This window comes from Corynebacterium sp. UMB10321 (assembly GCF_030228725.1).
GTDB classification, from domain to species: Bacteria; Actinomycetota; Actinomycetes; order Mycobacteriales; family Mycobacteriaceae; genus Corynebacterium; species Corynebacterium pseudogenitalium.
Genome location: NZ_JASOZC010000003.1, coordinates 1 through 57,671, shown reverse-complemented (window position 1 = coordinate 57,671; position 57,671 = coordinate 1). Strand labels below are relative to the sequence as shown.

Annotated in this window: 56 protein-coding genes and 2 tRNA genes (1 of these 58 running past the window's edge); 7 read left to right on the top strand and 51 right to left on the bottom strand. The window is 55.7% G+C overall.

What is annotated here, in order from left to right; translation table 11 throughout:
• From fmt to pyrR, 14 genes are all read right to left on the bottom strand, one after another.
• A protein-coding gene (fmt, locus tag QP752_RS04770) for a methionyl-tRNA formyltransferase (protein ID WP_070477064.1) crosses the window boundary here: on the bottom strand, positions 1 to 526 show its 5' portion. 407 nt of this gene lie to the left of the window's left edge; 526 of the gene's 933 nt are visible here — the first part of the coding sequence; its start codon is at positions 524 to 526; the stop codon falls past the left edge of the window.
• Positions 526 to 1,026 carry a peptide deformylase gene (gene def / locus QP752_RS04765; protein WP_070477062.1) on the bottom strand — a complete coding sequence of 167 codons (501 nt, stop codon included), beginning with the start codon at positions 1,024 to 1,026 and terminating at the stop codon, positions 526 to 528. The genes fmt and def overlap by 1 nt, the downstream gene beginning before the upstream one ends.
• Before the next feature lie 42 nt (positions 1,027 to 1,068).
• Positions 1,069 to 3,078, bottom strand: a complete 2,010-nt coding sequence (locus QP752_RS04760) for a primosomal protein N' (protein ID WP_070477060.1) — start codon at positions 3,076 to 3,078, stop codon at positions 1,069 to 1,071.
• Between the two features lie 11 nt (positions 3,079 to 3,089).
• Positions 3,090 to 4,316: a methionine adenosyltransferase gene (gene metK / locus QP752_RS04755; RefSeq protein ID WP_070477058.1), complete on the bottom strand. Its 1,227-nt coding sequence runs from the start codon at positions 4,314 to 4,316 to the stop codon at positions 3,090 to 3,092.
• 122 nt (positions 4,317 to 4,438) lie between these two features.
• The gene (gene coaBC / locus QP752_RS04750) at positions 4,439 to 5,656 is read right to left on the bottom strand and encodes a bifunctional phosphopantothenoylcysteine decarboxylase/phosphopantothenate--cysteine ligase CoaBC (protein WP_083290776.1); all 1,218 of its coding nucleotides are present in this window, start codon (positions 5,654 to 5,656) and stop codon (positions 4,439 to 4,441) included.
• Between the two features lie 85 nt (positions 5,657 to 5,741).
• The gene (gene rpoZ, locus QP752_RS04745) at positions 5,742 to 6,044 is read right to left on the bottom strand and encodes a DNA-directed RNA polymerase subunit omega (protein ID WP_240492815.1); all 303 of its coding nucleotides are present in this window, start codon (positions 6,042 to 6,044) and stop codon (positions 5,742 to 5,744) included.
• Positions 6,045 to 6,080: 36 nt separating this feature from the next.
• The gene (gene gmk / locus QP752_RS04740) at positions 6,081 to 6,674 is read right to left on the bottom strand and encodes a guanylate kinase (RefSeq protein WP_070362405.1); all 594 of its coding nucleotides are present in this window, start codon (positions 6,672 to 6,674) and stop codon (positions 6,081 to 6,083) included.
• Between the two features lie 4 nt (positions 6,675 to 6,678).
• Positions 6,679 to 7,002, bottom strand: a complete 324-nt coding sequence (mihF, locus tag QP752_RS04735) for an integration host factor, actinobacterial type (protein ID WP_070363511.1) — start codon at positions 7,000 to 7,002, stop codon at positions 6,679 to 6,681.
• Positions 7,003 to 7,219: 217 nt separating this feature from the next.
• Positions 7,220 to 8,020 (bottom strand): orotidine-5'-phosphate decarboxylase, encoded by an 801-nt coding sequence (gene pyrF, locus QP752_RS04730; protein WP_070477054.1) that lies wholly within the window; start codon positions 8,018 to 8,020, stop codon positions 7,220 to 7,222.
• Positions 8,021 to 8,022: 2 nt separating this feature from the next.
• A complete protein-coding gene (gene carB, locus QP752_RS04725; RefSeq protein ID WP_284804667.1) occupies positions 8,023 to 11,373 on the bottom strand; it encodes a carbamoyl-phosphate synthase large subunit in 3,351 nt (1,116 codons plus the stop codon).
• A gap of 24 nt (positions 11,374 to 11,397) precedes the next feature.
• Positions 11,398 to 12,543 carry a glutamine-hydrolyzing carbamoyl-phosphate synthase small subunit gene (gene carA / locus QP752_RS04720; RefSeq protein ID WP_070477051.1) on the bottom strand — a complete coding sequence of 382 codons (1,146 nt, stop codon included), beginning with the start codon at positions 12,541 to 12,543 and terminating at the stop codon, positions 11,398 to 11,400.
• Positions 12,544 to 12,557: 14 nt separating this feature from the next.
• The gene (locus QP752_RS04715) at positions 12,558 to 13,838 is read right to left on the bottom strand and encodes a dihydroorotase (RefSeq protein ID WP_070362401.1); all 1,281 of its coding nucleotides are present in this window, start codon (positions 13,836 to 13,838) and stop codon (positions 12,558 to 12,560) included.
• A 2-nt stretch (positions 13,839 to 13,840) separates the two neighbouring features.
• Entirely contained in the window at positions 13,841 to 14,761 is a 921-nt protein-coding gene (locus QP752_RS04710) for an aspartate carbamoyltransferase catalytic subunit (protein ID WP_070362400.1), read from the bottom strand.
• Positions 14,758 to 15,327 carry a bifunctional pyr operon transcriptional regulator/uracil phosphoribosyltransferase PyrR gene (gene pyrR / locus QP752_RS04705; RefSeq protein WP_070362399.1) on the bottom strand — a complete coding sequence of 190 codons (570 nt, stop codon included), beginning with the start codon at positions 15,325 to 15,327 and terminating at the stop codon, positions 14,758 to 14,760. Before pyrR ends, QP752_RS04710 begins: the two co-directional genes overlap by 4 nt.
• 229 nt (positions 15,328 to 15,556) lie before the next feature.
• Here pyrR and QP752_RS04700 point away from each other — a divergent pair, with 229 nt between their 5' ends.
• Complete coding sequence (locus QP752_RS04700) at positions 15,557 to 16,027, top strand: hypothetical protein (protein WP_070362398.1); 471 nt, start codon at positions 15,557 to 15,559, stop codon at positions 16,025 to 16,027.
• Entirely contained in the window at positions 16,017 to 16,466 is a 450-nt protein-coding gene (locus QP752_RS04695) for a YbjN domain-containing protein (protein WP_070477049.1), read from the top strand. Before QP752_RS04700 ends, QP752_RS04695 begins: the two co-directional genes overlap by 11 nt.
• A 58-nt stretch (positions 16,467 to 16,524) precedes the next feature.
• On the opposite strand, the gene nusB is transcribed toward QP752_RS04695, so the two are convergent.
• From nusB to aspS, 14 genes are all read right to left on the bottom strand, one after another.
• Entirely contained in the window at positions 16,525 to 17,028 is a 504-nt protein-coding gene (gene nusB, locus QP752_RS04690) for a transcription antitermination factor NusB (protein ID WP_070362396.1), read from the bottom strand.
• Positions 17,028 to 17,591 (bottom strand): elongation factor P, encoded by a 564-nt coding sequence (gene efp / locus QP752_RS04685; protein ID WP_070362395.1) that lies wholly within the window; start codon positions 17,589 to 17,591, stop codon positions 17,028 to 17,030. The genes nusB and efp overlap by 1 nt, the downstream gene beginning before the upstream one ends.
• Before the next feature lie 53 nt (positions 17,592 to 17,644).
• A complete protein-coding gene (locus QP752_RS04680) occupies positions 17,645 to 18,736 on the bottom strand; it encodes an aminopeptidase P family protein (RefSeq protein WP_284804661.1) in 1,092 nt (363 codons plus the stop codon).
• Positions 18,727 to 19,179, bottom strand: coding sequence for a type II 3-dehydroquinate dehydratase (aroQ, locus tag QP752_RS04675; protein ID WP_284804660.1), 453 nt, complete (start codon positions 19,177 to 19,179; stop codon positions 18,727 to 18,729). The genes QP752_RS04680 and aroQ overlap by 10 nt, the downstream gene beginning before the upstream one ends.
• Before the next feature lie 4 nt (positions 19,180 to 19,183).
• The gene (aroB, locus tag QP752_RS04670) at positions 19,184 to 20,239 is read right to left on the bottom strand and encodes a 3-dehydroquinate synthase (protein WP_070477044.1); all 1,056 of its coding nucleotides are present in this window, start codon (positions 20,237 to 20,239) and stop codon (positions 19,184 to 19,186) included.
• Positions 20,240 to 20,269: 30 nt separating this feature from the next.
• A complete protein-coding gene (locus QP752_RS04665; RefSeq protein WP_070363510.1) occupies positions 20,270 to 20,773 on the bottom strand; it encodes a shikimate kinase in 504 nt (167 codons plus the stop codon).
• 83 nt (positions 20,774 to 20,856) lie between these two features.
• On the bottom strand, positions 20,857 to 22,068 hold the full coding sequence (gene aroC, locus QP752_RS04660; protein ID WP_070477042.1) for a chorismate synthase: 1,212 nt from the start codon (positions 22,066 to 22,068) through the stop codon (positions 20,857 to 20,859).
• Positions 22,069 to 22,090: 22 nt separating this feature from the next.
• Entirely contained in the window at positions 22,091 to 22,513 is a 423-nt protein-coding gene (locus tag QP752_RS04655) for an A24 family peptidase (RefSeq protein ID WP_083290772.1), read from the bottom strand.
• Between the two features lie 3 nt (positions 22,514 to 22,516).
• A complete protein-coding gene (locus tag QP752_RS04650; RefSeq protein ID WP_284804659.1) occupies positions 22,517 to 23,338 on the bottom strand; it encodes a shikimate dehydrogenase in 822 nt (273 codons plus the stop codon).
• Positions 23,338 to 24,504: an endolytic transglycosylase MltG gene (gene mltG, locus QP752_RS04645; RefSeq protein ID WP_070477037.1), complete on the bottom strand. Its 1,167-nt coding sequence runs from the start codon at positions 24,502 to 24,504 to the stop codon at positions 23,338 to 23,340. Before mltG ends, QP752_RS04650 begins: the two co-directional genes overlap by 1 nt.
• Positions 24,501 to 24,995: a Holliday junction resolvase RuvX gene (gene ruvX / locus QP752_RS04640; RefSeq protein WP_070362388.1), complete on the bottom strand. Its 495-nt coding sequence runs from the start codon at positions 24,993 to 24,995 to the stop codon at positions 24,501 to 24,503. The genes mltG and ruvX overlap by 4 nt, the downstream gene beginning before the upstream one ends.
• A gap of 110 nt (positions 24,996 to 25,105) precedes the next feature.
• Positions 25,106 to 27,772: an alanine--tRNA ligase gene (gene alaS, locus QP752_RS04635; protein ID WP_070477035.1), complete on the bottom strand. Its 2,667-nt coding sequence runs from the start codon at positions 27,770 to 27,772 to the stop codon at positions 25,106 to 25,108.
• A 48-nt stretch (positions 27,773 to 27,820) separates the two neighbouring features.
• Positions 27,821 to 29,191, bottom strand: coding sequence for a replication-associated recombination protein A (locus tag QP752_RS04630; protein ID WP_070477033.1), 1,371 nt, complete (start codon positions 29,189 to 29,191; stop codon positions 27,821 to 27,823).
• Positions 29,192 to 29,336: 145 nt separating this feature from the next.
• The gene (gene aspS / locus QP752_RS04625; RefSeq protein WP_070477189.1) at positions 29,337 to 31,112 is read right to left on the bottom strand and encodes an aspartate--tRNA ligase; all 1,776 of its coding nucleotides are present in this window, start codon (positions 31,110 to 31,112) and stop codon (positions 29,337 to 29,339) included.
• A gap of 114 nt (positions 31,113 to 31,226) precedes the next feature.
• On the opposite strand from aspS, the gene QP752_RS04620 reads away from it, so the two are divergent.
• Positions 31,227 to 32,129: a neutral zinc metallopeptidase gene (locus QP752_RS04620; protein WP_255365768.1), complete on the top strand. Its 903-nt coding sequence runs from the start codon at positions 31,227 to 31,229 to the stop codon at positions 32,127 to 32,129.
• Between the two features lie 28 nt (positions 32,130 to 32,157).
• Positions 32,158 to 33,552, top strand: a complete 1,395-nt coding sequence (locus QP752_RS04615) for an L-serine ammonia-lyase (protein ID WP_070362384.1) — start codon at positions 32,158 to 32,160, stop codon at positions 33,550 to 33,552.
• A 6-nt stretch (positions 33,553 to 33,558) separates the two neighbouring features.
• On the opposite strand, the gene hisS is transcribed toward QP752_RS04615, so the two are convergent.
• From hisS to tpx, 3 genes are read right to left on the bottom strand one after another with little or no spacing between them, the layout of a single operon-like run.
• Complete coding sequence (hisS, locus tag QP752_RS04610) at positions 33,559 to 34,848, bottom strand: histidine--tRNA ligase (protein ID WP_070477031.1); 1,290 nt, start codon at positions 34,846 to 34,848, stop codon at positions 33,559 to 33,561.
• Positions 34,849 to 34,891: 43 nt separating this feature from the next.
• On the bottom strand, positions 34,892 to 35,530 hold the full coding sequence (locus QP752_RS04605; RefSeq protein WP_070477029.1) for an MBL fold metallo-hydrolase: 639 nt from the start codon (positions 35,528 to 35,530) through the stop codon (positions 34,892 to 34,894).
• 33 nt (positions 35,531 to 35,563) lie between these two features.
• The gene (gene tpx / locus QP752_RS04600) at positions 35,564 to 36,061 is read right to left on the bottom strand and encodes a thiol peroxidase (RefSeq protein ID WP_070477027.1); all 498 of its coding nucleotides are present in this window, start codon (positions 36,059 to 36,061) and stop codon (positions 35,564 to 35,566) included.
• 120 nt (positions 36,062 to 36,181) lie between these two features.
• Here tpx and QP752_RS04595 point away from each other — a divergent pair, with 120 nt between their 5' ends.
• Complete coding sequence (locus QP752_RS04595) at positions 36,182 to 37,114, top strand: peptidylprolyl isomerase (RefSeq protein ID WP_070477025.1); 933 nt, start codon at positions 36,182 to 36,184, stop codon at positions 37,112 to 37,114.
• 124 nt (positions 37,115 to 37,238) lie between these two features.
• On the top strand, positions 37,239 to 37,571 hold the full coding sequence (locus QP752_RS04590; RefSeq protein ID WP_070976807.1) for a hypothetical protein: 333 nt from the start codon (positions 37,239 to 37,241) through the stop codon (positions 37,569 to 37,571).
• Positions 37,572 to 37,652: 81 nt separating this feature from the next.
• On the opposite strand, the gene QP752_RS04585 is transcribed toward QP752_RS04590, so the two are convergent.
• The 20 genes from QP752_RS04585 to QP752_RS04490 all read right to left on the bottom strand — a co-directional run bounded on the left by QP752_RS04585 (position 37,653) and on the right by QP752_RS04490 (position 57,387).
• Positions 37,653 to 39,932 carry a bifunctional (p)ppGpp synthetase/guanosine-3',5'-bis(diphosphate) 3'-pyrophosphohydrolase gene (locus QP752_RS04585; RefSeq protein WP_083290771.1) on the bottom strand — a complete coding sequence of 760 codons (2,280 nt, stop codon included), beginning with the start codon at positions 39,930 to 39,932 and terminating at the stop codon, positions 37,653 to 37,655.
• Positions 39,933 to 39,951: 19 nt separating this feature from the next.
• A complete protein-coding gene (locus tag QP752_RS04580) occupies positions 39,952 to 40,500 on the bottom strand; it encodes an adenine phosphoribosyltransferase (protein ID WP_070477021.1) in 549 nt (182 codons plus the stop codon).
• 28 nt (positions 40,501 to 40,528) lie between these two features.
• Positions 40,529 to 41,887 carry an ABC transporter substrate-binding protein gene (locus QP752_RS04575; RefSeq protein WP_246814879.1) on the bottom strand — a complete coding sequence of 453 codons (1,359 nt, stop codon included), beginning with the start codon at positions 41,885 to 41,887 and terminating at the stop codon, positions 40,529 to 40,531.
• Between the two features lie 242 nt (positions 41,888 to 42,129).
• The gene (secF, locus tag QP752_RS04570; RefSeq protein ID WP_070477018.1) at positions 42,130 to 43,302 is read right to left on the bottom strand and encodes a protein translocase subunit SecF; all 1,173 of its coding nucleotides are present in this window, start codon (positions 43,300 to 43,302) and stop codon (positions 42,130 to 42,132) included.
• A 2-nt stretch (positions 43,303 to 43,304) separates the two neighbouring features.
• Entirely contained in the window at positions 43,305 to 45,131 is a 1,827-nt protein-coding gene (secD, locus tag QP752_RS04565; RefSeq protein ID WP_083290770.1) for a protein translocase subunit SecD, read from the bottom strand.
• Between the two features lie 160 nt (positions 45,132 to 45,291).
• Positions 45,292 to 45,600 carry a preprotein translocase subunit YajC gene (yajC, locus tag QP752_RS04560; RefSeq protein ID WP_070477017.1) on the bottom strand — a complete coding sequence of 103 codons (309 nt, stop codon included), beginning with the start codon at positions 45,598 to 45,600 and terminating at the stop codon, positions 45,292 to 45,294.
• A gap of 24 nt (positions 45,601 to 45,624) precedes the next feature.
• The gene (ruvB, locus tag QP752_RS04555) at positions 45,625 to 46,704 is read right to left on the bottom strand and encodes a Holliday junction branch migration DNA helicase RuvB (RefSeq protein WP_070477188.1); all 1,080 of its coding nucleotides are present in this window, start codon (positions 46,702 to 46,704) and stop codon (positions 45,625 to 45,627) included.
• Between the two features lie 9 nt (positions 46,705 to 46,713).
• Positions 46,714 to 47,325 carry a Holliday junction branch migration protein RuvA gene (ruvA, locus tag QP752_RS04550; RefSeq protein ID WP_070477015.1) on the bottom strand — a complete coding sequence of 204 codons (612 nt, stop codon included), beginning with the start codon at positions 47,323 to 47,325 and terminating at the stop codon, positions 46,714 to 46,716.
• 3 nt (positions 47,326 to 47,328) lie between these two features.
• Complete coding sequence (gene ruvC, locus QP752_RS04545) at positions 47,329 to 47,859, bottom strand: crossover junction endodeoxyribonuclease RuvC (protein ID WP_070362374.1); 531 nt, start codon at positions 47,857 to 47,859, stop codon at positions 47,329 to 47,331.
• Positions 47,860 to 47,965: 106 nt separating this feature from the next.
• On the bottom strand, positions 47,966 to 48,718 hold the full coding sequence (locus QP752_RS04540; RefSeq protein ID WP_070362373.1) for a YebC/PmpR family DNA-binding transcriptional regulator: 753 nt from the start codon (positions 48,716 to 48,718) through the stop codon (positions 47,966 to 47,968).
• A gap of 103 nt (positions 48,719 to 48,821) precedes the next feature.
• Positions 48,822 to 49,274, bottom strand: coding sequence for a hypothetical protein (locus QP752_RS04535; protein ID WP_070477014.1), 453 nt, complete (start codon positions 49,272 to 49,274; stop codon positions 48,822 to 48,824).
• Entirely contained in the window at positions 49,271 to 50,368 is a 1,098-nt protein-coding gene (locus QP752_RS04530; protein WP_284804655.1) for a glycosyltransferase family 4 protein, read from the bottom strand. Before QP752_RS04530 ends, QP752_RS04535 begins: the two co-directional genes overlap by 4 nt.
• Positions 50,365 to 51,267 carry a phosphatidylinositol mannoside acyltransferase gene (locus QP752_RS04525; protein ID WP_070477186.1) on the bottom strand — a complete coding sequence of 301 codons (903 nt, stop codon included), beginning with the start codon at positions 51,265 to 51,267 and terminating at the stop codon, positions 50,365 to 50,367. The genes QP752_RS04530 and QP752_RS04525 overlap by 4 nt, the downstream gene beginning before the upstream one ends.
• 13 nt (positions 51,268 to 51,280) lie before the next feature.
• The gene (gene pgsA / locus QP752_RS04520) at positions 51,281 to 51,934 is read right to left on the bottom strand and encodes a phosphatidylinositol phosphate synthase (RefSeq protein WP_070362369.1); all 654 of its coding nucleotides are present in this window, start codon (positions 51,932 to 51,934) and stop codon (positions 51,281 to 51,283) included.
• A 4-nt stretch (positions 51,935 to 51,938) separates the two neighbouring features.
• Positions 51,939 to 52,490 (bottom strand): HIT domain-containing protein, encoded by a 552-nt coding sequence (locus QP752_RS04515; RefSeq protein ID WP_070362368.1) that lies wholly within the window; start codon positions 52,488 to 52,490, stop codon positions 51,939 to 51,941.
• 20 nt (positions 52,491 to 52,510) lie between these two features.
• The gene (gene thrS / locus QP752_RS04510) at positions 52,511 to 54,580 is read right to left on the bottom strand and encodes a threonine--tRNA ligase (RefSeq protein ID WP_070362367.1); all 2,070 of its coding nucleotides are present in this window, start codon (positions 54,578 to 54,580) and stop codon (positions 52,511 to 52,513) included.
• 128 nt (positions 54,581 to 54,708) lie between these two features.
• Positions 54,709 to 55,923 (bottom strand): Dyp-type peroxidase, encoded by a 1,215-nt coding sequence (locus QP752_RS04505; protein ID WP_070477010.1) that lies wholly within the window; start codon positions 55,921 to 55,923, stop codon positions 54,709 to 54,711.
• 15 nt (positions 55,924 to 55,938) lie between these two features.
• Positions 55,939 to 56,568, bottom strand: coding sequence for a copper chaperone PCu(A)C (locus QP752_RS04500; protein WP_070362365.1), 630 nt, complete (start codon positions 56,566 to 56,568; stop codon positions 55,939 to 55,941).
• A gap of 42 nt (positions 56,569 to 56,610) precedes the next feature.
• A complete protein-coding gene (locus tag QP752_RS04495; protein WP_284804647.1) occupies positions 56,611 to 57,183 on the bottom strand; it encodes a copper resistance CopC family protein in 573 nt (190 codons plus the stop codon).
• 132 nt (positions 57,184 to 57,315) lie between these two features.
• Positions 57,316 to 57,387 (bottom strand) — tRNA-Val (locus QP752_RS04490).
• A 211-nt stretch (positions 57,388 to 57,598) separates the two neighbouring features.
• Between QP752_RS04490 and QP752_RS04485 the strand changes: the two genes are divergently transcribed.
• Positions 57,599 to 57,671 (top strand) — tRNA-Gly (locus tag QP752_RS04485).

The window sequence follows — 57,671 nt, the reverse complement described above, 5'->3', positions numbered from 1 at the left end:
AGTCAGCACCCTCGTACGCAAGCCTGGTCAAGAGATCGTCCGCGGTATCGGTAGGCAAAATCGCTTCCTCAAACGTAGCCAGAACTGGACCTGTATCGAGTCCCTCATCGATGCGGAATGTCGTGGCACCGGTCGTCGTCAATCCCGACAAGATTGCAGCCTGGACTGGAGCTGCTCCCCGGAGCTCAGGCAGAAGCGAGAAGTGGAGGTTCACCCACCCGTGCTGAGGCAAGTCGAGCAGCTCAGGTGGAACAAGGTTGCCGTACGCTACTACGGGAATCGCATCTGGAGCAATCGCACGTAGACGTTCGACGATTTCTGCATTACCACGCAATGTCTTCGGCTCAAGTACTTCAATGCCATGCTCAAGCGCAACTTTCTTAACGGGCGACGGGTGAAGCGTCCGCCCCCTCCCCTTCGGCGCGTCAGGGCGCGTGAGCACCGCAACTACTTCATGCTCTGAATGAAGCAACGCCTCCAGCGCCACGACTGCAGGTTCTGGCGTCCCAGCAAACACAATACGCATTACCGTTCCTTCCACCACGTTGATGTTCGAACTTGTGACATAGCTTGTTTCTTTTCTTCCGCAGACAGACGCTCCAAGAACACAACGCCGTCAAGGTGGTCAGTCTCGTGCTGAATGCACCGCGCGAGGAGTCCTGTTCCCAGGATCGACAACGGATGTCCCTCTGCGTCGACACCGTTGCAGACTACGGAGCGATATCGCTCCACATCGGCCCTAACACCGGGAATGGACAGACACCCTTCAGTACCCAGCTGACTATCCCCAGAAAGCGGCGACCACGACGGGTTCACAATGTGTCCCCGAAGCCCCTGGCAATCGAAGACGAACACCCTCTGGCTGTGGCCAATCTGATTTGCAGCCAAGCCAACACCACCTGCGTTATCCATTGTGTCGAACATGTCATTGACCAGCGTGCGAATCCGAGCGCCAAACTCAGTAACCTCTTGAGCTACTTCATTGAGCACAGGATCCCCGAGCAATCGAAGCCTGCGAACTGTCATGGATCGATAGTCTACCCACCTCTCGGCTCCACGGGCGCAACACTATCCAATATGCAGAGGGTCAACCTGCACCCGCAGCGGTAAATCCTGCTTGCGCGTCGCTCTACTGATCACTCCAGCCCGTAAAGCACGACCTAGCTCATTCCGTTCTTGCACTGCGCACCTCACCAGCATGCGCTGCGCAGGGCCGAACTGCTGCTCGTCCCAAGTGCCAGGTAATGAGACCCCGCTCGGTAAGTCGACAGGCCCCAATAACTCAGCAGCTAAAGGAAGCGTCGTATGTGCGAAAAAATCTTCCAAAGCGACACGTGGTGCGTCCACCACTGCTACGTGAGCAGCTGGCGGAAACGAAACCTCTCTTCGATGTCCAAGCTCAAGCGCCGCATAGCCGGACGGATCCCAGCGCAGGAAGAACTGCACAACCGCAATTCCCGGATCAGCGGTCACGACGACCTCCCCGCCGCGTTCATGGGGCTCAACCAGCGCTGCAGCCGCTATCCATCTCGAATATGTCTCTTCAGCTGCTCGCAAGTCTGGACGTTGCAGCAGCGCCCACGCATCCATCAGCACCGCTGCTCCGTACCCGCCTTCCACTACGGGTTCCGCGCCGGGCGTGGCTACAACAAGCTGTGCCTGAGGCTCAACCTCAGCGAGTACCTTCTCGCCCGAGGAGTTCCGCACACGAACATGAGGAAATGCTCGGCCAAGCTCCTCTGCCGTCCGGTCTGTGCCCAATACCACTGCGCGCAGCTTTCGCGAACCACATGCAACACAACGATAAGACGGATCTATGCGGCCACACCACCGGCAGGTTGGTGCGGAGGCATCCCCACTTTGTGGCAACTCGAGCGGTCCATTGCACGCACGACACCGCGACGGAGTGCGGCAATCACCGCAAGCCAGCGCACGAATGTATCCAGCACGAGGCACCTGAAACAGCACCGGGCGATTACGCTCAAGAGCCCGCTTTGCTGCTTGGAACGCCGCAGAAGGAAGCCTTGCTTGCCTTGCACGTGGGTCACGTTCTAGTGCGATGTCGGAATCCCCCGCTGCATAGATCCGCGGCATCCGCTCTCGAATCGTGCCTTTCGACGCCTCCAACCCATGCATCCAACCCGATTCGACCAGCATTTGGGTTTCTGCAGTTCTTGCGACACCACCGATGATTAAAGGGACGTGCTCAAGCGCGGAGCGCGTCGTCAAGACCTCGCGAGCATGCACATACGGCTCACGCGGGTCAACAAGATTGTCGTTGCCATCATCCATGAGCACAAGCAGTCGAAGATCCTGTACCGGCGCAAACGCGGCAGAGCGAGTCCCCACCACGATTCGGGCCTGCCCATGCAATGCCGAAAGATATCGTGAATACCTTGCCTGCGGACCCTGTGCAGAAGTGAGCGTGCTTATCTGCCGAGGCCCGACCACCTTCTTCAACTGTGCTTCGAGGCTATCTACATCTCGCTGGTCCGGTACGACGATGAGTGCTCCGCCACCGTCAAGCGCGACTTTTGCAGCCAAAGCAGCAACAGGACCTGCCCACGGAGCACCTGGTGCAACCTGCCACGCTGCTCGCACTAGCTTTCTGGCAAGCACAGCATCGACGAATGATTCACCGTATTGATATGTACTCCATCCCGAAAGATCTGGCTCGGTGGCCTCACCAAGCTCCGCCCAAGGTGTAGAAGTGTCTGTCTCTTCAGCTTTCTTATGCCGAGGAGGGATCGCTGAGCGATAGATATCAGACCTGACGCCGGCATAGCGCTCAGCGAGTGCGTCGACAAGCTGGCGTAACTGGATTGGAGCGACAACCTCCGATGAAATCACGCGCTCGAGGAACCGCAAGTTACCTACATGCTCAGGGGCCTCCGTCCGGCCAAGAATCAACCCATCAACAAGTCGACCAGCGAACCGCACCCGCACCCGCGTTCCCGGCTGCGCATCTTCTGACTGCTCTTCAGCTACGTAGTAGTCAAAGGTGCGGTCTAGATGTGCCAACCCAAGCTGCGGTAGCACCTTAGCGACAGGAAGGAAGGTTGCGGGCTGCTTCGACATTCAGCCGTGCCTTATACCCCTGCTGCAGCGCGCAGGTCATCTACCTTGTCCAAACGCTCCCACGGCAAGTCGACATCCGTGCGCCCAAAGTGACCGTACGCAGCCGTTTGGGCATAAATTGGGCGAAGCAAGTCAAGTTCTTTGATAATTGCGGCCGGACGAAGATCAAAGACCTTCTCCACAGCCTGCTGAATTGACTCGTTCGTCTGTCCTTCAGCTGCGGTGCCAAACGTCTCAACGTAGAGGCCAACCGGGGTTGCTCGCCCAATCGCGTACGCTACCTGCACCTCGACGCGGTCTGCTAAACCAGCTGCACAAATATTCTTGGCAACCCAACGAGTTGCGTACGCAGCAGAGCGGTCAACCTTTGATGGATCCTTGCCGGAAAACGCACCACCGCCGTGCCGGGCCATGCCACCATATGTGTCTACGATGATCTTTCGCCCAGTCAACCCGGCGTCTCCCATCGGGCCCCCAAGCACAAACGAACCCGAGGGATTAATCAGCAGCTTGGTGTCATCCGTGTAGAACTTCTCTAACCCAGCGTCAGCGATTACCCACTCGAGCACATGGGTACGGAGCGCGTTCTCGAGTTCCTCTCCGACGAAGTCCGGGTCGTGTTGCGTGGAAATAACCACGGTATCCAGTGCCACTGGGGTGTCGCCGTCGTAAGCGAACGTCACCTGAGTCTTACCGTCCGGGCGCAAGCCCACAACGGTGCCCATCTTTCTCACCTCGGTCAAGCGTCGCGCAAGTCGGTGCGCAAGCGCAATTGGTAGCGGCATGTACTCTTCGGTTTCATTCGTAGCGTAACCAAACATCAGCCCCTGATCACCAGCACCTGTTTGGTTGAGCGCTTCGATGGTGTCGTTCTCGCGCGACTCCTGAGAAAAACTAACGCCGTCCGAAATTTCAGCAGACTGATCGCCGATGGCGATGTTCACTCCACATGTACGGCCATCAAAGCCCACCTCCGACGAAGAAAACCCGATTCCGACCAACTTGTCGCGGACAATCTTGGCGATGTTTGAGTAAGCCTCGGTTTGTACCTCACCCACCACGTGCACCTGACCGGTCGTCACTAAGGTTTCTACAGCGACACGCGAGGACGGATCCTGCTTGAGCATGTCGTCCAAAATCGCGTCCGAAATTGCGTCGCAGATTTTGTCGGGGTGACCTTCAGTCACCGATTCACTGGTGAATAAACGGTAGTACGTACCAGTATCACGTGTAGACAAAGCGGTCTTCCTTTTGCTCTTTCGTTCCTACAGAGAATGGCCAGCGAAGACGTACCATCGCCAACCGTTGATGCAATGCACCTTAGAGTAGACCACTCGGTCTAATAATTCAAACGTCGTTTCTACATGTGGAGTGACTCAACCTTATCCAGCAGGTGCACTGCAACTTCCAGCTTTGTACCATGCGGAATCGCCTGTTCCCGACCCGAACTATCAAGGAACCACCCCTGATTGTGTGCCTGCCCGAAGACAGCTCCCTGCGCCACCGAATTCACCATCAGACCGTCCACTCCCTTGCGCTGCAGCTTGCGCCGGGCGTTCTCAAGTTCGTTATCGGTCTCCGCAGCGAACCCAATAATCGTCGCAGAGGTAAGCCCCTTTTTCCTCATCTCACCAAGTCCCTGCAAAATATCGGGGTTTGCAACCAGGTCCACCTGAGAAAGCTCTTGACTGTTGCCATCTTTCTTCAGTTTCTTCTGCGCCGCATGCCGTGGCCTCATATCAGCTACAGCAGCAGCCATAACGATGATGTCGGCTTGTGGAGCAAGGCTGCGCATCGCCTCATTCATCTGGAGAGCAGTAGTGACACGATGTATCTCAGCACCAGCGGGGATGCTCAAGTGGTCAATGGCACCGGCGACGATATCAACGTGGGCACCTCTTTGTGCCGCAATCTCTGCCAGAGCAAAACCTTGCTTGCCGGAGGAATGATTCCCCAAGAATCGGACAGGATCAAGTGGCTCCCGAGTGCCTCCGGCACTGATCAACACTCTTTTACCCTTGAGCGTTTGCTCAATTGGCCTGGTAGCAGCCACGGTCTCTGTCAGCTTGACAATCTGCGAGGGGTCGAGAAGCCGACCTGCCCCACTGTCCTTGCCCGTCAGCCGCCCATGCGCTGGCTCCAGTACGGTGTACCCCCGAGAGCGAAGGACCGACACGTTGTGTTGCGTAGCGCGATTGTTCCACATCTCAGTATGCATTGCCGGAGCGAGCACGACGGGACACGTTGCCATGAGCAGTGTGGAAGTTAAGAGATCATCAGCGCGCCCACCAGCCACGCGCGCCAGAAAGTCTGCAGTAGCTGGAGCCACCACAATGACGTCCGCATCCTGCCCGATTCGTACGTGCTGCACCTCATCAACGCGCGAAAAAACATCAGTGTCTACCGGAGCGCCAGACAGCGCCTCAAAAGTGGCCGCACCTACAAACTTCAAGGCGTTTTCTGTCGGAATAACCCGTACGTCAACCCCTTGCTCGCGAAATCCGCGAACAATCTGACAGGCTTTGTACGCTGCGATACCGCCCGAAACGCCAACGACTACCTTGCTCACTTCGTTCATAGCAAAAGAGTGTACGCAAAACCCCGCAGCCGCTTCCATTAGGGAGCCACTGCGGGGCAAGTGTGTGATATGAGGGTGCGGGGAGTTACATGCCCTCTTCGTGCTCGAGCAAACTCGAGTTGATCTCACGAAGCGCGATCGAAAGCGGCTTCTCACCCGGCTCTGGCGTCACCAATGGCCCGATGAACTCAAAAACGCCCTCGTCTGAGTTCTGGTAGTAGCTGTTGATTTGGCGGGCGCGCTTGGCCGCAAAGATTACCAAGGCGTACTTCGACGAAACCTTCGTCAGTAGCTCATCAATCGGGGGTGCGGTAATACCATCAGGGGTGTCGTATGCTTTTTCTTCCGCGTCGCCCGCAGAGCCATCTTGCAACAGATCGCTGTTGATCGTGCTCAATTCAACCTACTTCTCGTTGTACTTCAATTAATTGTCAGTGTCTCGGCCGTCAGACCCCACAAGAAGGTCCACTATAGCAGCGACAGCGTCATCGATGTTGTCATTGACCACGACGTTGTCGAATTCGTCCTGTGCCGCAATCTCGTTGCGGGCAGTTTCCAGACGACGCTCGATCACCTCTTGCGTCTCCGTGCCCCTGCCAGTGAGTCGCTCTACAAGAATCTCCCACGACGGCGGGGCCAAGAACACGGTGGCCGCCTCGGGCATCAAGCCTTTGATGTTTCGAGCTCCAACCAAGTCGACTTCGACGAGGACTGGCCGACCAGCCTCCAACGCCTCGCGCACTGGAGAAGCTGGAGTACCGGAGCGCTGGAGCCCTCCATGGATATCTGCCCACTCAAGCATCTCGCCCGAATCAATCTTCTGTTGGAACTCATCGGGCGTAACAAAGAAGTAATCCTTGCCGTCCTGTTCGCCCGGCCGAGGTGCGCGCGTTGTCATTGAGACAGAGAAGTACAGTTCAGGAACTTCTGTGCGCAAGCGCTGCACAACGGTTGACTTCCCTACCGCTGACGGGCCGGCCAGAACTACGAGATTACCGCGTGAAGTGGGAGTCGACACTGGATTAGTCCTCGGAGAAACCAAAGCGCTCAAGCAGGGCACGGCGCTGACGGTCACCCAGACCGCGCAGACGACGCGTCTGTGCAATCTCAAGCTCTTCCATGATCTCGCGAGCCTTCACCTTGCCAACCTTTGGCAGAGCCTCCAGGAGCGCAGAGACCTTGGTCTTACCGATGATTTCATCGGTAGCTGCCTTCTCCAAAACCTCAGCGAGGTTCGTGTCGCCGCGCTTCAGCGAAGCCTTCAGCTCTGCACGCTGCTTACGCGCTTCTGCTGCCTTCTCAAGTGCTGCCTTGCGCTGCTCATCGGTCAACTGTGGAAGTGCCACGGTTTCCTCCATGTAGATAGTAGTTCTATTGCTCCAGTGCTTTGGCACCGGACCGCGATTTACCAGCCCCGATAGTACCGGACTAAGCAAGCGGCTCCGAGCCAGTGTAGCACTAGGAAGTTTTCTTCATGATGTATTGCATGGCGTTTAGCCACGTCAACGCATCGACGCAACTAAACTACCAGCAATTATGCAATCTGGTAAATACGAGCTGTCCCTATTGCCAATTCGCCTGGTCAACAGCACGTTTTCGCAGTTCATCTGGGTCCGGACCAGCAGTAAGAATCCCACGTGACATATTGGGATAAAACTGCCCAACTCTCTTCCCCGCGATCTCACGAACGTCGTTAAAGCTAGCCCCTTGTGCGCCAACGCCTGGCATAAGAACTGGCCCAGTAAACCTCGAAAGATCAAGCGCGTATGAGAGCGTCGCCCCCACCACAATCCCCACATCTGAACGGTGCGTGCTATTCAGCGCCTCACAGGCATCAACCATCTGCTGCGCGATTGTTACACCGTCTATCTGTTGAGATTGGAACTCCTGCGCCTCCGGGTTCGAGTTAGCAGCCATAACAAATACTCCTTTCCCATACTCGAAGGCAGTGTTGATTGCAGGGGCAAGGGAACCAACGCCAAGAAACGGAGTCAGCGTGAGGGCATCCACTTCTAGGGGCGATCCCGGTCGAAGCCAAGCGTCGGCATACCCTTGCATTGTCGAACCGATATCCCCTCGCTTCGCATCTGCTATCACAAGCGTTCGTGACTCCCGGAAGCGTTGAATGAGTCGCTCTAGGACGCGGAAGCCTGCGGATCCAAATCGTTCATAGAACGCGACCTGTGGCTTGACCACAGCTGCATGGCCGGCAAACGCCTCAACACAGGCATCGGAAAACGCGGCAAGGCCATCTACGGTATCTGGGAGACCCCACTGCTCAAGGATCTGTGCATGCGGGTCGATGCCCACACACAGCTGCCCGTGTTCACGGGCAGCACTGTGTAAGTCGAGCGCAAAGGACACGGCTACTTATCTCCGTTCTCAGTCCGAGTTTCGGACTCAAGTTCCTGAAGGCTCATGACAGCGATTTCATTGTCACGAAGCGCTTCGATGCCTTGGACTGCGGCGGTAACGCCCTGAACTGTCGTCATGAGTGGTACACCGTGTGCAACGGCTGCGGCGCGGATATCGTATCCGTCGTGGCGTGCACCTGAAGATCCTGCGGGCGTGTTCAGAATCAGGTCAATCTCACCATCGTTAATGCAGTCGACGATCGATTTGCCTTCCGCCCCGTTTCGGACGTCTGAGGCCTTCAATACGATCTCGCAAGGGATCCCATTCCTTCGCAGCATTTGGGCTGTGCCGCCTGTAGCCAGAATCTTGAATCCCATTGTGGAAAGGCGCTGAATTGGGAAAATCAGGGTTCTCTTGTCACGGTTGGCGACAGAAACGAATACTGTGCCTTCCGTCGGAAGTGCGCCAAAGGCTGCTGCCTCAGCCTTCGCGTAGGCAACTCCGAACGACGGCGCTAAGCCCATCACTTCGCCAGTCGACTTCATCTCTGGACCAAGGATGGTGTCGAGCATCGCTCCGTCCGGCCGACGGAAGCGGTTGAACGGCAACACGGCCTCTTTCACTGCGATTGGGTGATCAAGTGGCAGCGAGCCACCGTCGTAGTCACTCGGGATCATCTCTTCGGCCTTCAGCTCTGCGATGGTCGCACCCATCATCACACGAGCAGCCGCCTTGGCTAGGTGTACGCCGGTCGCCTTCGACACGAAAGGAACGGTTCGCGACGCACGCGGGTTGGCTTCAATGACGTAGAGAATGTCGTCTTTCAACGCGAACTGTACGTTCATCAGACCAGTAACACCGATACCGTGCGCCAACGCCTCTGCAGAACGACGCACCTTTTCAATATCCTCTGGCCCAATGGTCATCGGAGGCAGCGCACAGGCCGAATCGCCGGAGTGGATGCCGGCTTCCTCGATGTGTTCCATGACGCCACCGAGGTAGACGTCCTTACCATCCGACAGCACGTCGACGTCGATCTCAATCGCGGAATCCAGGAAGCGGTCAACAAGCACAGGATGATCCGGCGAGAGTTCGGTCGCGCGATTGATGTAGTCTTCAAGGCTTTGCTCGTCGTAGACAATCTCCATGCCTCGACCGCCCAGCACGTAGGAAGGACGAACAAGGACGGGGTATCCAATCTCATTTGCTACTCGACGTGCCTCTTCGAAGGAAACGGCGGTACCGTACGCTGGCGCAGGCAGTTTGGCAGCGTCGAGCACCTTGCCAAACTCGCCCCGGTCTTCCGCGGAATCGATGGCTTCGGGGCTAGTTCCGACTACCGGCACCCCGGCGTCGGCGAGTCGCTGCGCGAGCCCGAGTGGCGTCTGACCACCCAACTGCACGATAACCCCTGCAACCGTGCCAGACAGAGACTCAGCGCGATAGATCTCCATGACATCTTCGAATGTCAGAGGCTCGAAGTAGAGCCTGTCAGCCGTGTCGTAGTCAGTGGAAACGGTCTCCGGGTTGCAGTTGATCATCACTGTCTCGTAGCCAACCCGCGAGAGCTCCAGCGCGGCGTGGACGCACGAGTAGTCAAACTCGATGCCTTGACCGATGCGATTCGGGCCTGAGCCCAGGATCAGCACCTTCTCCTTATCGGAGGAGGCGACCTCAGACTCTGCCTCCGGATCCCATTCGTACGCGGAGTAATGATACGGCGTCTGCGCTTCGAACTCACCCGCGCAAGTATCAACGGTCTTGTATATAGGGTGGACACCAAGAGACCACCGGAGTGATCGTACGCCATCTTCGCCGGCTAGCTCAGGGCGAAGCGCGGCAATCTGTGCATCAGAGAGCCCGAAAACTTTCGCTTCGCGGAGCAGCTCAGCGTCGAGAACGGGGGCGTCGATAAGCGCCTGGCGGAACTCAACGAGCGCTGCCAACTCAGCGAGGAACCACGGGTCAATCCCACTGGCTTCGTAGACCTGCTCGATGCTCGCGCCCAAGCGCAGCGCGAGTTCAACATCGTACATGCGCTTATCGGTCGGGATGCGCAGATCCTGGAGGACAGCATCCACATCATTCTCACGGCCTTCAGCAAAGTAGCTATCCGGCTTCGTCCAGAAACCGTTCGGCTTCTCTTCCATTGACCGCATGACCTTATTCAAGCCTTGGATGTAGTTGCGCCCAATGCCCATTGCTTCGCCAACAGCCTTCATCGAGGTGCCCAACGTCTCGTCTGATCCAGGGAACTTCTCGAACGTAAAGCGAGGCATCTTGACGATGACGTAGTCGAGCGTCGGCTCAAACGCGGCTGGGGTCACCCCGGTGATGTCGTTTTGAATCTCATCCAGCGTGTAGCCAATAGCCAGCTTGGAGGCGATCTTTGCAATCGGGAAGCCCGTCGCCTTCGACGCAAGAGCCGAAGAGCGAGAGACACGTGGGTTCATCTCAATTGTGATGATGCGCCCGTCAGTTGGGTTCACCGCGAACTGAATATTGCAGCCACCCGTATCGACGCCCACTTCGCGGATAATGGCGATACCCTGATCACGCATGGTCTGAAACTCCCTATCCGTCAGCGTCATAGCCGGCGCGACGGTGACAGAGTCACCCGTGTGGACACCAAGCGCATCAACGTTCTCGATTGAGGCGACCACTATGACGTTGTCATTGCGGTCGCGGACAAGCTCAAGCTCGAACTCTTTCCAGCCGAGAATAGACTCCTCGATCAGCACATTTGCCTCCGGGGAGGCGTCAAGTCCTCCACCTGCGATGCGGTCAAGGTCCTCCATGGTGAACGCGAGACCAGAGCCAAGACCGCCCATGGTGAAGGAAGGACGGACAACGACCGGAAGCCCAAGCTCCTGGACAGTCTCGTGGACTTCACCCATCGAGTAGCACACGCGTGAGCGGGCAGATTCACCGCCGATCTTCTCGACGATGTCCTTGAACTTCTGCCGATCCTCACCGCGCTCAATTGCATCGATGTTTGCGCCAATAAGCTCCACGTTATGCTTTGCCAGGATACCCTGGCGCTCAAGTTGGATCGCTGCGTTCAAGGCAGTTTGACCGCCGAGCGTTGGCAGAATCGCATCGACTGGATGCCCCTGCTCTGCTTCACGGGCCAAGATCATGTCGATGTAGCTTGGGTCAATCGGCTCAACATAGGTGTGATCCGCAAACTCCGGGTCCGTCATGATCGTTGCCGGGTTCGAGTTAATGAGCGTGACTCGTAGCCCTTCTTCCTTCAGGACGCGACAAGCCTGCGTCCCCGAGTAGTCAAACTCGCACGCCTGGCCAATAACGATTGGCCCGGAGCCAATAACCATCACATGGTTGATATCTTCGCGCTTCATTGTGTGAATCTCCTCTAATGCTGGTTACTGGTTGTTCGGGCTCTTCGAGTCCATCAACGAGATGAACTGGTCAAACAGCGGGTTCGCATCGTGCGGTCCGGCGGCTGATTCGGGGTGATACTGCACGGAGTACGCCATGTTGTTGTCCAATGCCACGCCTTCGACGGTGCCATCGTTCAGGCAGACATGTGTGATGGACGCCGGGCCGAAATCTGTCTCGAATGTGTCGCCTTCCTTGCCGCGGAGGGCAAAACCGTGATTTTGGCTCGTGATATCAATCTTTCCCGTGCGCAGGTTCTTCACCGGAACGTTGACTCCCCGGTGGCCGTAGCGCAGCTTGTATGTCTCGAGGCCAAGCGCACGACCTAAGATTTGGTTACCGAAGCAGATCCCGAAGAACGGAATCTCAGCAGCGATAATATCGCGAACAATCGCCACCATTTCATCTGCGGTGGATGGGTCTCCTGGACCGTTCGAGACGAACACACCATCCGGTCGGTACTGTTCAATATCCTTTAGCTGAGTATTTGCCGGCACCACGACGGTCTCAATGCCCCGTTGTGCAAACTGCATAGGCGTAGCAGTCTTAATACCCATATCGTAGGCGACGACGGTGTAACGCTTCTCGCCTTCAGCGGGGATAGTGTACGGCTGCTTCGTCGAGACCTCTTCGCTGAGGTCTGCCCCAGCCATCGCAGGCTGCTCGTTCACCAGCTTCACTAGCTCATCGACTGGACGCTCGGTGTCTTCACTGACGAAAATTCCTGCCGCAATAGAGCCGTGATTGCGGAGATGACGCACCAGAGTACGAGTGTCCACCCCGTAGATGCCCGGGATACCTTCGTTTTCCATCTGTTCTGCAAGGCTGCGCTTTGCGCGCCAGCTCGAGTGCACGGTGGAAAGATCGCGGATCACAAGGCCAGCAGCCCAGATCTTGTTGTCGTGGGACTCATTGTCTTCGTCGTTCCAACCGGTGTTGCCGATCTGTGGGGCTGTAAGGGTCACGATCTGCTTGTGGTAGGACGGGTCAGTCATCGTTTCCTGGTAGCCCGTCATCGCGGTGCTAAACACTGCCTCTCCGAAGACCTGCTTCTTCGCCCCAAATGAGAAGCCTCGAAAAACCTTTCCGTCGCCAAGCACGAGAAGCGCTGGGATACGTTCATTAACCATATTGTTTAGTTCCTTTACTCGTTATCAGCTTGGTACGTAATAGCTCCACGCAGCATCGTCATTTTGACCTGCGCATTGAACTGCATTCCCTCGTATGGTGTGTTCGAGGCTTTCGACGCCAACTCTTCCGGCTCTACCGTCCACGGCGAATTCGGGTCGACCAAGGTGAGGTTTGCTGGTTCGCCAGCAGTAATCGGTCTCCCCTGGTCCTCCAGCCTCAAAATCTCAGCTGGTCTCTCACTCATTACCTTTGCGACGAACCGCCAGTCTGCCAACCCCGCTTCAACGAAGACACGCGCGATGATTGCCAGCGATGTCTCGAGCCCCAGCATGCCTGGCTTCGCGTGTTCAAACTCCACACACTTTTCTTCCGAACCGTGCGGGGCATGGTCCGTCGCAACTACGTCAATAATCCCGTTCAGCAAAGCGTCACGAAGCGCAATTGTGTCTCTGTGCTCACGCAGCGGCGGGTTTACCCGGAAGTTTCCGTTAAACGTTTCCAGCTTCTCATCTGTCAACAGCAGATGGTGCGGTGTAACCTCCGCCGTAATCTTTGAGGAATGCTGCTTCGCCAGGCGCAAGAGCTGAACAGTTCCTTCCGTCGAAGCGTGGCAGACGTGGAGACGTCCGCCGTAATCGCGCGACATGATCATGTCCCTGGCGACAATCGATTCTTCAGCTACGCGCGGCCATCCACGAAGGCCCAGCTTCGCAGCCATTGGCCCTTCGTGAGCGCTGGCGTCTTCAGTCAGACGGTGATCCTCGGCGTGTTGTGCGAGCAGCACATCATATGCTTTCGCATATTCAATTGCGCGCCGCATGATTTGTGGATCGTTTACGCATTTTCCGTCGTCCGAGAACATACGAACATGGGACTTCGACATCAATCCCATCTCGGTGAGCTGCTTGCCCTCAAGCCCTTGCGTGATAGATCCAACCGGGTACACGTCGCACTTACCGTAGCTTTGCCCCTTGTTCCACACCGCTTCAGCAAGGAATGGCTGGTCAATCACCGGCCGCGTATTAGCCATCGTAAACACGGCTGTAAAACCGCCCTTCGCAGCTGCGTCGGAACCTGTGGCGATGGTTTCCGTATCTTCCCTGCCCGGCTCACGGAGGTGGACGTGCATGTCCACCAGGCCAGGCAGCAGCACCCAACCCTGACCATCTAGTACTTCGTCAGCCTTCGAGGTATCGACGTCTTCCCCTACCGAAGCAATCTGCCCATCTTTGATCAGGACGTTTACGGTGGATTCGCCGTATGGCCGAACGTTTGTCAATGCAATTACTGACATTTCTAGCTATCCTCTCCAGCCAACAAAGCGAACAGCACAGCCATTCGCGTATAAACACCATTTGAGACCTGCTGCAGTACAGCAGTATTTTCGCGGTCTGCAACATCAAAGTTGATTTCCATACCGCGCAGCATTGGGCCCGGGTGCATGATGATGGCGCCGGGTTTCATTTGCTGTGCTCGCTGTTTGCTGAGTCCGAACAGCGTGGCGTACTCGCGGTGCGATGGGAAAAACCCGCCATGCATACGCTCTGCCTGAACGCGCAGCATCATTACAACGTCCGCGTCTGGAATCTCGGCATCAAAGTCGTAACTGATACGGCATGGCCAGTACTCCGCCCCAACTGGCAACAGGGTTGGTGGTGCAACGAGTACGACATCCGCGCCAAGCTTCGACAGCAGTTGCACGTTGGAGCGTGCGACCCTTGAATGCAAAATATCGCCGACAATGATGATTTTCTTGCCGGCGATTTCACCAATCTTCTGACGCATTGTTACCGCATCAAGGAGCGCCTGCGTCGGGTGCTGGTTCTGGCCATCGCCCGCATTGACAACAGATACATTAGGAACCCAGTCAGCAATGAGTTTCGCTGCTCCAGACGATGGGTGGCGAACGACAATGGCGTCAGCGCCGACTGCAGCGATCGTCGAGGCCGTATCCTTCAGCGACTCGCCCTTCTTCACGGAAGAAGAGGACGCAGAAATATTGATGACGTCAGCGCTCATCCACTTACCTGCAGTCTCGAATGAGGAGCGCGTGCGCGTTGAATTCTCGTAAAAAAGCGTGAAGATCGTACGTCCACGCAGCGTTGGGAGCTTTTTAATCTCGCGACCCTCGAGGGTTTCTCGGAACCGATCTGCCTCATCCATGATGAGGTGAATGTCGTTAACGCTGAGATCGTCGATCGAAATCAGGTGCTTCATTCGGTGGTGACCTCCTTGGTCAGCGTCACCGCATCGATGTCATCAATTGGGGTCAGAGACACCGTGACATCTTCAGCAATGGCGGTTGGAATGTTCTTGCCAACGTAGTCGGCGCGAATTGGTAGTTGGCGGTGTCCACGATCAACTAGGACTGCAAGCTGAATAGTGCGTGGTCGACCAAGATCTCGCAACGAATCGAGTGCCGCGCGGATGGTCCGACCGGAAAACAAAACATCATCTACGAGGATTATCGTTGCGTTATTGATCTCAACCGGAATGTTCGTCGGCATTAGCGCCCTATGAGGCTTGTCTCGGAGATCGTCTCGGTACAGCGTAATATCCAGGCTGCCTACGGGGACGGTGATCCCGGTAAAAGACTGAATCGCATCCGCGATCCGCTCTGCTAGTGGCACTCCCCCCGAAGGAATACCCAATAGGACTGGAGTGTCTGAAGACTCCGAATCAAGCGCATTCTTTTCAATGATCTGGTGCGCGATGCGTGCAATTGTTCGCTCAACGTCACGCTCATTTAATAGCGCAGACGTCACGCGTTGCTTGTCACTCATCGAACCTCCTTCCCCGCCTCGCTGTGCGGAATTTAAAGGATGTCGAAATTGGTATTTGTCTATGCTGAGACTGGTCAGAATCTTAGCACCTTCACAAAGGCGTCTCGCTATATCGGTCAATAATTCTCTTCACTAGATTGCTCGCTTCCCCTATACAGGTGTACCCGCCAAGTTTTCTCAGGATTCCGCATAGGTAGTTGGCCGACGAATGATTGGTAGGGTTGGAACAATGACGACGCAACAAATCCCTGACCAGCCCAGTCCGGTTTCGCTTGCAGATGTTGCAGCCATTTTTGAAAATGAGGACCTTGAGTACCGCATTGAAGAAAATATTTTGCGAAGCGGATTCGTCAACTGCGCGACTGTGTGCGCTTTGGATGATAGTTATCTGATTTTCGAATCCATTTGGCGCGGTGCTGTGCCACAAGAAATGGCTTCACACTTGCTCTTGGCAATGAACGAACATAACCAAACCCATTTTGCGCCAACCTTGCGTTTCTTCGAAAACGAAACAGGAAGCGATGCACCATCGCTGGCGGTGAGCGCAATCCGTACGACAGACGTCACAAACGGGTTAACACCAGATCAATTGGGCGCATTTATCGTCACATCGATCGAATCAACACTGCAGGCTTTTGATTTTCTGGAAACGTCATTTCCCACGTTAGTGAACTGGAAGGACCCCCACGTTGAGCACTAGTACTTCTACGCCCCAGGTAACGATCGAACGCATCATTGAACAAATGCGGGGTCACGGCATCGAACTGTCCGATGATCCGACAGGGCGCGTCGCGCATGCAAACCTGAATGATTTCCATGTCTTGTTTGTACTCCTGGACACCGTGTTGATCGTCCGCGCCGATGCCGAAACAGACGTTCCTTCCGACTCCACAGATCCCTCACTCTATCTCGCCGCGAACCAGACGAACTCTTCGCTGCTCGGTTGCCGCGCGGTTGTGGCAAACAGAGGGGAGACACTAGTTGTCCGTTCTGAAAGCGAGATACACGTTGCCGCGGGCATGACCGATGAACAACTTTCGAGTGCTCTCCGCCGTAGTGTCGACCAGGTGCTCTATGCACAAAATATGATGAAAGTGCTATCAGAAACGATCGCTGAAGCCGTTCAACGCGGAAACTAAAAAGTGGGAGGCAACGCGTTGATTCGTTGCCTCCCACTTTTTTACAGCGGAAAACTCGTTAAGCTTCCTCGCCCTCCTGACCGTCAGCAGGTTCTTCTGCGTGAGTCTGAGACATTGGAGCATTTTCAGATTGCGATTGAATTACTCCGTCGAGCACCGCGTGGATATACGGCGCCGCTTTCGCGCCTGAGTACTGCGTAGCTAATTCAGCCGCATTCGAGATCGTGATTGGGGCATCAACCTCTGCGTTGAACAGGATCTCCCAGATACCTACGCGCAAGATCTGCCGATCCACTGCGGGGATTCGATCCAACTCCCAATCGCTGCTGAGAAACTTCTCGATTGCGTCGTCAATATCATCGAGCTGAAGGGCCACGCCCTCCACGATGGTCCGGGTATACGGAGCCACCGGGGCAATTTGATTCAGCGGGTTCTGAGACAGCGTCTCTCGGTCTTCGACAATAGCAACCGGGTCGATGTCTCTAGCTTCGGCTTCAAAGAGGATATCGACGGCTCTACGACGCGCACGGTATCGTGCGCCATGGCGTTTGAAATTCTCCATTAGTTGTTCACACGCGAAAGGTATTCACCAGTACGCGTATCAACCTTCACTACATTACCGGTCTCAAGAAACAGTGGGACCTGAATTTCGGCGCCGGTCTCCAGGGTTGCAGGCTTGGTGCCACCGGTGGAGCGATCGCCCTGCAGACCCGGCTCGGTGTGCTCGACCTTGAGATCAACCGAGATCGGTAGTTCTGCAAACAGTGCGTCGCCCTCGTAGAACGAGACCTGGACATGCATGTTTTCCAGCAGGAACTTTGCGGCATCACCGAACTTCTCTTCTGGAAGCTCGAACTGCTCAAAGGTCTTATCGTCCATGACCACGTAGTTGGTCCCGTCGTTGTACAGGTAGGTCATGTCACGACGGTCAACCGTTGCCGTGTCAACCTTAACGCCAGCGTTCCAGGTCTTGTCCACGGTTTTGCCGGAGACAACATCCTTCAACTTAGTACGAACGAAAGCTGGGCCTTTACCGGGCTTCACATGCTGGAACTCAACAATCTGCTGGAGTTTCCCATCTACCAACAGAACCAAACCGTTTTTAAAATCAGCAGTAGTTGCCACTTGAAGCCTTCCTTCTTTCTAACAATAGATGTGCTCTCGCAATCACAATTATGCTACAGCACGATGAGTTCCTTGGGGAACTGGGTGATAATACGTGGTGCACCGCTGGTGATAATCAGGGTGTCCTCAATTCGGACACCTCCCTTCCCAGGAACGTAAATACCCGGTTCGATGGTCAAGGTCATCGATGGTTCTAGCTCTCCAGTGCCAGTCAGCGCCGCGTATGGTCCCTCGTGCACATCCAACCCGATACCGTGACCCGTCGAGTGCACGAAGTATTCGCCGTAGCCCGCGTCTTCAATGATGCTTCTACATGCTTTGTCTACGTCGACTAACTTCGCACCTGCAACAGCCGCCTCGACACCTGCTTGCTGGGATTCACGAGTAACCTCGTAGATTTCGCGGAGAAACGCAGAAGGTTCCCCCACCGCAAACGTTCTTGTCATGTCGGAGTTGAATCCTGCACGGTACATTCCGAAATCAATCGTGACAAAGTCACCGTCTTCGATCACGCGGTCAGAGGCACCATGGTGTGGCTTAGCCGAATTCAAACCCGACGCGACAATCGTGTCAAAGCTCGGGCGATCAGCGCCAAGCAATCGCATCCGGTATTCCAAGTTGGCAGCGACTTGGCGCTCTGACTGTCCTGCTGCGAGCTCACCGGCGTCAACTAGTTCGCGAAGCGCTGTCGATGCCAGCTCCGCGGCCTCAGCCAAGCGTTGAAGCTCCAGTTCATCTTTCACTAACCGAATTCCCTCGATTTGTTGCGTGACAGGCACCAAGGTCACGCCTTCAGGACAAGCCTGCTTCAGAGCTTCAAGCTGCGATGCACTGACATAGTCTGCTTCGTACCCAACGCGGTGTCCCTCTACAACTGCGCTCAGCAGTTCGGTGGCGACTTTTCGAGTGATCGTCGCCTCGATATCAGGAACTTCTTCTGCGACCTTCGTCGCATATCGCCCGTCTGTTGTGATACGGGCTGAGCGGTCTTTGGAGATCAATAGCGCACCATTGGAACCAGAGAACCCAGACAAGTAACGGACATGCGTCAAATGGGTTACTAACATGTCGTCGATCCGGTGACCAGCTAAAAGAGACGCCAGCTTACGGCGCCGGTTTTCAAATCGAGTATCTGCTAAACCCATTGAGACTCCTTCAAGTCGTTGATAAATACTTGCATTGCAAGCTCGTAACCTTCCAGACCAAGACCGGCAATTACGCCACGCGCTACCGGCGACAAATACGAATGATGTCGGAAAGCCTCACGCGAGAAAATATTCGAAATGTGCACCTCCACAAACCCCGGACCGTCTCCCAACTCAACAACAGCATCGCGCAGCGCCACTGATGTATGCGTAAAACCGCCCGGATTAATGATGACAGGCCATTTACTGTCAGCCGCCTCGTGCACCCAATCGATCAAGTCGCCCTCGTGGTTGGACTGACGAACCTCAACTTCCACGCCTGCCGCTGTAGCCTTGCTCTGCAGCCGCTGTGTGAGTGTCTCCAAGGTTTCGGCGCCATAGATTTCGGGCTGCCGCTTGCCGAGTCTATCCAAGTTTGGTCCGTTGAGAACAAGGATCATCATCGCGCTAGTCCCCCATCATGGCTTCGTAAGCAGCACGCATCTCTTCTTTGGTGGCATCTTCGATTCGTGTACAAGAACCGATACCATCGAGTACCACGAACCGAATGTGCCCGTTCTTATTCTTCTTATCGCGGGTCATTCCCTCATAGAGCTCATCGAACACGCCATGTTCGTAGCGCGTTGGCAACCCAGCCGCTTCAAGGATCGTACGGTGTAGCGAAACAACCGATTCGTCGATAAGTCCCCGCTGCAGCGCAAGGTACGCAACGAACATCATTCCCACAGCAACAGCATTTCCGTGCCGCCAACGATACTGCTCGCGTCGCTCGATTGCATGACCAAGCGTGTGCCCATAGTTCAAGATTTCACGGAGCCCCGACTCTTTGAGGTCCTTGGAGACAACGCCTGCTTTGACAGCGACAGAGCGCTCGATGAGCTCAGGCCAGTGACGAGAGGCACCCTCCTGGAATAGATCCAAAATCTTTGGGTCAGCGATAAAACCCGTCTTGATCAACTCCGCGGAGCCAGACACGATCTCTTCTTCTGGAAGGGTGTACACGCGTTCCAAGTCGATGAAGACGCCCTTCGGCTCATGAAATGCACCGACCAGGTTCTTACCTTCCGCTGTGTTCATCCCAGTCTTCCCGCCTACTGCGGCGTCCACCATTGCTAGCAATGTAGTTGGGACATGCACGACGTCAATGCCACGCATCCAAGTAGCAGCGATAAATCCACCCATATCAGTTGCTGCACCGCCGCCCACAGTGACCACGGCGTCCTGCCTCGAGAAACCGGCACGCCCAAGAACATCCCAAAGTTCACTTGCAACCGCAATGCTCTTGCCGTCCTCCGCATCAGGGACGGCCGCCAGGTGGGGTTCAATGTTATTGTTTTCTAAGTCTTGCGCGATACTTCGTGCAACGGCAGCTAGCGGAGGCTGATGCACGATCAGAGCCTTTCTCGCCCCGAGCGCCTGCACGTGATTACCGACCATCATAGTTGTGTCGTGGTCGATGAAGACCTGATACGGCTGGGGCCCACAAACATCCACTACTGCCATGACTTGCCTCTCTTCTCTCTAGGAATCGTTCTATTCGCTATCGATGACGCCTAACACTTCAGCAACGATGCGCTGTGGCGGACGATCGTCAGTGCGGACGCGGTAGTCAGCAACCTCGCGGTAGAAAGGCTCACGTTCAGTAAGCAACGCCTGGTAACGCGCTTCAGGGTCTTCTGCTGCCAGCACTGGACGAGTCCCGTCTCCTGCAGTCCGTCGAGTGCCCTCTTTCACCCCGACGTCAACCCACACGACAAGGTGGTTTTCTAACAGGGCTCTCGTCTCAGGCCGAACCACAGCGCCACCGCCTAGGCTCACAACGCCCTTGCACCCTAATACCTGCTTCACAACCTCATGCTCAAGATCACGAAACGCATCCTCCCCCAACGATGCATAGACTTCACCGCACGGTTTACACTCAGCTTGTTCGATTATCGAATCAGAATCCACGAACTGAAGGTTCAATGCCCTCCCTAATCGACGCCCAATCGTCGTCTTCCCAGCGCCTGGAGGGCCAACAAGCACGACTTTTGGAATACCGGACTCGCACGACCCTAGAACCTCATCTACGGCTGGTCGGGAACCTGTATCTGCGTTCACAGTCATCCTTTCTTTGCGGACTACTCCCCATCAAAACGGAAGCGCTGCGCAACGTATTGCTGATACGACGCAATGTTACGCCTCAACTCGTCGAGACTGTCCCCACCGAACTTTTTCAATGTCGCTTCCGCAAGCACAAGTGCCACCATCGCCTCTGCGACCACGCCTCCCGCTGGGACAGCACAGATATCGGATCGCTGATGAATACCCGTGGCCTCCGCGCCGGTAGCCATATCGATAGATTGCAACGCGCGAGGCACCGTAGAAATCGGCTTGAAAGCAGCTCGCACACGAAGCTGCTCACCGTTGGTCATACCACCCTCAAGACCACCGGCTCGGTTAGACAGCCGCTGAACCCGGCCATCTTTCAACGTAATCTCGTCGTGCGCTTGCGACCCTCTGCGCGTAGCAGTCTCAAAACCATCTCCGATTTCGACGCCCTTCACGGATTGAATGCTCATCAAGGCGCCCGCAAGCTGAGCGTCGAGGCGTGCTTCCCCAGAGATGTGGGAGCCCAGGCCGATAGGGAGGCCGTCGACAATTACCTCGACGACTCCACCCAAGGTGTCCCCTGATTTCTTTGCGGATTCGATACACGCAACCATCGAGGCTTCTGCTTCCTTGCTCGCGGCACGTACCGGGGAGGCGTCGATAGCATCAATGTCAGCAAACGAAGGCAACACGTCACGATCAGGCACTGAGTCCCCAATTGAAACCACGTGCGAAAACACCTCAACGCCCAGGGCCTCACGCAAAAGCGCACGCGCAACCGCTCCTGCGGCGACTCGCGCAGCCGTCTCACGTGCTGACGAACGCTCAAGCACAGGTCGTGCCGAATCGAATCCGTATTTGATCATGCCTGGAAGATCCGCATGCCCTGGTCGCGGACGAGTCAACTTTGCACCACGCCCAGACGACATGGCCTTCTGCACATCTTCATTCGAAGTATCCAACGGATGCGGAGACATAATCGTCGTCCACTTTGGCCACTCTGTATTGCCGATCTGAATCGCGATCGGACTACCAATCGTGGTGCCGTGCACAACTCCAGCGAGCAGCTCCAGCTTGTCTTGCTCAAACTTCATCCGCGCGCCGCGTCCATACCCGAGACGGCGACGAGCGAGCTGATGTGCGATCTCCTGCTCAGTAATTGGCACGCCAGCAGGCATATCCTCAACAAGTGCTATCAGGGCTTGGCCGTGGGATTCTCCGGCAGTGGTCCAGCGAAACATGATGGCTATTCTGTCACACTTCTCATGAGAAGATGCAGTTTCCAGCATAGATTCCAATTACTGCCCAACTCGCCAACACCATCGACGGGCCATGTGGAACACGGCGAGACCTCACGAGTAACGCGAAACATACCGTGCAGAAGCTGCTTATAAACAACGCCACAATAACACCGATGAATCCCCCAGCCGCTGCTGAAGCAACTCCCAGTGGAAGCGCGAGTTTGATGTCACCGCCACCAATGCCCTGTCCAAACAGCAAATAGGTAGCAGGCCAAAGCATACCCACAGATAAGAAGGGCTCGAACGCGACGGCAATGACAGCTACAACGCACAGTGGCAACGTGAGCCAATTAGGCAACCTCGTGTATTTCAGGTCGTACCAGCATGTCAGTATCGACCAGGCCAACCCCAGAGCGACCGCGCCCCAAACAGCTCCCCCCGCCATCTTCTAGTGACTTTGCTGCTCTAACGCGGTCCAATGCTCCACGAGCGCCGTTTCCATTTCGTCACGCGGCGCATTGCGTCCCGTGAACTGTTCGAACTGTGAGAACGCCTGCCCCGCTAGCATCGTCAGCCCCCCGACTGCTTTGTAACCGTTCGCGGCAGATTGGGATACCAGCGGAGTCGGCCACGGATCATATATGACATCCAGCAACGGGGCGTGAGCCAGCTGCTGAACATAGGGCCGCAGCGTATCTGCGGGGACAGTCGAAACAACCACGTCAGCAGCAGCCGTAACTTTGAAAAGATCACTGTCAAAAGATACGAAGTTGCACCTAATGCCTTCCGTCAGTCCTCGAAGCTCGCCGCTCCTATCTGAACGATTGATAACAGTAATTTCCTCAACCCCTCGTTCCCGAAGGGCCCAAATCACAGCCCGAGAAGTACCGCCGGCGCCGATCACAACCGCTCGTTGGATATCTGCTCCGCCAAGCAAACGGCGAAGCGCGTACAGCACTCCTTCGCAGTCAGTGTTATCCGCCCGCCACCCCTGGTGCGTGCGGACCAGGGTGTTCGCGGACCCGATCGCAATTGCCCGATCGGTTGCCCGATCCGCAACCTTTAACGCGGCAAACTTGCCGGGCATCGTAACTGAAAACCCTTGGAAACTCTCGTCCGCCTCAAGCACGACCCTGGGAAGGTCTGCTTCGACGCACTCAATCCTTGTGTAACGCCAACCATCGAGCCCCAGAGCCTTATACCCAGCGTGGTGCAAGACCGGTGAGAGTGAATGCTTAATCGGGGAACCGAGGACGGCTGCTTGGTACATTACTGCTCCCGATTTCCTTCGCGCTGAGAATCGAGAATGCCAGAGTCATACGCGCGCTGCGTATCCTCCAAATGCTTATCAAAAGTGCGGTTAAAGACTGTCGTGCCATCCTTATCGATGGTCACAAAGAACAGCCAATCACCTTCTGCAGGCCGCTCCATCGCCTCAATTGCTTCCATCGATGGTGATGCAATCGGCGTTTGCGGTAGTCCATCCATCGCGTACGTGTTCCAAGGAGTGACCCGCTCACGGTCCTCACGTGACGTCGCAACCTCAACAGAGGGCAACCCATAGTTGACGGTCGAATCAAACTCGAGACGCATAGGCTCTTTGAGACGGTTCAGGATAACTCGAGCCACCTTATCGAACTCTCCGGCGGGAGCCTCACGCTCAACCAGAGATGCAGCTACGACGAGTTCGTACGGAGTCAATCCAACTGACTTTGCCCTCGTGACTATGTCTGTCGCTTCATACTGCTTTGCAGATCGCGTAATCAAATCAGTGAGCACGGCCTCGGCAGACGCCCCTGGATCCACGATGTACTCACCCGGAGCAATAAGTCCTTCAAGACGTTTCGCGTCTCCCGCTCGAGCGTTCACTACCTCGAGTGCCCACTCTGGAACGCCGAGGCTCGCCGGATCCGCATCGGCCGCAACGTGGTGCAGCTCTTCAACAGTAACGCAACCAGGTTTAACTTCCTCACCACAAGAAACTTGCTGAATCATGGACAAGATACCAAGACGCCGTTGCCCACCAACTACGTTGACATCCATGAGCGTTGCACCCCCATAAACCTGTAGTGGCGTCACGCGCTTGGATGGGTCAAGCAGCGCAGCCACGGCGCTGTCCGCACTCATCTCACCTTCCAAGCGGTAAAATCCAGGCTGAATGTTGTCCGAGTCCGCATTATTCGCAGCTGCAGTCTGGAACGCTCCGTTCGAAGCAACAATGCCACGTTCTTCAAGCTCAGGACCCAGCGACGAAATGTTCGAGCCCTCGGGGATCTCGACGACTTGTTCCTCACCATTACCGGTACCGTTAAAATCGGCGTTCGTGCCGTTACGCATCACCGCGATCCAGGCAATCAATCCAATGATCAGCAAGATCGACGTTACGAGCACCGCCGTGCCCCGTGTACGTCGTTTCGAGGTTGTTGGGGTCGTCACGATTGATTCTCCTTGAAGTAATTCGTTCGGCCGTCCAGCCAGGATTGCAAAATCTCAACCGCCGCAGCTTGATCAATCACACTACGACCAGCGCGCTCGTTCACGCCGCTCGCACGCAAGGCGTGAGCTGCAGCAACAGTTGTTAGACGTTCATCAGCCATTCTTACGGGAAGCCCAGATCGTCGCCTAATCCGGAACGCGATCTCTTTCGCGTGTTTGACGCTACGTGAGCCGTGACCTTTTAAATCGCGTGGCAGACCAACAACAACTTCAACGATCTTGTACTCGTCGATGATGTCGATGATTCTATCGATATCTGCTCCGTCGCGATCTTTAAATCCTGTAACACGGGCAACAGTCTCAAGTGGAGTCGCTAGCTTTGCATCACGGTCTGACGATGCGACACCGATACGAACTGTACCGACGTCAATTCCGAGGCGACGTCCCGGCCCGGGATCTTGAACCCCGGGGCGATCGGGCTGCACCGTCATACCATCACTCCAACCGTTTACTCTGTGCCTTCCCTTAAAACCTACTGGTTTTTTGGGACAACGGATATCCAAATACGGCATGTCGCACTATTGATCCGTGCTTACGGGGCTTAGGCACCAAGTACGTCGCGGATTGCCTTGAAGCCGGCATCGATACCATCAGCGGAAGAGCCGGAGCCCTGAGCAAGGTTCGGCTTGCCGCCACCGCGCCCGTTGACGTATTCACCGAAGGACTTCACAAGTTCGCCAGCCTTGATCCCGCTCTCTACCGCCGCACTGGTAGCTGCAAACACGAACGGCACCTTGCCGCCGTTATCAGAGGCCAGCGCAATGACCGCGGCCTCACCTTCCAGCTTGCCGCGTAGGTCGTTCGCCAAGGTGCGAACATCGCCAGCTTCGATACCGTCGGGCAGCTTCGCAGCAATCACCTTGTACGCACCGATGGTCTCTGCGCGGTCCAAGAACTCGCCAGTCTTCGACAGCAACTGCTGACGGTGCAAATTCTCAATCTCTTTTTCAGCAGCTCGGAGCCGCTCTGTGAGCTGCGCAATGCGCTCCGGCAGCTGGCCTGTTGGAGTCTTGAGCTCGGCAGCGAGCCCCGAGGCCAGTGCAGCTTCTTTCGAAAAGTACTGGAAGGAGTCCATGCCGGAGTACGCCTCGATACGGCGTGCGCCAGAGCCAACAGAAGACTCGCCGAGCACAGCAACAGGTCCAATCTGTGACGAGTGCTCAACGTGTGTACCACCGCACAGCTCAATAGAGAACGGCCCGCCGATCTCTACCACCCGCACCTGGTCACCGTAGTTCTCGCCGAATAGCGCCATCGCGCCCATTTCCTTCGCCTTTGATAGCGAAGTTTCGATGGTGTTAACCGCGAAGTCTGCGTCCACCGCCTGGTTCGTAATGGTTGCAATCTCCTGGAGCTGAGCATCAGTCAGCTGTTCGGTGTAGTTGAAGTCGAAACGCAGGTAGCCAGGCTTGTTCATCGAACCAGCCTGGACAGCGGTTGGGCCGAGCACCTGACGTAGCGCAGCGTGAATGAGGTGGGTAGCGGTATGCGCCTGTCGCGCCCCATGACGCCACTTCTCATCAACTTCAGCTTGTACCTGATCGCCGAGGCCAATGCCGCCATGTTCCACGGTTGCCTTGTGCACCCACAGTTTCTTGCCGATCTTCTGCACGTCATGAACTTGCAACATCGTATCGCCGACGCGAATCAGACCGCGGTCGGCCATCTGGCCGCCGGCTTCGGCGTACATCGGAGTGACGTCGAGAATAACCTCGACCTCATCGCCTTCCGCAGCCTCGTTCACCTTGTCACCGTCGCGGACGAGACCGAGAACTCGGGCATCATGCTCAAGTTCTGAATAGCCCACAAACTCGGTCGGGTGGTTGTCCACCCACTCCCGATAGAGCGATTCATCAACGTTACGGTGCTTCTTCGCTTTATTGTCAGCCTTCGCCCGAGCTCGCTGCTCCTGCATGGCGGAGTTAAATGCGTCCATATCGACGTCAAGTCCGGCCTCATGCGCCATCTCCAACGTCAAGTCAATTGGGAAACCGTACGTGTCGTGGAGTTCGAATGCCTGCTGACCAGGCAGAGTCTTCGCTCCGGATGCACGCAGTTGCTCGACGGTTTCGTCGAATCGGTGTGTACCGGATTCGAGGGTCTTCAAGAAGGCACGTTCTTCAGCCAAAGCAACCCGCAGGATACGTTCCCGGTTCTTCGCGATCTCCGGGAACGACGGCGTCATTGTATCCATAATGGTGTTCATGAAGACCTCAAGCACGTTCCCAGTTGCGCCTAGAAGACGTGCAGAGCGAACAATTCGGCGCAGCAAGCGGCGCAGAATGTAACCGCGCCCCTCGTTCGACGGCGTAACACCATCGAGAATGATCATCATGCCTGTACGCGAGTGGTCCGCAATCACGCGGAACCTTACATCATCTTCGTGCACTCCTGCGTCGTACTTAGTGCCGGTAAGCTCAACTGCCGCGTCAATAACGGGGCGGAGCAGATCTGTTTCATACACATTGTCGACGCCCTGCAGCAGGCAGGCAACGCGTTCGATGCCTAGCCCGGTATCGATGTTCTTCTTTGGCAGCTCTCCGACGAGCTCAAAGTTGCCCTTCTTGTCGCCCTCACCGCGAATCGACTCCATGAAGACCAAGTTCCAGATCTCCATGTAGCGGTTATCGTCAGCGATTGGCCCGCCCTCTTTACCGTATTCAGGGCCACGGTCATAGTAGATCTCCGAGCACGGACCACATGGCCCAGGAATACCCATGGACCAGAAGTTGTCCTCCATGCCCATTCGCTGGATATGCGACGGATCTACCCCGATCTTGTTTTCCCAAATCGAAGCAGCCTCGTCGTCATCCAGATACACCGTCACCCACAGCCGCTCTGGGTCGAGGCCGTAACCGCCATCCTCTACGCTGCCCGTCAGCAGCTCCCATGCGTGAGTAATCGCGCCTTCCTTGAAATACTGGCCGAAGGAGAAGTTGCCGGCCATCTGGAAAAACGTATTGTGGCGAGTCGTGATACCTACTTCTTCAATATCAAGCGTTCTCACGCACTTTTGAATCGAAGTCGCTTTCCCATGTTCAAAGGGAGGGTTCTGTTGGCCAAGAAAATACGGCTTGAACGGAACCATGCCCGCATTCACGAACAGCAGTGTCGGATCGTCCAAGATAAGCGATGCGCTCGGAACTGGTGTATGTCCTGCACGAACGAAGTGCTGCGTAAAGCGCTCACGAATCTCATGGGTTTGCACGGAGTAGTTTCCTTTCAAGTTCGAATCAATCTCGAACTACTCTACCCCTCAACCACGTACTAACCTACGCAGCCTACCCAAGAACCCGGAAATTCTTCGCTCGTCACCGTGGCCCGTTGGTGTGTAGTAGACCGCATCCTCTAAGCCGTCGGGAATGTACTGTTGTTGTACTACCCCCTTCGGGTCATCATGCGGGTAGACATAACCGACTGCATTGCCCATCGCTTTCGCGCCCTCATAATGCCCGTCCCGTAAATGCGCTGGAACCGGGCCGATCTTTCCCGCGCGCACGTCCTCCTGGGCGCGCGTAATCGCCTGAATCACTGCTGGCGATTTTGGCGCGGTAGCCAAATGAATCGTCGCTTGTGCAAGTGTCAGTCGACCCTCAGGCATCCCGATCAGCTGTACCGCCTGCGCTGCGGCAACTGCAGTTTGCAACGCTGATGGATCGGCCATACCAATGTCCTCCGAAGCATGAATGACCAGCCTGCGCGCTATAAAGCGAGGATCCTCACCAGCTTCAATCATCCGTGCCAAATAGTGCAACGCTGCGTCGACATCTGAGCCTCGAATCGACTTGATGAATGCGGAAACTACGTCGTAGTGCTGGTCGCCGTCCCGGTCGTAACGCACCACCGCACGGTTCACGCTTTCCCTCACGACATCAAGAGTGATTGTCTCCCCCGGTTCGACTGATGCTGCAGCTGCCTCCAAGTACGTCAAACTGCGGCGTGCATCTCCACCCGCCAAGGCTATGAGTTGCGCTCGCGCGTCGTCGGCAAGCTTCACGGAACCCGCGAGCCCACGTTCGTCTTGTATCGCTCGATCTATCACCACACCGAGGTCTTCAGCCGACAAGGATTCAAGTTTCAGAAGCAACGAGCGTGAAAGCAGCGGGGCTACCACGCTAAACGACGGATTCTCTGTCGTAGCCGCTACAAGCAACACCGTGCGATTCTCGACGGCCGCTAACAGCGCATCCTGTTGAGTCTTAGAAAACCGATGAACCTCGTCAATAAACAGGACCGTACTCTCACCCGAGATCAAATCTCTACGCGCTGCATCGATGACCGCGCGGATCTCCTTCACCCCTGAAGACAGTGCAGAAAGACCAACGAAGTTTTGCCCCATTGTTTTGGCGATCAACGAAGCGATGGTTGTTTTACCAGTACCGGGTGGACCGTAAAGTATCACTGAGGCTGCACCCGATCCTTCTACAAGTCGACGTAGAGGTTTGCCCTCGGAAAGAAGATGCTGCTGCCCAGCAACTTCATCCAAACTCTGAGGGCGCATTCGGGCAGCGAGGGGTGCACCGTGACCTGCTGCAAAAAAGTCTGAGCCACGTTGTGCGCTACCATCATTGGCAGTCTGCTGGCCACTAGTCGGTAAGGAGTTACCGAATAGATCACCCTGCGACATGTTTACTCTCCTCAAAAACTACCGCTCAGTCCCGGCAGGCCGACCACCTGTGAGAAAAGCCGGAGCCCCAACAACCTACACGGTTGCCGACGCTCCGGCACGCGTTTGTCTCATTGCGCCGGCTCATCCGTGCGCAATGTCGACGCTACTTCTTCGGTTTAAAATCAACGCCAGTCTCTTTACGCTGCTCGTCTGGAATAGGCGCAGGCGCATCCGTCAGTGGGTCTACGCCGCCGCCGGACTTCGGGAAGGCAATGACGTCACGAATGGAGTCAAACCCGCCAAGCAAGGACACAATGCGGTCCCAGCCGAATGCGATGCCGCCGTGCGGTGGCGCACCGTAAGCAAATGCCTCAAGCAGGAAGCCAAACTTCTCCTTGGCTTCTTCCTCGGTGATGCCCATGACTTCGAAGACACGCTGCTGGACGTCTCGCTCGTGAATACGGATGGATCCGCCACCGATTTCGTTGCCGTTGCAGACAATGTCGTATGCGTATGCCAGAGCTTCGCCTGGGTTCTTCTCGAAGTCTGCCTTGAATTCTGGCTTCGGCGAGGTAAACGCGTGGTGCACAGCGGTCCACTTCGAGTGGCCAAGCGCAACGTCTCCGGAGGCTGTCGCGTCAGCGGACGGTTCGAACATAGGAGCATCAACCACCCAAGTAAACGCCCAATCGCCTTCCTTAATCAGGCCAAGCTTGCGAGCGATTTCCCCTCGCGCTGCGCCGAGCAATGCACGTGCACTCTTCGCGTCACCTGCTGCGAAGAAGATGCAGTCGCCAGGCTTCGCACCAACGTGTGCTGCAATGCCGGCCTTCTCTTCCTCGGTGATGTTCTTCGCAACAGGACCACCGAGCTCGCCGTCCTCCTGCACCAAGATGTACGCCAGGCCCTTCGCGCCGCGCTGCTTTGCCCATTCCTGCCAGGCATCAAGCTGACGGCGGGGCTGCGAAGCGCCACCATCCATGACAACGGCACCGACGTAGTCGTTCTGGAAGACGCGGAAGGTCGTGTCCTTGAAAAACTCAGTGCAGTCCACCAGCTGAATATCGAAACGAAGGTCAGGCTTGTCCGAGCCGTACTTCTCCATCGCGTCTTTGTATGTCATGCGCGGGATCGGAGTAGAGACCTCGTAGCCGATCAGCTTCCACAACTCAACAACGATCTGCTCCGCGAGAGCGATGATGTCGTCCTGGTCGATAAAGCTGGCCTCGATATCGAGCTGTGTGAACTCCGGCTGGCGGTCCGCACGGAAGTCTTCGTCGCGGTAGCAGCGCGCGATCTGGTAGTAGCGTTCCATGCCGCTGACCATCAAAAGCTGTTTGAACAGCTGTGGCGACTGCGGCAATGCATACCAGGTACCAGGGCGCAAACGCGCCGGCACCAGGAAATCACGCGCACCTTCAGGGGTAGAACGGGTCAACGTTGGCGTTTCAATTTCCGTGAAATCATTCGCATCCAACACTTTACGTGCTGCGCGATTCGCCGCTGCGCGGAGGCGAAGTGCTGCGGCCTGTCGCTCACGACGAAGGTCAAGGTAGCGGTACTTCAAGCGAGTCTCTTCGCCTACCTCGTTCGAAGAGGCGTCCTCAATCTGGAACGGCAGCGCAGCAGCCTTGTTGAGCACCTTCAGCTCAGAAACGTTGACCTCGATCTCACCCGACGCAAGGTTCGGGTTAGCCGAGCCCTCTGGGCGTGGTTCAACAACACCAGTTACCTGAATGCAGTACTCGCTACGCAAATCGTGCGCAGCTTCAGCGACTTCCGAATCCCTAAAAACCACCTGCGCGTAGCCAGAGCGGTCACGCAAGTCGATAAAAATAACGCCACCGTGGTCGCGCCTACGGCCTACCCAACCTGCCAGCGTGACGGTTTGTCCTTCAAGGTCTTTGCGGAGCTCGCCCGCGAGATGAGTGCGCAGCACAGTCTGTTCCACGTCCTTCCACGTGAGGTACAACATTAACTGTTGAAAGTGTACCCCCTTTGTCTCGCATGCGAAGGGACGGGTCCGAAGACCGTACCAATTCCCCATAAACGCCTGCGTCTATGGCATGCTTGTCCCATGACGTTTAACAGCAACTATCAGCGCGGAAGTGGCTACGCAAAGACTGGTTCAGGTGGGCGGCGTGGCGTCCCAATCGCCGCAGGCGGTGGTATTGGTGGACTTGTACTCATAGTTCTCTTTATTGCACTGGGCGGAAATCCGGCTGATCTCATCGAGCAATCTCCATCCGGCACAGAGCCGGATTCGAGCTACTCCTTGGAGCATTGCAACGAGGACAACGCTGCTAACAAATACGACGACTGCCGGGTCGAGGCAGCCGGCGTATCCGTCAACGGTGTTTGGAAAACGCTTTTGCCAGAGCAAGCTGGCCTTGACTACACCGAACCAGGCCTCACCTTGTTCCGGGACGCGACGCAGACTGGCTGCGGCTATGCTTCCTCAGCTACCGGTCCTTTCTATTGCCCCGCCGACCAAACAGCGTACTTTGACACCACGTTTTTTGAGCAGCTCAATGCACTCGGCGGGAACGACGCCCCGTTCACGCAAATGTATGTGACGGCTCACGAGTTTGGACACCACGTGCAGCAGATTGAGGGCACCCTCGGCCTCAGCAACTATAACGATCCTGGTGAGCATTCTGCTGCCGTAGCTATCGAAATGCAGGCCGACTGCTACGCGGGTATCTGGGCGCATTACGCGGACAAGGGTGACAACGCGTTGCTTGAGCCGCTAACTGAAGACGACGTCCTCGCTGCAATTGAGACCGCACAGGCTATCGGGGACGACAACATCCAACGCCGCTCGGGCGGCGACGTCAACCCTGATACCTGGACACATGGTTCTTCTGAGCAGCGAAAGACTGCGTTTATGTCCGGGTACAGGACCGGCAAAATGTCCGCCTGCGACACTCTCAACCGTGGCGTCTACAACAGCTAAATCTTTCTGGTGATGTAACATCGCGCGCATGTCACACAATGCAGTCAGCGTCGTTGATTTGTTCAGCATCGGAATCGGCCCATCGTCTTCTCATACGGTGGGCCCTATGCGTGCCGCGCTTGCATTTATCGAGGATTTGAGTGAAGCGCCCGCCGCAGTCAAGGTTGAGCTGCGAGGCTCCTTGGCGGCAACGGGTGTGGGCCACGGAACCGACCGAGCTGTGCTACTGGGACTTGTCGGTTATACCCCACTTACTACTTCTGCGGACACCCGGCCGCTTCCTGGTGAGCTCATTCCAGAACGAGGGCACATCCAAGGTCCAGAGCGTGAACTCGACTATGAAGTCGCGATGAACCCGGTGCCCGTCGCTAAGCACCCAAACTGCCTGATTTTCGATGCGTGGAACGCCGAGGGCGTGCGCATCGCTTCCCGTAAAGAGTACTACTCCGTTGGCGGTGGTTTTATCCTCGACCGCACGCAGATGGAAGCAAACCGCGACCAGGCGGGCGTCGCCACCGTACGCGATGCGGTTAACGTCCCCTACCCATTTTCCGATGGTGCGTCCCTAATGCGCCAGTGCGAAACTCATCAGCTATCTATCGCAGAACTCATGCGTGCGAACGAAGAAGCGATACACGGCAAGGACGTCCTGGATGCTCACCTCGACGCGGTCTGGGACACCATGCAAGAGTGCGTCGCCCACGGCCTAAAAACGGAAGGTGAGCTTCCAGGTGGACTATCAGTTCGTCGCCGCGCTCCTCGGCTACATCGCTTATTGACGGCCGAATACGAGGCCTCCGCATCTCGCGGCCTTGACGCGATGGAATGGGTCAACTTGTACGCTCTCGCTGTCAATGAGGAAAACGCCGCGCACGGGCGCATCGTGACCGCCCCGACGAATGGTGCGGCGGGGATTATCCCGGCCGTCATGCACTACTGCCGGGATTTTACCGACGACTTCGACCGGGATGCTGCGCATCAGTTCCTGCTGACCGCTGGAGCGATCGGCGCCATCATTAAGACGAACGCCTCTATTTCCGGTGCCGAAGTCGGGTGTCAGGGCGAGGTAGGGTCCGCATCGTCCATGGCCGCAGCCGGTATGTGCGCAATTCTGGGCGGCACTCCGCAGCAGATAGAGAACGCTGCCGAGATTGGCCTCGAGCACAACCTCGGACTCACATGCGATCCAGTGGCTGGCCTTGTGCAGATTCCTTGCATAGAACGAAATGCCATCGGAGCGGTGAAATCAATCAACGCGGCCCGCCTAGCCAAGCTTGGTGATGGAACCAATAAAGTCACGCTCGATGATGTAGTAGAAACGATGGCAGCGACAGGCCACGACATGATGAGCAAGTACAAAGAGACGTCAATGGGAGGCCTCGCTGTACAGCTTGGCCTCCCGGTCAACATCACAGAGTGCTAAATCAGGCTAGCTCACTGCCTGAATAATGGCCGTAGCCTGAAGCGGAACGGCAACTTGTTCGTGGCTCTCCAGATTCTTGACCGCCACTTCCCCGTTCGTCAGCTCCTGGTCCCCGAGCACGAGAGCAAAGCGCGCACCCGCCCGGTCAGCGCCTTTCATTGCGCCTTTCAAACCGCGACCACCGTACGCCATGTCAGCTGAAATTCCTGCGGCACGGAGCTCGTCGATAAGCGAGCTCATCTTGCGGCGAGCCTCCTCACCGATTGCTACGCCGAACACCTCAACGCGACGATCCAGATTCGGGAGCGCCACCTCCTCAGCCTCCAACGCGAGCACTGTCCTATCAACGCCAAGCCCGAATCCGATGCCTGACAGATCTTGGCCACCGATCTGCGCCATCAAGCCATCGTAACGTCCACCTCCGCCAATTCCCGACTGAGCCCCAAGACCATCGTGCACAAACTCGAAAGTAGTCTTTGTGTAGTAGTCAAGGCCTCGCACCATCCGCGGGTTAATCACAAACGGAACCCCCATATCCTTCAGCGTCCCGGTAACAGTCTCGAAGTGCTCGCGAGACGCATCTGAGAGGTGGTCCAGCATCAACGGCGCATCGGCTAGAAGCTCCTGTACCTCCGGACGCTTGTCGTCCAGAACACGAAGCGGATTGATTTCCACGCGGTGCTGCGTCTCCTCGTCTAACGGGAGCTTCTTGAGGAAAGCTTGGAGCTTTTCCCGGTATGCGGGCCTGCAGGTGTGATCGCCAAGGCTTGTCAGCTCGAGGCGAAAGCCTTTCAACCCAACACTCCGGTAGCAACGATCCGCAAGTGCGATAATCTCCGCATCAAGCAAGGGGTCGTCGACGCCAATTGCCTCGACACCAACTTGCTGCAACTGGCGGTACCTGCCAGCTTGCGGACGCTCGTATCTGAAAAACGGACCGGCGTAGTTCAGTTTCACCGGCAGATAACCCCTGTCAAGGTTGTGTTGGATCACTGCACGCATGACGCCTGCAGTCCCCTCTGGACGCAAGGTCACAGAACGCCCGCCACGGTCGGCAAACGTGTACATTTCCTTCGACACAACATCGGTAGATTCACCGACACCACGGGCGAAAAGAGTTGTGTCTTCGAAAACCGGAAGCTCGATGTGTTGGAAACCCGCAACATGCGCCTGTCGCACGAACTCATCGCGGACATAAAGGAACTTCGACGACGCCGGGGGCACGTACTCCTGCACTCCCTTTGGAGCGCTCAGTGCCTTGAACTTTTCTTTTTGGGGTTTCTTCGTATCACTCACGGGGACTGAGTCTAGCTGTTCTCCGTCGCTACCGCAGCCATGGCTACTGATTACGAGCCTCAAGGAGAAACGGGTTCGTGGTTCGTTCGTGCGCCATGGTTGTACCGGGCCCGTGTCCAGGCAACAACGTTGTCTCGTCAGGAATCGCCCAAACCGGTCCACACAAAGAGGTTTTCATTGCCCCTGGATCGGAGTGTGGCAGGTCAGTCCGGCCGACGGACCCCGCGAACAGCACGTCGCCTGAAAACATGACGTCGCCCATCTGATAGAGGACACTGCCGGGAGAATGGCCTGGAGTATGAGTTACATCAACCCTAAAACTGCCGATTTCAAGTGGCCCATCTGCGTCAAACGTGCGGAGGTCCGATACGGCCTCCATCGAAGCGGCGTCGAAAAGCTCGAGTGTTGAGGCAGGAAGACCGCGTCCATGATCAAGCATGAACGCGTCAGCTGCGTGAATAAATACGGGAACCTGGTACCGCGCAACATCTCTCGTATGGTCAATATGGCCGTGGGTAAGAAAGATGGCTACAAGTTGCAGCCCCTCTTCCTTGAGAAACGCAGAAACGACCTGGTGTGTTCCCATGCCGGCATCGACGAGGCAGGCTAGCTTCGCAGAATCATCGATGATGACGTAGCAGTTCGTCTGAAACGGTCCCGACGTAAAACCTAAGATTCGCAATGCCTACCTCGCCGTCTACCTAAATCTCTCCGACTAGGAAAGGGCAGCCTCGGCAGCCGAGTAGTTGGGCTCGTTGGTGATCTCCTCGACCAGCTCGACGTGCACCACGCGATGATCGGCGTCAGTCACGATGACCGCGCGTGCAAGCAATCCCTTGAGTGGCGTTCCGTCAAGCGTGAGGCCGAACGCCGTGCCGAAATCAGAGCGGAATGCAGAGAGGGCCTCTACATTCTCGATGCCCTCTGCCGCACAGAAACGCTGCTGAGCAAACGGCAAGTCCTTCGAGATACAAAGCACTGCAGTGTTTTCTGCAGATCCCGCGAGCTCATTAAACGCTCGCACAGACTTTGCGCACACGTCAGTGTCTAGCGATGGGAAAACGTTCAGTACCAGGCGCTTCCCCTCGTAATCGGTCAACTTCTTTTCCGAAAGATCGCCTGCGACTAGCACGGCGTCAGGAAGGGTGTCGCCTACCTTCGGAAGAGATCCAGATGTTTGCGACTCATTACCTTGAAAAAATACCTTTGCCATGCCCACGACCCTACATGAACTATCGGTAGCAAGCAGTCGCACAAAACACAGCAAAATACGACGGGTACAGTTACACCTGCTAATATTTCCCAGTCAACTAGTCAGAATAGAGGTACTACGGTGAGCAATAGAGAGCGCGGTCAAGAAGCCCTTAAACATCTGGAGCGTGAATTGAATTCACGCGATCGAAAGCAGAACTCAAAGCCCTGGTCGATCGCGGCGCTTTCCGCAGTTGTAATCGTGGCGCTAGGCGGCGGCATCTACTTCCTGGCGAACCAGGACGGCGACAGCACCAGCGAAGCACAAAGCTCGGCTGAAGAAACCACCGCCCCAAGCGAATTCGACGCCAACAACTACGAGGCAATCGCGACGAAGCGTGCCGAAGCACTCCCCGCCTCAGTCTCGTGTGAATACACCCCCGATACAGCACAGGGTGACAAGAAAGCAGACCTGCCGAAGACCGACAACGTCTCTACGACAGGGACCGTCAACGTCGAGCTCGACACCAGTGCAGGGCCGATTGGTATGGAGCTCGACCGCTCTGTCTCGCCGTGCACTGTGAATGCGATCGAACACCTCGCCTCTGCTGGCTACTTCAACGATACCGTCTGTCACCGGCTCACCGATGGCGACGGCCTTAAAGTACTGCAGTGCGGTGACCCGACCGGCGTAGGCAGCGGTGGCCCTGGCTTCCAGTTCGCAAATGAGTTCCCGACTGACGAAGCGCTCAAGGCGCTCAAGGACGCGCCTGCTCCTGACGGAGTGTCCCCCGAGGAAGCAGAGCAAATGAAGCAGATGGAGCTCCAGCAGAACCCTCAGAAGTACGCGCGCGGCACCATCGCTATGGCGAACGCCGGTTTGGATACCAATGGGTCCCAGTTCTTCCTGAACTACGGTGATTCAGTGCTGCCTCCGCTGTACACCTACTTCGGTCAAATCTCTGAAGAAGGTTTGAACACCCTTGACAAGATTGCTGAAAAGGGCGTCGAAGGCGGCGGCCGAGACGGCGCACCAGCCGAAGAGGTACGCATCAAATCGGCAACCGTAAAGTAACTACACAGTTGCCTCTCAGCTGCACAGGAGCAGTTTTCAGTCTATTCAAAGTCTTGCAAAACGTCTGATAGCCAACTAGAGTTGGCACTCGTACATTTGTCAATCCCGTCAGATTGGAAAATTCATGAACTTCCGTAAAAGTATTCTTGCAGCAGCCACTGCTGTAGCTGTCGCAACTTCTGGCGTTGCTGCTGCTGAGGCTGCAGAAAGCACCACCCCAACCACCACGGCCAAGCCAGCTTCGAACACCAAGACTGAGAAGGCCCCGACGGTGAAGAACACCACCTCCAAGAAGTCCACCACGAAGCAGGCTCCTAAGGATCAGTCGAGCGACGAGGGCTCCTCCGTCAAGGACATGTCCCCATCTGAAATCCGTGACTGGATCGCAGTGTTCACCGCCGTCATCGGTGCGCTCGGTACCCTGTTCGCATTCCTGGACAAGTACCTGCGCAAGTAGACCGCTGGCTAGGTGCCACACTGGCATCTCCCACTAGCGCACCCAAGTGGGGTAACCCGTGATCGGGTTACCCCACTTTTTCTATACACCGACGCGGTAGACGTCGAATACCCCTTCAACATTCCGGATCAGATTCATCACAGAAGCGAGCTGCTTCGTATCCGAAACCTGGAAGCTGAATCGAATCGTGGCAATACGGTCTTCCTTAGCTTGTGAGGAAAGCGATAGAATCGCCAATTTTTGTTCAGACATTACCCCCGTGAGTTCCGCGAGGAGGCCGTGCCGGTCAAGAGCTTCCACCTGAACGGTCACGATAGAGGTACCCGCAGAGCCGCCAGCGCCGGACCACGAAACCTCGATCAACCGCTCTGGCTCTTGCCTGAGCTTGTTCGCGTTGGTGCAATCTGTGCGGTGCACCGAAACCCCTCCACCGCGGGTTACGAACCCGAAGATATCGTCGCCAGGAACCGGCTGGCAACAGTTAGCAAATTTGGCCATTACATCCGGGCTGCCCTGCACCAAGACTACAGGGCCATCGCCCGAGGGTTCTGGTCGGATGATCTTTGAATGGGGCGTCCGATCCGCCAGAAGATCTGCGGCGTCTTCGACGTCACCAAACTGGTCGACCAGCATTTTTGCAACATGCCGGGACGAAACATTCCCAGCGCCGATAGCCGTGTACAGGGCATCTACATCGGAGTAACGCAGCCTGCGTGCAATATCGCGCATTGACTCAGGCGTAAATAGCCGGTGAAGTGGAAGTCCGCTCCGCTGTACTTCCGCTGCCAGCGCATCGCGTCCGACTTCGAGGTGTTCCTCGCGCCGTTCTTTCGCGAACCACTGACGCACCTTTGTTTTCGCACGCGGTGAAACAATAAAGTCTTGCCAGTCACGAGAAGGCCCGGCATTCGGGTCCTTCGAGGTAAAAATCTCGACGCGGTCACCATTTTGCAGCTGTGACTCCAGAGCAACCAGTTTGCCGTTAACTTTTGCCCCCACGCATCGGTGGCCTACCTCAGTGTGCACCGCGTAGGCAAAGTCCACAGGCGTCGAACCGGCAGGAAGGTTGATAACATCGCCGTGTGGCGTGAAGACGAAAATCTGCTTGCTTGTCAGGTCGTAGCGCAGTGAATCAAGAAACTCATTTGGGTCTGAAGCTTCCTTTTGCCAGTCAAGCAGTTGGCGCATCCACGCCATCTGATCTACTTCAGCCTGATCTCCCTTATGCGATCCTTTCGTCTCTTTGTACCGCCAGTGAGCTGCAACACCGAACTCGGCGTTGTAGTGCATCTCGTGCGTACGTACCTGTACTTCGAGAGCTCGCCCGCTGTTCGTCATCACCGTCGTGTGCAGCGACTGATACACACCGAATCGCGGATTCGAAATATAGTCCTTAAATCGGCCCGGCATTGCAGAATACATAGCATGGACGACGCCGACCGCTGCGTAACAGTCGTGGAGATTATCGACGAGCACGCGAACGCCAACGAGGTCGAAGATTTCGTCGAACTCGTGGCCTCGAACAACCATTTTTTGGTAGATGGACCAATAGTGCTTCGGCCTCCCCATCACCTCTGCGTCGATCCCGTTTTTCTTCAGTTCGGTTTGCAACTCACGAATAATCTCTGCAAGAGCTCTGTCCCGCGAGGGCGCTCGGTCAGCAACTAACCTCACGATCTCTTCGTATTTCTTCGGGTAGAGGATCGCGAACGCGAGATCTTCAAGCTCCCATTTCACTGTCGCCATCCCGAGGCGGTGTGCAAGCGGTGCAATCACATCAAGGGTTTCGCGCGCCTTCTTCGCTTGCTTCTCAGGAGGAAGAAAGCGCATCGTGCGCATGTTGTGGAGCCTATCCGCAACCTTAATCACAAGTACCCGGGGATCCTCCGCCATGGCAACGATCATTTTCCGGATCGTTTCTGCCTCTGCCGACGCCCCAAGCGCAACCTTGTCTAACTTCGTTACGCCATCGACGATTCGTGCCACCTCAGGCCCGAAGTCGGCCGTAAGTTCATCCAGGGTGTAGTCAGTGTCCTCAACGGTGTCATGCAACAGTGCTGCCACCAACGTTGTGGTGTCCATACCAATTTCACCACAGATCGTGGCTACGGCAAGCGGGTGCGTAATATATGGGTCGCCTGATTTCCGGAACACGCCATCGTGTAGCTGCTCAGCCGTCTCATAGGCACGATTCAATAATGCGACGTCGCACTTCGGATGGTGCCGTCGATGAATCGATAACAGCGGGTCCAGGACCGGATTGCTACGGACCCGCACACCGCCAGTGAGCGAACGAGCAAGTATTGCGGACACACTTCGCATCGAGGGTGTATTCCTCTTCGGTGCTTTCTCTTGAGTCACAGTCCGCCTCCAAACTCTCCTATTGGTCGAGCACTACCACGGGAACATCTCCTAAGCGGCTTCTACCGTCCAGTCCTTGTACCTCGAGCATTACTACGTATCCAACAACGCTACCACCTGCGCGTTGGATTAAATCGGTTGCTGCGGAAAGAGTTCCGCCAGTAGCAAGCACATCGTCAACGAGAACAACCTTCTTACCGTCCAGGTCAATTCCCGACGCCGGGATTTCCAAAGCTGCAGTGCTGTACTCGGTTTTGTATTCCTGTGTAATCACCGGCGGAGGGAGCTTCCCCTTCTTACGGATGGCGAGGATGCCTACGCCCATCTCGTATGCAACAGCTGAGCCCAGGAGAAAACCACGGGCATCCAGCCCGCCAACAAGGTCTGCTCCAAGATTCTCAGATACACGCGCCATTTCTTTGATAACAACCCGCAAGGCATGCGCATCTGCAAGCACCGGTGTGAGGTCTTCAAACAACACGCCCTTTTCGGGAAAATCTGGTACTTTACGGATCTTTTCTCGAAGCGCTTCCTTTGCGCTTTCAAACGTGTCCTTCGAATCGCCCATGGGTTTCTCCTTGGATAGCTTCATTTCTTTACTCATCAACGGACCATCGATCCATATTCCAGCCAATTCCCGACAAGCCTGTGTACATAACAACGTTTCCAACTCGCTGATCAATCGCGAACGAGCGAGGCTGTGCTGAAAGTGGCAGAATCGGAATCTCCCGCCAAAGCCAATTCTCTTGACGCCGCAATGCGTCGAGTTCCTGCACCCGATTGTTCGCAGCTGGGTACTCAACTTGAGAATCGATTGGCATCAAAAGCGCATCGATGGTGCCCTCTTTCTCTACGATCTGGCCTTGTTCGTCCATGGCATAGCCCGGCAACTCGGCCAACGTCGCTAGATTCTCCGACTGGTCGAGAACTTCAATACCCGCCGGTTCGCACTGTGCTCGGATCGTCTGAATCATTGCGGAGATCCGTGCCGACCGCATCGACGTCGAGATCCGTAGAACACTGCCACTTGCAGCACGTGCCTTTTCGACGTCATACTCAGTTGCCGTCTCACCGACACTTTCAATTTTCGACGCCAGCGGGTCACTATGCGCAACTACTTGCACTGGAGCAGCTGCAACCTCTAGGCCCGACATCTTCGAGGAAGTTTGTGCGACTTCAGACGGATTCACACAGTGAGCAAGCGCCCTGCGCCGTTCTGGTTCTGCCCAGGGGCCTGACTTGGCCATGACCAACGCGTCAGTCAGTTCCCCCACAACGCTGGTCACATCAACTGGTTCTCTCTCTGCGTTTACGTCGTACCAGTCTGGTGCTGGTTCTTCGAGGTTGCCGATTTTCAATCCGCCGGAGGCAACTAGTTCACCGGAATCTGCATTCCCCGGCCAGACCACGATCTTCTGCAGCGCTGGAGCATCACCGTAATAGGAATCATTAGCGACGAGGACTACTTCGCCTTCTTTACCAACACTCTCAATCTTGTACGGTCCGAAAGATACTTGAAGTTCAGGATCGTACTGCTTCAGGTCAAAACCGTGACGCCAAATATCTGCAATGCTTCGAAGGCTCATTGGGTCACGCACAGTAAGCACATCAACGAGCTCTTCCGCCGGCATTCCGACACGCGCTGCAACTGCGTGTGACGGCAAAACTGTTCCGGGTTCAAAAAGGTCGCGCCAACGGGCGCCACGGTTCTCCTTCATTGTGAGAGTGAAAGTTTTTGATCCGGGTTGACATGCCAATGTATCAGCGTCGTCGAAAAGAGGCATCCATGAACCGAAGAGCTCTGGTAGCTTCCCAGCTGTGAACGTCAACAGGTAGTCATTACACGTTACTGGGGTATTGTCGGAGAACACTGCAGCATCGGAGATGGTGTAAATCACCTGACGCCTGTCGCCGGGCAGCACTTGTGTCTCTACTAAGTCGGTATTAGGGATCATTTGCCCGTTGGGGCCCGGAACATAAACTCCGGGGTACAAACGACCAGATAGTTCTTGCGCCAACGTCGAGTGCCCCTCAGCGCTACCCGCGTTCACTGTGACCAGTGGTGCTTGTACCTGATAGCCAAACTCTTCGCTATTAGAGTTCGACGCTGGACCACCGTCGGAACACGCCGTTGCTAAAAACACGACAGAACATGCAGCAACGGCGCGTGAAAATACGCTACTCATACTTGGTTTACCTAGCGTGTCGACGGCCGCCAAGTGCTCATTGCCGGCGATTCGTCTCCATCGCTGCCTTCCACAGCACTACGAACCGGTGTATCAACGGTGCGCTTTGGCTTTACAGTGGCTTCATCGTCGTGGTCGACGATCTCACCGGCGCGGTATTTCTCTACTTCAACGTTGTGTTCCTTGTAAACGCGCTTGCGCTCCATAAGCGTTACCAGCAGCGGAGTCGCGAGGAATAGCGAGGAGAAGATACCTTCGATGACGCCGATCAGCTGGATCAAGGCGAGATCCCGGAGTGTACCCACACCGAGCATCCAAACTGCAACAATCATCAGCGCGACGATCGGGAGTGCAGAAATGACGGAAGTTGAAATCGAGCGCATGACCGTTTGATTCACTGCCAAGTTCGCTTCTTCAGCATAAGTCGAACGACGCGAGTCCAATACACCGCTAGTGTTCTCCTTCACCTTGTCGAAGACGATCACGGTGTCATAAATGGAGAACGTCAAAACGGTAAGCAGACCGATAATCATCGCTGGGGTAATTTCCAGCCCGAAGAGTGCATAGAACCCTACGATCAATATGCCGTCAATGATCAATGCACCCATCGCCGCGATGGCCATCTCTCGTTGCAGGCGGACAGCCACGTACACGGCTGCAGCGACGAGGAAGACCAGCATCGCCATCAACATCCGCTTCGTGATTGTGTCACCCCACGATTCGGAAACAGTCGAATCACCAATTGCGTCGGCAGACACTTCCCCTTCAGCATTCTTGGTGTGATGCTTCTCAAAGATCGCCTGCCGCGCTTGGTCGATTTGTTCCTGGCTCAGATGCTCAGCATTAATCTCAAGCGTCCGGGCATCACCAGCACCAATAATCTGAGTCAGTTCAGGAGTGACGCCGGTCGCGTCAATAAATGTTTCCTCGACTTCTTCGGCAACGAGATCATCGGCCGGCATCGAGAGTTTGGTACCGCCTTCGAAGTCGATACCAAGGTTGAATCCACGGACCAGCATCGCAAGCAGCGAGATAACTACCAGTGCCATGGTGATCCCGTACCAGAGCTTACGGCGACCGACGAAATCGATCGCCGCATCGCCCGTGTACAGACGCTCCCAACGGCCGGGCTCCTCGACAGTTGGTACGACGGAAGCAACGGTTTCAATTTGCGATGACGACATTGCTACTTCACCTCAATACTTTCCGACGCGGCTTCTGCAGCCACGCCTTGATGAGCTTCCTCGCTCACGTCCTTGTCATGCTGCGCTGCAGCAAACACTTTGGTCATACCGTTGACAGCTGGCTTCGACCAGAACCGGGACCGGGAAGCGAACACCATGAGCGGAGCAGTGACCAAGAACGTCACTAGCAGGTCAAATACGGTCGTAAGGCCCATCGTGAATGCGAAGCCCTTCACATCGCCAACCGCAAGGAAGTAAATAATGACCGCGCCGATCAGGGTCACCATGTTACCGGTAATAATTGTATCTTTCGCTCGATCCCAGCCGGAGGCAGATGCAGAGCGGAAAGTCTTGCCCTTACGAACTTCGTCCTTGATGCGTTCGTAGATGACAACGAAGGAGTCCGCAGTAGTACCAATACCAATGATCAAACCGGCGACGCCGGAGAGGTCCAGCGAGTAGCCGATCCAGCGCCCCAACAGAACTAGCGAGCCGTAAACGAGAAGACCCGCAAAGAAAAGCGTAGCCAGGGAAATAAGACCATAGAGCCGGTAGTAGAAGAACACGAAAATTGCGACCAAAATCAGACCGACAATGCCTGCATAGAAGCCAGCCTGCAAGGATGCCAGACCAAGTGACGGCGGCACTGTCATCGCTGTACCACCAGGTTCGCCATTCTCACCCGCGAAAGAAAGCGGCAACGCACCGTAACGCAGGTTGTTTGCGAGGCTCTCAGCTTCCTCCTGAGTGAAGTTGCCTGTAATAGAGGTTGCGGAACCGACTGGGGTTGCGCCCTGAATGACAGGTGCGGAGATAATTTGTGAGTCCAGTGTGATCGCGATCTGCTGCCCGATCATCTCACTCGTCAGCTGCGCCCAGGTAGACGAGCCATTAAACTCGCCTGCCTGGCTGAAAGCGAAGTTGATCTCCATCTGGCTCGACTGCGGGTTGAATCCACCAGTGATCGAGCGACCAGTGTCGATCTGTTCACCGGTGAGACGCGGGCCGTCCGTATCAGTAACACCTGCGAGCAATGGCACCTCGCCGAGGAGCAGTACCTGGCCAGATGAAGGGTCACAGGCTACAAGTGGTGCTGCTTCGTCATCGGTCCCGGCCAATGGATCAGTAGGTTGCACGGCACACAACGCGCTCAGCATCGACATAGCAACGAATTGCTGGGTAGGGTCTTCAGACTGACGAGTTGCCTTGAGCATCTCAGCCTGGTCAGCCCTGCGCTCCGAGGACTCCACAGGACCATTCGGCTCAGGCAACGGTTTCGCATCAATAGCAGGAATCTCAACGGTTTGCCCCTGTTCGGCAACCTGCTTCTTCACCTGATCGCCAATCGCCTTGGCTTGATCCGCGGTCAAAACCCCATACCGGATCCAATCGTTCGCGGTCTTTGCGAAGACCTCACCAATCGAATCTGCGGAAGGTGCAGGCGGTTGCATTACCGGACGGAACAGCAGCTGCGAAGTCTGCCCAATATTACGTACTTCCGATGTGTCGTCGCCCGCGGCAGTGATCACTAGGGTATTGCCGTCAACGACGACAGTCGCGCCGGAAACACCCATGCCGTTCACACGCTTCTCAAGAATGTTTCGCGCTTCGTCGAGCTGTTCGCGAGTTGGCTCGTCTCCCTGCGGAACGAGGGTCACGCGAGTACCGCCCTGCAGGTCGATACCAAGCTTCGGGGTTGCGGACTTATCGCCCGTGAAAAATACTAATGAGTACACGCCAATGACGATGAGCGCAAAAAGCGCCAGCGCGCGCGCAGGCCACTTCCGCTTTGATCTCAACTCGCCGGAACGCTGAGTGTTCTTGGACACCGAGCTAACTCCTCTATTTCTACGTTATTTCACTGCCACACCCCGCTTTGCCCGAAACTTTGGGTAAAGCGGGGTGTGGTGCACATCGATTTATCGTACGTCATCAACTGTCATATCGGTAAAGACAGCTAGACAGCATTTGCCGTAACGCTGAGATGGACTATTCCGGACGTTGTTCCGAATCGTCTGCTGTAGGTTCCTGAACCGCGGACTCGACTGCCTCTCGCTTCATAATTCCGGCGGTCTCCATCTTGACGACAACACCAGGGGCAATTTCAATTCGAAGCGTAGCGTTATCTGCGTCAACAACGTCTCCATGAAGGCCAGAAACCGTCACAACATGGTCACCGGGCTGAATGGAGGACTGCATCTCCTGTACCTGTTGCTGACGCTTCTTCTGGCTTCGCATCATCAAGATTGACGGAAGCATGAACACCAATAGGACGAGCAAAATAAGGATGATTTCCATAGCTCTATATTGACATACTCCCAATTATGTTGAAACGAGTGCCTGTCCTGGAGCATCCGGTGGCGGATCAATTCCAAGGTGCTGCCAGGCAGCCGCCGTAGCAACGCGGCCACGACCAGTTCGTGCCATCAATCCTGCTCGCACCAGGTAAGGCTCGCATACTTCTTCGACTGTAGACGGTTCCTCCCCTACAGCAATTGCCAGTGTATTGACGCCAACAGGTCCCCCACCGTGGCCACGAATGAGCGAATTCAGGACCGCTCTGTCGAGCCGATCAAGCCCGAGGTCGTCAACGTCAAACACCTCCAGCGCAGCACGCGCCGCTTGAATATCGATTCGTCCGCTGCCATGCACATCTGCCCAATCACGAACACGTCGCAGCAATCTATTCGCAATACGCGGAGTTCCCCGTGAACGTGAAGCGATTTCGACTGCTGCCTCCTTGTCGATCTCAACTTGCAAGATCTTCGCAGCACGTTCGACCACGTGCCTCAAGTCAGTAACCTCGTAAAACTCCATCTGTGCCGTAAAACCGAAACGATCCCGCAACGGACCAGTGAGCATACCAGCGCGAGTCGTTGCACCGACCAGGGTGAACGGTGGAATCTCAAGTGGAATTGACGTCGCCCCGGGCCCCTTTCCAACAATGACGTCAATACGGAAGTCCTCCATTGCCATATACAGCATTTCCTCCGCAGGCCGTGCAATACGGTGAATCTCATCGATAAAGAGGACATCGCCTTCCATAAGATTCGAAAGCATCGCAGCGAGGTCACCAGCACGTTCAAGCGCTGGACCAGAGGTCATCCGCAAGGAAGTTCCGAGTTCCTGCGCGATGATCATCGCCATCGTTGTCTTTCCTAGCCCTGGCGGACCGGAAAGCAAGATGTGGTCCGGTGTGACGCTTCGTTGACTTGCACCCGCGAGTACAAGACTGAGCTGCTCACGCACTTTCGGCTGTCCGATGAACTCATCAAGCGACTTCGGACGAAGAGACCTCTCAATATCGTGTTCATCACTATGCGCATTGACACTGACGGGAGCCCCATCGGGACGTGAAAGATCATCCGGCAACTGGAATACGGTTTTTTCAACATCTGACATGAACCCCACCTACTTTTTCGATAGCGTCTTCAGCGCTTCGCGCAACAGATTCGATGGATCAGTATCCGGTTGTTCCGCAACGAGAGGTTCGACGACAGTCCGTGCACTACGCTCGGTGAATCCAAGCCCAACCAGTGCTTCTACAATCTGCTCACTGATGCCTGAGTCTGAAGCAGCCGGAGCCGTTGCTCCGTGGCTCGCTTCGCTGCCCGTTTCAAACAAGCCGACAACCTTATCTTTCAGCTCCAACACGATTCGTTCTGCCATCTTCTTACCGACGCCAGGAATTGTTTGAATCTTCTTCGCATCACCGCTGGAAATCAATTCGGCCAGTTCCCCAGGCCCAAAGACTGCCAGTGCTGCCATCGCCAGCTTTGGCCCTAGCCCACTCACGGTTTGAAGCTTGTGAAACATAGACCGCGAGTCCTCATCCGCGAACCCATACAAGGTCATACCGTCATCGCGGACCACCAGACTGGTGACTACATCCGCATGCTCACCACGAGTTAGGCGACTGAGCGTTGGTGGCGTCGCTAAAAAGCGATACCCAACGCCCCCGCAGCCAATAACAGCATGATCGAGGCCAATCGAAAGGACGTCACCGTGGAGGGAATCAATCATGAACTAGTTCTTTCTCAGTTTTTCAATAGCGGAAGCTCGGGCAAGCAACGGGGCTCGCCAGCAATGGCAAACAGCGATGGCCAACGCGTCTGCAGCATCTGCTGGCTTTGGTGGCTCGCTCAGACCAAGAATACGTGTAATCATCGTAGTCATCTGTTTCTTATCAGCACGCCCATTACCAGAAACCGACTTTTTTACCTCTGAGGGCGTATACATGTGCACTGGTATATCGCGCTCTGCAGCGGCGAGGACCATTACCCCGACGGCGTGGGCAGTATGCATCACGGTGGAAACGTTACTGCGTTCGAAAATTCGCTCCATCGCAACCACGTCGGGCTTATACTCATCCATCCAGTCGCTTACCGACTTCGAGATCCGCAATAAACGCTCCGATAGTTCCACATCGGAAGGAGTGCGCGCTACACCGACGGCAATCGGTATGACCTGACGCCCTCTCCCCGCTTGAACTACCGAAAGGCCGCATCGGGTCAAACCAGGATCTATGCCCATTACCCTCAGACCTTGGAGGTTCACCGCGCTTCCTTCCGCCGAATATTGTACTGGCACATATGTTCTACCATAGTCTGAAAAAGAACCACCACTCGCCGCAACGAATGGTGGTTGAAAAACAGACTACGCCTTACAAGTCGAGCTCGGCTGCGATCTCGTCAGGAATAGACATGTTCGAGTACACATTCTGTACATCATCAGAGTCTTCGAGGGCATCAATCAGCTTCAGATTCTTTTCAGCAGCAGATGCATCCAGTTCAACTTCCACGTCAGCACGGAAGTCCTGCTCAGAGCCCTCAACCTCGATACCGGCCTCCACTAACGCCTCGCGGACTGCGGCAAGGTCGGTCGGCTGACAGGTAACTTCAAACTCTTCGCCAAGATCGTTAACTTCTTCTGCACCAGCGTCAAGTACCGCCATCAACACATCGTCCTCGGTGAGCTCCCCTTTCGCCACCGTGACGACACCGACGCGATTGAACATGTAGCCCACAGAGCCGGTTTCACCAAGATTACCGCCGTTCCTGGTCATTGCCGTACGAACCTCAGTCGCTGCTCGATTACGGTTATCCGTCAGGCACTCGATCAACAGAGCGACACCGTTCGGGCCGTACCCCTCGTACATCACCGACTCCCAGTCAGAGCCGCCGGCTTCCTCGCCCGATCCACGCTTACGCGCACGTTCGATGTTGTCGTTCGGGACCGACGCCTTCTTCGCCTTCTTGATCATGTCATCAAGCGTCGGGTTGCCTGCTGGATCGCCGCCACCAGTGCGAGCTGCAACCTCGATATCTTTGATCAGTTTCGCCCAGAGCTTGGAACGCTTTGCGTCGTTCGCGGCCTTCTTATGTTTAGTAGTAGCCCACTTTGAGTGGCCAGACATCCGGTATCCCTTCGCTTAAAACGGTTGACTATTGGTAATTGAACGTCAACCTACTATACGCCCGAACAGGTTGAGCTGCAGAACCGCGAGCAAGGTTCAGCCGCTAAAGGGAAAGCGAAGCGAAGGCTGGCAGGGCTGCGGTCCCACCCAATCGAAGAAGCCTTACGGCGGGCCGTAGCCGTAGCGAACGAACATCGCTGACAGCGTCGTTATAAAACCGCAGTGCAATTGCCACACGTGTATCTGCAGCGTCAATATCAGCGGGAAGCATCGACCCTTGTCTCTCGATGTGTTTCCGCATTTCTTGTTCGGACTGAAGTCGTTCCTCTACGTCAACTGGAGTCAAACGCAATGATTCGATGATCCGGCACTCCTCGCGCATTTCCGGATACAGTGCGGCAATGACAGCACAGCGTTGGTCGAGCGCAGCTTGAAGTGCGTCGCGTGAACGGTCGAGACGGATATGGAGGCGGTGTAGCCGTTGCGCAGTGAAATATGCCCAGGCAAACAGCAGCGTGATTACCGCTGCGAACACCACTAGGGCGATAGTTGTCATGCGAGTGTCACCTTCTCACCAACACTTACTGCTTCGTATACAGCCATAATCTGAGCAGTCACTGTCGACCAGTCATACTGCGCGGCTCGCAGTTGCCCTCTTCTGCCCATCTCCAGGCGCAAAGCAGCGTCGTCAATCAAAGCCTGTAACGCCTTTGTCAACTCGGCAACATCACCTACAGGAAAAAGAATCCCGGCAGGGTCAGGTGATTCTGCATCACATACCAGCGAAAAGGCCTCTAGATCACTGGCCACAACAGCGCAGCCCGCAGCCATCGCTTCCACGAGAATGATGCCAAACGATTCGCCCCCAGTGTTCGGAGCGACAAATATATCCGACGCCCCCAGCAATCTCGCCTTTTCCTCCTCGCTTACGCGACCGACGAAGTTCACTCCTGGAATCTGCCGAGGCTCCCCGCTTCCGATCACCGTGAGTTCGACTCGTCCTTCAAGGTGATCGAACGCTTCGAGAAGCAGCGTTAGCCCCTTTCTTGGCTCGTCGATACGCCCCAAGAATGCGATTCGAACAGGCCTGACGGAGCTCAACGGCGCTAGCTTCCGGGCGGCTACGAACTTCCGAGTGTCCACTCCGTTCGGGATAACGATTGGATCGGCCCCGATCTGTTCAACCTGCCACCTCCGAGCAAGCTCGCTTACTGCGATACCCCCGCGGATCTTTTCTAAATATTTCCGCAAGAACGGCAGTGCAAGCTGCAAAATGCGAGACCCAGTTGTAGACGTGTGGTATGTAGCGACGATCGGCCCCGAAGCCAACATAAGCGCTGCGAGCGAATAGCTAGGAGAATTGGGCTCATGGATGTGCAATACATCAAAGTCGCCATCACACAGGAATTCGCGAGTAGTCGTAAAAACTCTAGGGCCGAACGACAGGCGCGCGACAGAGCCGTTATACGGAATAGGTAACGAACGCCCGCCTTTCTTTACAAACTCGGGAAGAGGCGTGTCATCACGCGCAGGCCCGAGCACTTTCACTTCATGCCCTTGACGCAAAAGTGATTCAGCTAAGTCAAGGATGTGCGCTTGAACCCCGCCTGGTTCGTCGAAAGAATACGGGCACACGATACCAATTTTCATCCCTTCGCTACCTTTTTCTTCCGGTCTGCGATCCAAAACGGCTGAAGCACATGCCAGTCTTGTGGGTGCTTTTTGATTCCGCGCTCAAACCAGCCCGCAAGCTTTTCCACTTTACCTTCTACGGAATCTGCAACAATCGGCGGCGATACGCTAGTCACCCACCCATCCATGCTGCCTGAACGCTCAAAGGCATTGTGCACTGCGAGCAGTGTCGCACCGGTTTTCTCCGCTAATACTGCCGGACCGGCGGGCATTGTCGTCTGCTCTCCAAAAAATGCTACCGGCACCCCGTGCCCACCGAGATCACGATCTGCCAACAAGCAGACAATCCCCTGTTTGTACAGAGCTTCCTCGAGGAGCTGCATTGGAGGTCTCGACGCACCACGCGAAGGAATCACCTGGATTCCTAACCCACGTCGAAATTCCAAAAACGCATCGTAGAGCTCTTCGGGCTCTACCCGCTCCGCGACCGTCGAAAAGCTCCCGTATCGGTGAGCAAGCCATGCGCCCGCAAGATCCCAGTTCCCCGAGTGTGGTAATGCGAGTACTACACCCTTGCCTTGTTGAATCGCATACTCCAGATGCTCAATTCCTTGTATCGATGCAGAGAATTGCTTGTGAAACCGTTCGTTCGAGATTACTTTCTGCAGGCAAAAGACCTCGAGCCAATACCGCATGTATGACCGCATCGAGTTCTTCACAAGCGAACGCGTGACGTTCTCAGGTCCAACCACACGCGAGAGATTCTTACGAAGTTGCTCCGGTAACCTCCCATTGCGAGAGTAAATGTCGGCGACGAACATCATCAGACGGTAGGCGATACTGTAGGGCAGCATTGATAGCAGCTTCCACCCCATCCAGTAGCTGCGATATACGCACTCATCTTTGAACGTGTGCATGCGTGCTTCGGTCCTAGCGCGACCCAAACGTTTTAGCTCCTGCTGGCGCGGCAATCTGCCGCTTGGATGCAGGATCCTTCGCTGCAATAACGAGTCGCTGCGCAACCGTATATATCGAGCCGAAAAACAGCAGCCAAAGCCCGCATTCAATGGCGTACGGCACGCCGAAGCCTTCCAACCCCAGCGCGACAAGCGCGATGAGAAGACGCTCAGGTCGCTCAACCAGCCCTCCAACAATCTTGATCCCCCCGGCCTCCGCGCGCGCCTTTACGTAACTAATCACCTGGGAGAGTACTAGTACCGCAAGGCAAACTGCGACATGCGCCGGAGAAGCTTGATCTACGTACACCAGCCAGAACACGATGGCACCGAAGAGCGCTCCGTCAGTAATCCTGTCACAACTTGCGTCAAGCGTAGCTCCGAAAGCAGTCCCTCCCCCGCGGAGACGGGCCATCGTGCCATCCACCATGTCAAAAGCCGCGAAAAGGCCACTCAGAATAGCTGCCAAAACAAGATGGTCAGTTGGAATGAGCACGACGGCTACCAACACAGTGAGCGCTGTTCCACCAAGCGTTGTCCAATTCGGTGTTAGACCAGCTTTAAGCAATGCAGTGGCGACCGGTTCTACGACAACAGCAGCAGGCTTTCGTCCATGAACACTGAGCATCTGCCTACTCCCCTCCAGTCTGTTGAGCCGCCACTTCTTTCCAGCTCTCTGCTAATAGTTGGCGCGTTTCACGCAGCAGCTGCGGAAGCACCTTGGTGCCAGTGATGACTGTCATAAAATTTGAGTCCCCTGCCCACCTCGGGACCACATGCACGTGTAGGTGATCTCCGATAGAGCCTCCGGAGGCCCTGCCTAAATTCATGCCAACGTTTATCGCTTCGGGGTCTGATACCGCCTTGAGAGTTTTCACTGCGAGCGTTACGAACCTCATAAGCTCGGCTGATTCCCCCGCAGTCAGGGCTTCAATCTCCGCCACCTTACGGTACGGCACGACCAAAATATGCCCAGCGTTATACGGATAAAGGTTCAGCACCGCGTAGACGGTCTCCCCTCGAGCCACGATGAGCCCCTCTTCATCGCTCATCGAAGGAATCTGCACGAAAGGATCACTTGACCCCTTCTCATCGCGTGGCGTTGACGCGATGTACTTCGAACGGTACGGCGCCCAAAGACGCTGAAGTCTGTCTGGAGTACCAACTCCAATGTCCTCATACATTTCTGAGCGCCTCTCTACTTCTACTGGTCAGCCTGGCGCTGTTCAACCAGCTCTTTCGTTGGTTGTTCGTTGAACTTTTCGTCCACCCAGTTGGTGATAAGTTCGACAGCCTCGTCGACGCCGACTCCATTAATTTGGGTGCCGTCGAGGAAGCGGAAGCTTACAGCGTTTGCCTCTACATCACGCGCGCCAGCGAGCAGCATGAACGGAACCTTGTGAGTGGTGTGCGTCCGAATCTTCTTCTGCATCCTGTCATCGGAATGGTCGACCTCAGCTCGGATGCCGCGCGCCCGCAGCTGCTGGATGATGCCGTCAAGGTGTCCAGCGAAATCGTCAGCAACGGGGATACCTACAACCTGGTGCGGTGCCAGCCAAGCCGGGAATGCACCGGCGTAGTGCTCAAGCAGCACGCCGAAGAATCGCTCAATTGATCCAAAGAGTGCACGGTGAATCATGACTGGTCGCTTCTTGCTTCCGTCTGAGGATGTGTACTCAAGATCGAAACGCTCAGGCAGGTTGAAGTCGAGCTGAACCGTGGACATCTGCCAGGTACGACCGATGGCGTCGCGAGCCTGTACGGAAATCTTTGGACCGTAGAACGCTGCACCTGCTGGGTCCGGAACAAGCTCGAGCCCAGACTTGGTAGCAACTGATTCTAGGATGCTCGTTGAACGCTCCCAGATATCATCATCACCGATGTACTTCTCGGGATCCTTGGTGGACAACTCCAGGTAGAAATCATCAAGCCCATAGTCTCTGAGCAGAGAAATAATGAACTCCAACACACTCGTCAGCTCGTCTTCAAGCTGTTCCTCGGTGCAGTAGATATGGGCATCGTCCTGAGTAAAACCGCGTGCACGAGTCAGGCCATGCACCACGCCGGACTTCTCGTAGCGGTACACGGTACCAAACTCGAATAGTCGCAGCGGCAATTCACGGTACGAGCGTCCACGTGAATCGAAGATGAGGTTGTGCATAGGGCAGTTCATAGGCTTGACGTAGTAATCGACTGCCTGTTTGGTCACATTGCCTTCGTCGTCGGTCTCGCCGTCGAGCTGCATCGGTGGGTACATGCCGTCGGCGTACCAGTCCAGGTGGCCAGATTTTTCGAAAAGCTCACCCTTCGTCAAGTGTGGGGTGTTGACGAATGAATAGCCTGCCTCGAGGTGACGCTGGCGGGAGTGTTCCTCCATCACCATCCGGATAATTCCTCCATCCGGGTGGAATACTGGCAAACCAGACCCAACTTCCTCCGGGAAGGAGAAAAGATCGAGCTCATTGCCAAGACGACGGTGGTCACGCTTCTCTGCTTCTGCAAGCATCAACATGTGCTCATCGAGCTTTTCTTTCGACTCCCAGGCGGTGCCGTAAATACGCTGCAACCCGGCGTTATTCTGGTTGCCACGCCAGTACGCAGCTGACGAACGTGTCAGTGCGAACGCCGGAATGTACTTAGTAGTTGGCACGTGAGGCCCGCGGCACAGATCGCGCCACTCGACTTCATTCGTCCGTGGATTCACATTGTCGTAGTGGGTGAGCTCTCCGTGACCGACTTCAGTAGCTTCGTCCGAGTCAGGGTCCACGTTTCCCTTGTCCTGCACGAGTTCAAGCTTGTACGGCTCATCAGCTAGGTCCTCTGCTGCCGCTTCAGCCGACGGATAGACTCCACGAACAAACTTCTGGCCCTGCTTGATGATCTTCTTCATGCGGCGCTCGAGCAGCTTCAAGTCTTCTGGTGTGAACGGTTCAGCCGCGTCGAAGTCGTAGTAGAAGCCACCCTCAATGGCTGGCCCAATTCCTAACTTCGTCCCCGGAAACTCAATCTGCACTGCTTGCGCCAACACGTGAGCACACGAGTGGCGAATCACGGACCGACCCAGCTCAGTGTTCGCGGTGACTGGAGTTACTGTGGTGTCTACATCCGGCGTAAATGACAGGTCCTTCAACGACCCGTCTTCAGACTGCACGCAGACAACCGCCTCCGGGCCCTTATTCGGCAGCGACAATTCGCGCATCGCAACCCCGGCAGGAGTGTTCGCCGGGACCGTGAAAGCCTGGGCTGCAAGGTGGGTTTGGTCGTTATTCGTCATGTTCGTGCGCTCCTTTGCGCTTCAATGAGGTACGTCATACCTGGACGCACCCAGCTGGATTCGTACAAGCTCGCCGGAACCTTTAAATATTGAGGTCGGCAAACATGGCAAAAATCATACCGCGTTCACTACGCGAGTAGTGACTCGGCCCAGAAACTCGGAGCACCATCTTGCGCCTGCGTGCCCGGTGGTATCCAGTACACCGCCGAACCAATGTGCGTGATCCATTCATTCAGTCGGTCAGCCTCATCGAGCCTTTTGAGGACCGGAGTGAATTGCGTATCTGGGTTTTCCTGAAATGCAATGAACACTAAGCCAGCGTTGGACAGCTGTTCCTGCCCAGGCTCAGGCGGCAAATTGTAGTTATAAGGGCGCCGTTTAAATTTCTGCTCTGGGTGCCCTTCAGGCGCCATTGACCTGGCAACGTGCGAGTTTCTATCGACCTTTGGCAGGCCATATTCGTCCCGCGCTTCCAGATCTACCGGAGTGAACTCTTCGCCGCCCGAAAGGGGTGCTCCGTTGTCTAGCCTGCGCCCGACGGCCTCTTCACGGGATGTCCGGTCGAGCATTTCCCAGGTGTCAAGGTTCATCGCTATTCGACGAACCACCATCGACGTTCCACCTTCAAACTCTGCAGCGCCTTTTGCCCACACCTGGGCGTCGTATTCCTCATCAGTGTGAGGGTTTACCGTGCCATCAATCTGTCCAAAGAGATTCCGTGGCGTGGTTCCTTCGCGGTGTACAGCAGGGTTATTCATGAACCCTTGCTGCACCCACGCGGTAGCTACATAATCGACGCCAGCTCGCACCATATGACGCATCGCCCATGCGCACATCAGTGGGTCATCTGAGCAAATCTGCAACACCACGTCAGTCTGGCCCCAGTTCCGTGAAAGCTCGTCTCGCGAGAGCGCCGGAATGTCGTGGAGCCACGACGGTTTGCTCTCAGGCGCGGCGATATCAAAAAACTTCTCTCCCAACCCCACGGTAATGGTGAGGTTTGCGGGGTGTTCCGTCATCTCTGGTTCCAGGCTTGCCAACGGGTTTTCGCCGGCTGTCAACGCACGGGCATCCTCAGTCCACAGTCGCATCAATCGAACAATCGCAGGCTTATCGACGCCATCTTTAAAATTGAAACCAATCAGATTTAGTGAGGACTGTTGAGGCGTCGAAATGCCTGCCTGGTGTATGCCGTCAAACGGAACCGTTGCTGTGGCAAGGTCTATCGCAGGCTCTTGCTGAGCATTCACCACAGCATCGCGGCTTTCCGCGCAAGCTGTGGCTGCCCCGGCGGCAGCAACACTCAGAGTCCCGGCGAGAAAATGACGACGGTTGACAGGCATTCGACTTTCCTTCAATTAGTGGTTGTGGCCTTCACCCATGGACCCATGTTGGTGCCCCTGGAGCTCCCCGTGCTCACCATAGTCTTCGTCACCCGGAAGCATAGAGCGAACGGCTACGTCTGGAATCTGCTCCTCGGTTCCGTCGGCGAACTCAAGCGTTACATCGACCACGTCGCCTGCCGGAATTGCAGGGTCGAAGCCCATGATCATGAAGTGGTCACCGCCAGGCTTGAGCTCATATGTCCCACCGGCGGGGATCTCGATGCCGCCTTCTTTCTCGCGCATGACTCCATCTACCACCTCGTGGATCTCGTAGGTGGCGTCGCCAAGTGACGTAGTGAAGCCAACGATGTGAATGTCCTTGTCAGAGGTGTTGTGCAGCGTACCGAAGAACCCGGTCATGGACTTTCCGCCTTCCGCACCGGCTTCTGCTTTCGCACGAATAGCCGCGGACTCAACGCGGATATCACCTTCGCCCTGAAGCTTGTCATTGTCTGGAGCAGCAGTCGTAGTGGACTCCACGGTTGTTGTCTCTGCAGCGGTTGGCGCAGATGTCGACGGGTTTTCCTGCGATGGCGAGCAAGCCGTCAGGGCAAGAGCGGCGACACCAAGTGCCGAAATAGCTGCAGTGCAAATGTTTTTCATATTTCTCCTTAGTCGTTGCTAAAAACTTGTGTATGTACTGGCTCAATCTTTGCTCAAGGAGCCGCGACGCAGTAAAAGTGCCGTTACAGCACCGAAAAGAAGCAGGATTAGTCCGCCGACAAAAAGCCAGCTAAAGGAACTGGATGAAGAACCGCTCACTTCTCCGGTTGGCACGGAATCTTCCATAGTTTCATCGACAACTTGTGAACCTTCCGGCGCATATGTAAACGTTGTCATCCCTTTAGTGGCGTGCCCATCTGAAGAGACAATCTGAAATCCGATCCGGTACTCTCCTGGCACTTTGTCACCAGATTCGCGAGCTTTCTCTGGAAGTTCAAGGGACACAAATCGTCCGTCGAGCACTGGCTCTCCAGTAAAGAGGATCTCGTTGTCCGATACCCGCGACAGCGCGAACGTGTTGAAGCCTTCCTGGGGTTGACCCGAGAACTCCAACGACAGCTCTTTCGGAAACTCGGCTACCACGGACCCGTTTGATGGATCTCCCCCAATAACGGCATCATGTGCCTCCGCTGATCCGGCCAACGCAGAAGCTACACATACGGCACTCAATATAGCCCATGCCGTTCGCTGTACCCTTTGTCCTGCTTTGGACATTCGGATCCCTCCTACAAAATGAACTGACTTTAAACCAGTACAACATTAGTCGTAACGAATGGCGGATTAGTTCCCCAGCATGCCCAGTGCCGGACCATAGAAAGCGAAAATGCCCGCAAGGCGGGCATTCAGTGGTCCTAGCTGGGATCGAACCAGCGACCTTTCCGGTGTGAACGGAACGCTCTTCCACTGAGCCATAGGACCGAACGCGAACTACTTTACACCCCCTCCACTCCTTCAACGAATCCGCAGTACAGCAACACTTTCACCGAGTAACAGCAATTTCCCTGCCAACCCAGCGCCTCACCATCGTACGCACCTGCCAAGACCGGCCCTGTGCTGGCGATTTGGAAAACTTAGAGCCAACAGATAATGTTTGTTCACGCACAACGGAGGTTCCGCTTCCGGAGAGCATGCGGATGTAGCGCAGTTGGTAGCGCATCACCTTGCCAAGGTGAGGGTCGCGAGTTCGAGTCTCGTCATCCGCT

Coding starts and splice junctions, on each gene's coding strand:
- def (WP_070477062.1), bottom strand. CDS start 1,026: ATGACAGTTCGCAGGCTTCGATTGCTCGGGGATCCTGTGCTCAATGAA.
- QP752_RS04760 (WP_070477060.1), bottom strand. CDS start 3,078: ATGTCGAAGCAGCCCGCAACCTTCCTTCCTGTCGCTAAGGTGCTACCG.
- coaBC (WP_083290776.1), bottom strand. CDS start 5,656: ATGAACGAAGTGAGCAAGGTAGTCGTTGGCGTTTCGGGCGGTATCGCA.
- carB (WP_284804667.1), bottom strand. CDS start 11,373: ATGAAGCGCGAAGATATCAACCATGTGATGGTTATTGGCTCCGGGCCA.
- carA (WP_070477051.1), bottom strand. CDS start 12,543: ATGGTTAATGAACGTATCCCAGCGCTTCTCGTGCTTGGCGACGGAAAG.
- QP752_RS04715 (WP_070362401.1), bottom strand. CDS start 13,838: ATGTCAGTAATTGCATTGACAAACGTTCGGCCATACGGCGAATCCACC.
- QP752_RS04710 (WP_070362400.1), bottom strand. CDS start 14,761: ATGAAGCACCTGATTTCGATCGACGATCTCAGCGTTAACGACATTCAC.
- pyrR (WP_070362399.1), bottom strand. CDS start 15,327: ATGAGTGACAAGCAACGCGTGACGTCTGCGCTATTAAATGAGCGTGAC.
- QP752_RS04700 (WP_070362398.1), top strand. CDS start 15,557: ATGACGACGCAACAAATCCCTGACCAGCCCAGTCCGGTTTCGCTTGCA.
- nusB (WP_070362396.1), bottom strand. CDS start 17,028: ATGGAGAATTTCAAACGCCATGGCGCACGATACCGTGCGCGTCGTAGA.
- QP752_RS04680 (WP_284804661.1), bottom strand. CDS start 18,736: ATGGGTTTAGCAGATACTCGATTTGAAAACCGGCGCCGTAAGCTGGCG.
- aroQ (WP_284804660.1), bottom strand. CDS start 19,179: ATGATGATCCTTGTTCTCAACGGACCAAACTTGGATAGACTCGGCAAG.
- aroB (WP_070477044.1), bottom strand. CDS start 20,239: ATGGCAGTAGTGGATGTTTGTGGGCCCCAGCCGTATCAGGTCTTCATC.
- aroC (WP_070477042.1), bottom strand. CDS start 22,068: ATGTTTCGCTGGACCACTGCCGGAGAATCCCACGGCCAAGCCCTGATA.
- QP752_RS04655 (WP_083290772.1), bottom strand. CDS start 22,513: ATGGCGGGGGGAGCTGTTTGGGGCGCGGTCGCTCTGGGGTTGGCCTGG.
- QP752_RS04650 (WP_284804659.1), bottom strand. CDS start 23,338: ATGTACCAAGCAGCCGTCCTCGGTTCCCCGATTAAGCATTCACTCTCA.
- ruvX (WP_070362388.1), bottom strand. CDS start 24,995: ATGACGGTGCAGCCCGATCGCCCCGGGGTTCAAGATCCCGGGCCGGGA.
- QP752_RS04630 (WP_070477033.1), bottom strand. CDS start 29,191: ATGTCGCAGGGTGATCTATTCGGTAACTCCTTACCGACTAGTGGCCAG.
- QP752_RS04615 (WP_070362384.1), top strand. CDS start 32,158: ATGTCACACAATGCAGTCAGCGTCGTTGATTTGTTCAGCATCGGAATC.
- tpx (WP_070477027.1), bottom strand. CDS start 36,061: ATGGCAAAGGTATTTTTTCAAGGTAATGAGTCGCAAACATCTGGATCT.
- QP752_RS04590 (WP_070976807.1), top strand. CDS start 37,239: ATGAACTTCCGTAAAAGTATTCTTGCAGCAGCCACTGCTGTAGCTGTC.
- QP752_RS04580 (WP_070477021.1), bottom strand. CDS start 40,500: ATGGGCGATTCGAAGGACACGTTTGAAAGCGCAAAGGAAGCGCTTCGA.
- QP752_RS04575 (WP_246814879.1), bottom strand. CDS start 41,887: ATGATCCCTAATACCGACTTAGTAGAGACACAAGTGCTGCCCGGCGAC.
- secF (WP_070477018.1), bottom strand. CDS start 43,302: ATGTCGTCATCGCAAATTGAAACCGTTGCTTCCGTCGTACCAACTGTC.
- yajC (WP_070477017.1), bottom strand. CDS start 45,600: ATGGAAATCATCCTTATTTTGCTCGTCCTATTGGTGTTCATGCTTCCG.
- ruvB (WP_070477188.1), bottom strand. CDS start 46,704: ATGTCAGATGTTGAAAAAACCGTATTCCAGTTGCCGGATGATCTTTCA.
- ruvA (WP_070477015.1), bottom strand. CDS start 47,325: ATGATTGATTCCCTCCACGGTGACGTCCTTTCGATTGGCCTCGATCAT.
- QP752_RS04540 (WP_070362373.1), bottom strand. CDS start 48,718: ATGTCTGGCCACTCAAAGTGGGCTACTACTAAACATAAGAAGGCCGCG.
- QP752_RS04535 (WP_070477014.1), bottom strand. CDS start 49,274: ATGACAACTATCGCCCTAGTGGTGTTCGCAGCGGTAATCACGCTGCTG.
- QP752_RS04530 (WP_284804655.1), bottom strand. CDS start 50,368: ATGAAAATTGGTATCGTGTGCCCGTATTCTTTCGACGAACCAGGCGGG.
- QP752_RS04525 (WP_070477186.1), bottom strand. CDS start 51,267: ATGCACACGTTCAAAGATGAGTGCGTATATCGCAGCTACTGGATGGGG.
- pgsA (WP_070362369.1), bottom strand. CDS start 51,934: ATGCTCAGTGTTCATGGACGAAAGCCTGCTGCTGTTGTCGTAGAACCG.
- QP752_RS04515 (WP_070362368.1), bottom strand. CDS start 52,490: ATGTATGAGGACATTGGAGTTGGTACTCCAGACAGACTTCAGCGTCTT.
- thrS (WP_070362367.1), bottom strand. CDS start 54,580: ATGACGAATAACGACCAAACCCACCTTGCAGCCCAGGCTTTCACGGTC.
- QP752_RS04505 (WP_070477010.1), bottom strand. CDS start 55,923: ATGCCTGTCAACCGTCGTCATTTTCTCGCCGGGACTCTGAGTGTTGCT.
- QP752_RS04500 (WP_070362365.1), bottom strand. CDS start 56,568: ATGAAAAACATTTGCACTGCAGCTATTTCGGCACTTGGTGTCGCCGCT.
- QP752_RS04495 (WP_284804647.1), bottom strand. CDS start 57,183: ATGTCCAAAGCAGGACAAAGGGTACAGCGAACGGCATGGGCTATATTG.